Genomic DNA, 57,671 nt, shown 5'->3' with positions numbered 1-57,671 from the left:
GTCTTAGTGCGCGGCGCGCCGGGGAATCACTCGATCGGCCGATGAACAACGGGATTCCGGCACCCGTTCGAGCACTAAGTACTTTCGTATGTGATCCAGCTCCTATGACCGGCGTCACAGGCTTTTCCGGGGCCGTTCGTGTTTCGGCGCCGGGATTACGCGGGATGGCCGAAAAGGGCGGGAGAAGCCGGATCGGGACCACGGCGGCATTCACCGAGGATTCCCAGGGACGGAAGTCCCGTGCCGCGCCGGGACGAAAAGCCCGGAAAAGCCCGGGACTTCGGTCCCGGCGCACGACCGGGCGTGCGGGCGCCTACCGCACCCAGACCGTGATGGTCGAGCCGCGCGGCGCGGCCTCGCCGTGCACCGACTGGTTGAAGACCGTCCCGGTGAAGAAGAGCTGGTTCACGTTCACCCGGAACCCGGCGTCCTCCAGCGTGTCGCGCGCCTCGCCGACCTCCATGCCGCGCACGTCGGGCACGTCCACCATCTCCGGGCCCTTGGACAGCACCAGCGTCACGGTGTCGCCCTCCGCCGCCTCGTCGTCGCCGGGCGGGGACTGGCCCGCCACGTCGCCCGCGTCCTCGTCCGACCAGGTGGCGTCCGGGTCGACGTCCACGTCGAAGCCCGCCTCGGCCAGCGTCTCGCGCGCCTCGTCCTCCGGCATCCCGATGACCCGGGGAACGGTGACGGCGCGCCCGCGGCTGACCACCAGGTCCACGGGTGAGTCGGGGCGGCGCTCCCGGCCCTCGACCGGGTCGGTGCCGAGCACGGCGTCCCGCTCGACGTCGTCGGAGAACTCCCGCCGCACCTCGCCCACCGTCAGCCCCGCCTCGCCGAGCTGACGCCGCGCGTCGTCCAGCGGGACGCCGCGCAGGTCCGGCACGACCGCGACCTCGGGCCCCTGCGAGACGGTGACATGCACGGTGCTGTTGCGGCGGACGCGCTCGCCCCGTTCCGGATCGGTGGAGATGACATGGCCCTCCTCCACCGTCTCGGAGAAGCCGCGCTCCAGATCGACCCGCAGCCCCGCGTCCTCCAGCGTCGCCACGGCCTCCGCCTGCGCCACCCCGTAGACCCCCGGAGTCCGCAGGAACTGGCCCGAGTTGACGTACCACACGCCCGTGCCGAGCAGCACGAGCAGGACCGCCGCGACGATCACCGACACACGGCCGCGCCGCGACAGCCGGCGCCACGGGCCGCCGGGCGGCGGCGGGTCGAACAGCTCGGTGCGGTCCGTCCCGTCCCCGCCGCCCGCCCCGGCCGGGCGCGGCACGATCCGGGTGCTGTCCTCGGGGCCCGCCGCCGCGCCGTCCGGCTCCGGCTCGCGGTGCCCCGGCGGGACGGCGTCCAACTGCTCGTCGGACAGCGCCGCGCGCGCCATCCGCACCAGGACCAGCAGCGCTGCCGCGTCCGCCGGGCGTGCCAGCGGGTCGCGCGCGGCGGCCGTGGCGACCAGCCCGTCGAGACCCTCGGCCAGCCCGGGGACCCGCTCGGACGGCGGGGGCACGTCCTCGTGCACGTGGGCGTACAGCACGCGGGCGGGGGAGTCGCCGGTGTGGGGCTTCGCGCCGGTCAGCGCCTCGTACAGCAGGACGCCGCACGCGTACACGTCGGTCCGCGCGGTCACCGCGCCGCCCTCGATCTGCTCGGGCGCCAGGTAGGACGCCGTGCCGAGCAGCCCCTCCGTGGTGGCGGACGTCTGCGCGTCCACGCCCCTGACCAGCCCGAAGTCCGCCACCTTGACGCGGCCGTCGTCGCCGATCAGCACGTTCTCCGGCTTCATGTCCCGGTGGACGAGGCCCGCGACGTGCGCGGCGGCGAGCCCGGCGAGCATCGGCTCGACGATGTCGAGCGCCGCGCGGGGCTGGAGCGCGCCGTGCCCGCGCAGGACGTCCCGCAGCGTGCACCCGGCGACGTACTCCATGGCCAGGAAGACGTACGCGCCGTCCGTGCCCTGGTCCAGGACGCCGACGACATTGGGGTGGTCGAGCCGCGCGACCGCCTTGGCCTCGCGGATGAACCGCTCGACGAACGCGGCGTCGGCCGCGAGGGACGGATGCATCACCTTCAGCGCGAGGACGCGGTCGAGCCGGGTGTCGAACCCCCGGTAGACCGTGGCCATGCCACCCGCCGCGATCCGCTCGTCCACCCGGTAGCGGGCGTCGAGGAGCTGTCCGATCAGCGGGTCGTGAAGTGTGGTGTCCACGACGCCCCAGTCTACGAGCCGCCCGAACGGCCCCCGCCCGCCGCCGCGAACGCGGGGCCGTACCGGAACGGAACGGTGACGAACCGAGCGGCCGTCACTCCCCGAGGGTCAGCCCCAGCGCCGCGCGCGCGTCCCACTCCTCACCGATGCCGATCCGGTCGTACGCCGCCGCCACCGCCGCCTCGAACGCCTCCTGGCCGTCCGCCGCCGCCGCGTCGTCCCAGGCGGACGCCCCGGCCTCCCGCGCCGCGACCAGCGCCTCGACGGCGGGCGCCGCCGGAGCCGACCAGCCGTACGCGGCGAGCGCCGCGCCGTCCGCCTCCACCGCCTCGGCCATCTCCCGCGCCCACGCGCGCTGGACGGACAGGCCGTCCCCGGGGACCGGCTGGTCCCAGATCTCCGCCTCCAGCGGGCCGGTCGCGTCCAGATAGGCCAGCTGTTCGGCGTCGAAGTCCGCGCGGTCGCCCCGCAGCGGGGCGGTCAGCAGCTCACCGGTGCCGAGCTCCAGGGTGCACAGCACGTCCTGCCGCCCGCCGGACGTGACCCGGTCCGTGTAGAAGAACAGGGCGGCGTCGAGCGGCACTTCCCAGAAGTCCACGACGTAGGGGCCGACCAGCGGCAGGCACGCGCCGGCCGTCTCGGTGTCGCTCCGCCCGCCGTCCGCCGCCACCGTGACCGTGCCGACGACCTCGGCCATGTGCGGGACGTCGCAGGCGCGGCGGGTCACCTCCAGGTCGACGTCGCCGGTCTCCCCGGCGGGCAGCGACGCGTCGAAGCAGTCACCCGCGACCAGGTCGTCGAGCAGCACCGTCTCGCCCGTGCCGCGCGCCGTCACCTCGTCGCGCGAGGGCCGGTCGAACGCCTCCGCCGGTATCACCACCGCGAGCACGGCGATCAGCGCGCCGGTCACGGCGATCGCCGCGACCGCCCGCCCCCGCCCGGTCCTGTCGCCCCGCTCGCCCCTGACCAGCGCCAGGACGCCGAGCACCAGGCCGAGCGGGAACGCCGGCAGGCTCAGGCAGAGGGCGATCAGCCCCAGGTCCGCGTTCCGCCGCACCGGCGGCCGCCATCCGTACGCGGCGGGAGGTGCGGCCGGGAAGTAAGGGGAAGGGGTGACGGCGCCGGGGACGCCGGTGACCGGCGGCGCGGGTCTGTCGGGGTCGGACGGCGGAGGCGGAGCAGTGGACATACGGGTCCCCCCGGGGAGCGATGCGCGGTGCACCCGGCACCTCACTCTCGGCCAGGTGCACCGGATCGTATAGCTAGGAGATGAACGCCGGACGCTCGGGATCGAGCGCGGCCATCCCGTCCACCGGCGAGGAGGCGTACGCGAAGTGCCGCCGGGGGATACGGCCCGCCAGCCGGGCCAGCCTGCCCGCCTCCACCGCGTGCCGCATCGCCCGCGCCATCGCCACCGGGCGCTGCGCCCGGGTGACCGCCGACGCGAGCATCACGCCCGCGCAGCCCAGTTCCATGGCGAGGGCCGCGTCGGACGCCGTGCCCGCGCCCGCGTCGAGGATCACCGGGACGCGGGCGCGCTCCGTGATCAGCGCGAAGTTGTGCGGGTTGCGGATGCCGAGCCCCGAGCCGATGGGGGAGCCGAGCGGCATGACGGCCGCGCAGCCGATCTCCTCCAGCTGACGGGCGACGACCGGGTCGTCGTTCGTGTAGGGCAGGACGGTGAAGCCGTCGTCCACCAGGGTCTCGGCGGCCTCCAGGGTCGCCACCGGGTCGGGCAGCAGCGTCCGTTCGTCCGCGATGACCTCCAGCTTCACCAGGCCGGTCCCCAGCGCCTCGCGCGCCAGCCGCGCCGTCAGCACGGCCTCGCCCGCCGTGAAGCAGCCGGCCGTGTTCGGCAGCGGCGGGATGCCGAGGTCGCGCAGCACGGAGAGGACCGAGCCGCGCGTGCCCGGGTCGAGGCGGCGCATCGCGACGGTCGTCAGCCCCGTGCCCGAGGCGGCGAGCGCGTCGCGCAGGACGGCGAGGCTCGGCGCGCCGCCCGTGCCCATGATCAGCCGGGACTCCAGCCGCAGCGGGCCGAGGACCAGCGGCTCGTCCGGTGTCGCGCCGGGTGTGGTGTCCGGGGTGGGGTCGGACATGCGGTCAGCCTCCCTGTACGGCGGTCAGTACCTCGATCCGGTCGCCGTCCGCCAGGGCCGTGACCGGCCACCGGCCGCGCGGGACCACGGCCTCGTTGACGGCGGCGGCGATGCCGGACGGCGCGCGGCTCAGCTCACCGACGACGGCGGCGAGCGTCGTGCCGGGGGCGTACGCGCGTGCCTCCCCGTTCACCCACAGCGTGATGCCGCCGGTGGCCTCGCGGCCGGTCATACGGGTACCTCCCGGTGGTCGTGGTCGAAGCGGCGCGCGCCGAACGGGCGGGCTTCGGCGGGCAGTTCGCCGGTGGTGAGCGCTTCGGCGAGGGCGTCGCCCGTGACCGGCGCGAGCAGCACGCCGTTGCGGCCGTGGCCGGTCGCCAGGTGCAGTCCCGGCAGCGCGGTCGGGCCGAGGAGCGGGGCGTTGTCGGGGCTCACGGGCCGCAGCCCGGCGCGGGCCTCGGCCAGCGGCAGCTCGGTCAGTCCCGGCAGCAGCTCGTGCGCGTCGCGCAGCAGCCCGTAGACCCCGCCCGCCGTCACCTCCGTGTCCATGCCGCGCTCCTCGACCGTCGCGCCGAGCACCAGCTCGCCGCTGCGGCGCGGCACCAGGTACACCTGCTCGCCGCGCACGACCGCGCGGACCGTCCGCGACAGGAACGGCTGCCGCGTGTCCGGCATGCGCAGCCGCAGGACCTGCCCCTTCACCGGCCGTACCGGCACCGCCACCCCGGGCGGCAGCCCCGCCAGGTCGCCGCTGCGGCAGCCGCCCGCGAGGACCGTCCGCTCCGCCGCGAGCCGCGTGCCGTCGGCCAGGACGACGCCGGTCGCGCGGTCGCCCGCGAGGGTGAGCCGGGCGGCGTCCGAGCGGTGCAGCGCCACCCCGGCCCGTTCGCACGCCGTCAGCAGCGCCGCCACGAGCAGGCGCGGATCGGCCTGGTGGTCCCCGTCCACGCGCACCCCGCCGCGTACGCCGGGCGCGAGCATCGGTTCGAGGCGGCGGCACTCGCGGCCCGTCAGCCACTGCGTGTCCAGGCCGCAGCGCTCCTGGAGGAGCCGCAGCTCCCGCAACTGGGCGCGGTCGTCGGCGTCGAGCGCCACCTGGAGCGTGCCGCGGGCGCGGTGGCCGACGTCCGCGCCCGCCGCGTCCGCCAGTTCGGCGGCGAAGGCGGGCCAGCGGGCGGCCGAGGCGAGGTTGAGGTCGAGCAGCGCCTCCTCGCCGTGGTGCAGCTCGGTGACGGCCGCGAGCATCCCGGCCGCGACCAGCGCCGCGCCGCCGCCCGGCCGCGCGTCCGCGACGGCGGTCCGCAGCCCGCGCCCCGCCGCCCGCCAGGCCGTCACCAGTCCGATGACGCCGCCGCCGACGACCACGGCGTCGTACGCGCCGGCCGCCGTGCGTGCGCGCGTGTCCACGCGACTCCTCCCTTCGCCGGAATGACCCGGATCAGGTTCGTACGGTCGGAGGCCGCCCGCCTCCCTCTCAGCCCGGTGCGCCGGACTCCCGTGGGTGTTTACGCTCGCCCGCCAGCGTAGTACGCCGGGGCCGCGCGCGGTGGGCGGGGGACGGGCGGCGGGGCGGTCCCGGCGGCGTCCCGGCCCCATGTCCGGGAAATGACAGGCGAGTTCCGGGAATGTGCGGGACTCCTTGACGCTCTCTTGGGGCGCTCTTAGTGTCCGGCCTCAGAGAGCGCTCTCTGACGGCCGCGCGCCCAGCGCGGAAGTCACCCCCCACTCGTAAGGAGAGCCCGTGAACCTGACCCAAGTCCGGCGCCCGCCATGGCAGGCGCTCCTGGCCGTCCTGGCCGTGGCGGCCGTGGTCGCCTCGCAGCTGTTCACCGGATCGACGGGCCGCGCGGCCCAGAACGAGCAGTCGCAGGCGGCCGTCGGACCGAACGTCGTCCGCGTCGCCGAGTTCGTGGCCGAGTGCGAGTTCAGCCACCGGCGCCCCGACGACCCGATCATCTTCCCCGGCCTGCCGGGCGCGTCCCACTCGCACAGCTTCTTCGGGAGCACCGTGACGGACGCGTACACGAACCTGAGCGACCTGCTGGCCTCGGACAGCACCTGTGACCCGGCGATCGACCTGTCCTCCTACTGGGTGCCGACGCTGTTCGTGAACGACCAGCCGGTGGAGCCGCAGAGCGCGACGTTCTACTACCTCGGCGAGGGCGTCAACGACCAGACGATCGCCAACACCCAGGCGCTGCCGCAGGGCCTGAAGATCGTGGCGGGCAACGCCATGGCCACCAGCCCCGAGGGCACCATCGCGCGCTGGTCGTGTCTGCACGCGGGGCACGTCAACCCGTCCCAGAACTTCGTCAACTGCCCCGCCGGCACGGCGCTTGAGTCGTACCTCGACTTCCCGCAGTGCTGGAACGGCCGTGACCTGGACTCCCCCGACCACAAGAGCCACATGGCCTACCCCGTGGGCGGCACCTGCCCCTCCACGCACCCGGTGGCCGTGCCCAAGCTCCGTCAGGTACTGCGCTACCCCGTGAACGGTGACCCCTCCAACTTCCGCCTCGCATCAGGACCCGGATACACGATGCACGGAGACTTCTTCAACGCCTGGCCGACCGCCGAGATGGAACGGCGCGTGCGCGACTGCATCCGCCCGATCATCAAGTGCGGCCCGAACGGCTCTCCGTCCTGACCCGTCCGACCTGACCGTCCGACCACCGGAACCGGAGGCACCCCATGACGACCGCCGCCACAGCCCGTGTCCTGGCCGGCACCCTGCTGGCCGCCGTGCTCCTCGCGGGCTGCGGCGGCGGTTCGGACGGGGGTGACGGCGCCCCGGCGGCGGAGCCCGCCACCGCCCCGCCCGCCCCCGCGTCGCCCGGCGCGACCGTGGCCGACGAGGACCGCGTCCTCAACTTCACGGACCTGGCCTGGGTCCAGCTGATGATCCCGCTGACCGACCAGGTGCGCCCGGTGCTCGACCTGGTGACGGAACGCGCCGCCGACCCGGCGTTCGGCGAGTTCGCGGCCGGGCTCGCCGCGGCGGGCGAGGAGGACCTCGCCACGCTGCACGGGCTCCTCGAAGCGGACGGCGTGCCGTACACGAACCCGCACGCCGGGCACAACATGCCGGGCATGGTGACCGAGGACGAACTCGCCGCCCTTGAGGCGACGGACGGCGAGGAGTTCGAAGCGCAGGCCCGCGCGCTCGTCAGGGAGTTCCTCGAACACACCGTCACCGTCGCGGACGGTGAGCAGGACGCCGGGGAGGCGCCCGAGGCCGTCGCGCTCGCCGCCGACCTCGACGCGTCCGCCACCGCGCTCCTCGACGAACTGACCGCGCTCGGCGGCTGACCGGACCCCACCACCCCCACCACCCCACCCCCCCTCAGGCCTGTCCGCCGGCGGCCCCTCGTCGTGGCCGCCCGAACCCCACCACCCCCACCACCCCCACATCCCCCACGGGAAAGGAACAGCACCACCATGCACCTCATCCCCCCACGCACCGGACGGCGCCGAGGCCGCGTCACCGGAGCGCTGACCGCCGCCTTCGCGTCGGTCGTGAGCCTCGTCGCCCTGGCGGGCCCCTCCTCGGCGGCCGCCGACGAGGTCCTGCTGTCGTACAACAAGCCCGCCCAGGCCTCCTCGTCGCAGCACGACGGGAGCTGCTGGGAGTGCACCCCGGCGCGCGCGTTCGACTTCGACCCCGCCAGCCGCTGGGCCACTGACGCCGAGACCGGCTGGGTCGATCCCGGCTGGATCTCCGTGGACCTCGGCGCCACCGCCGACATCAGCCGCGTCGTCCTCCAGTGGGACCCCGCGTACGCCCGCTCGTACCAGATCCAGGTGTCCGACGACAACGCCACCTGGACGACGATCCACGAGACGGCGAACGGCACCGGCTTCAAGGAGGACATCGCCGTCAGCGGCACCGGGCGCTACGTCCGGATGTACGGCACGCAGCGCTCCGGCCCGTACGGCTACTCCCTCTGGGAGTTCCAGGTGTACGGCACCGGCGGCGCGCCCGAGGCACCCCCGGTCCCGCCGGACCCGGCCGACCCGCCCACCCTGGTGTGGAGCGACGAGTTCGAGGGCGCGGCCGGGAGCATCCCCGACCAGACCAAGTGGAGCGCCGACCCCGGCAACGGGCGCAACAACGAGCTCCAGATCTACACGGACAACCGCAACACGCTCCTGGACGGCAACGGCAACCTCGTCATCGAGTCGCGCCGCGAGGAGACCCCCGGCTCGTCCTGCCCCGCCGACCCGCTGAGCGGCAGCACCACCTGCCAGTACACGTCGGGCCGCATCAACACCTACAGCAAGTTCGACTTCACCTACGGCCGGGTCGAGGCCCGCATCCAGACCGCCACCACGCGCGGCATGTGGCCCGCGTTCTGGATGCTCGGCTCGGACTTCTACGACGAGGGCCGTCCGTGGCCGTACACCGGTGAGATCGACATCATGGAGCACATAGGCTCCGAGCCCAACACCGTCCACTCCACCCTGCACGCCCCGGCGTACAACGGCGGGAACGGCTACGGCTCGTCGTACGAACTGCCCACGCCCGCGGGCGCCGGCTTCCACGTCTACGCCGTGGAGTGGGACAGCCAGGGCATGGTCTTCACGGTGGACGACCAGGTGATCCACACCGTGGACCGCGAGGAGCTGGAGACGACGGTCGGGCCCTGGGTCTTCGACCACGACTTCTTCATCATCCTGAACACGGCCGTCGGCGGCGACTGGCCGGGACCGCCGGACGGTTCGACCGTCTTCCCGCAGCGCATGCTGGTGGACTACGTCCGCGTGTACCAGTGACCCATCCCGCCCCCGTCCCGCCCGGCTCCCCCCGGGCGGGACGGGGGCGGTGCCGTGCGGTGCCGTGCGGCGTCAGGCGCTGCCGCGCACCACCAGGGCGGGGCGGAACAGGACGGAGGACGAGGGCCGCTCCGGCGCCGCGCCGTCACCCCCGTCGGCCCCGTCGCCGTCGTCCGTGCTTCCCCCCGCGATCTGCCGCAGCAGCAGCCGCGCCATCTCGGCGGCCATCTCCTCCACGGGCTGCCGCACCGTCGTCAGCGGCGGGTCGGACGCCAGCGCCGAACTGCTGTCGTCGAAGCCGACCACCGCGACATCCTCCGGCACCCGCTTCCCCAGCCGGTGCAGCATCGTCACCGCGCCCAGCGCCATCAGGTCGGACGCGACGAACACCCCGTCGAGGTCCGGCCGCCGCGCCAGCAGCGCCCGTATCCCGTCACCGCCGCTCGCCTGCGTGAAGTCCCCTTCGGCGACGGCCACCTCACGCAGCCCCCGTTCCTCAAGGGCTCCGCGGAAGCCCGCCAGCCGTTCCTGCGCCACCGGCATGTCCTGCGGCCCGGCGATCGTCCCCAGCCGCCGCCTGCCGATCGACGTCAGGTGGTCCGCCGCGAGCCGCGCCCCCGCCACCTGGTCGGAGTCCACGTACGTCAGCGACGCCGTGGCCGCCGCCTGCGGGCGCCCCGCCAGCACGGCGGGCAGCGTCGTCCCCGCGAGCAGGCCCGGCAGCGGATCGGCCGCGTGCGACGAGATCAGCACCACGCCGTCCACGTGCCCCTGCTGGAGGTAGCCGAGCAGCTGCGCGCGGGACGCCTCGTCGTCCGCCAGCATCAGCACCACCTGCACGCCGCGCGGGCGCAGCACGTCGAGCAGCCCGCCCGCCACCCGGCCGAAGTACGGGTCGGTGAAGATGCGCCCGATGAACGGGCCTGTGATGTCGCGCTGTTCCTGCTCGGAGACGACGAGCGCCACCGAGTCCGTGCGCCGCGTCACCAGCGAACGGGCCGCGCGGTTGGGCACGTAGCGCGTCTGCGTGATGGCCTCCTCGACCAGCTTGCGCAGCCGGGGATCGACGGTCGCCTCGCCGTTGATCACGCGCGAGACGGTCGCCCGGGACACCCCCGCGGCGCGCGCCACGTGTTCCAGCGTCACGGGTCGGGGCTGCGAGCGGTGGTCCGTCGTCACACCGCCCTTTATACCCTCGTCGTTGTGACGCCGGGCGGCGCCCTCGTAGGGTGGAGCACGTGACGAAGCGCAGCGCCGTGATCGCCGGCGCCGGACTGGCCGGGGTGCAGACCGCCGTCGAACTGCGCGGACAGGGCTGGGACGGCGCCGTCACCCTCGTCGGCGCCGAGCCCCACGCGCCCTACGACCGCCCGCCGCTGTCCAAGGCCGTGCTGCTCGGCACCGCCGACGGCGCGCCCCTCGACGTGGACCTCGCCGCGCTCGGCGTCGACGTCCGCCTCGGCCGCACCGCCACCGCGCTGCGCCCGGACGACCGCGTGCTCGACACCGACGCGGGACCGCTGGAGTACGACGAACTGGTCATCGCCACCGGCGCCGACGCCGTCACCCTGCCCGGCACCACCGGCGTCCCCGGCGTGCACGTCCTGCGCACCCTGGACGACGCCCGCGCCCTGCGGCCCGTCCTGGAGGCCGGGGGCAGCGTCGTCGCGGTCGGCGCGGGCTGGATCGGCGCCGAGGCCGCCACCGCCGCCGCCAGGGCGGGCAGCCCCGTCACCGTCGTCGAGGCCGCGCCGCACGTCCTGGCCGGGGCGCTGCCGCCCGAGGTCACCGCGCCGATGCGTGCCTGGTACGAGGAGGCGGGCGTCACGCTCCGCACCGGCGCGCCCGTGACCGGCGTGCGCGGCGGCGAGGTCGAGCTGGCGGACGGCACGGTCCTCGGCGCCGACGCCGTCCTCGTCGGCGTCGGCTCGCGGCCCGCCACCGGCTGGCTGCGCGGCTCCGGCGTCCCGCTCGCCGCCGACGGCTCGGTCGCCGCCGACGCCGCCCTGCGCGCCGGGGTCCCCGGCGTCCACGCGGTCGGCGACTGCGCGTCCTTCCCGTCCGCGCGCTACGGGCGGCGGCTGCTGGTCCACCACTGGGACAACGCGCTGAACGGTGCCCGCACCGCCGCCGCCGACATCCTCGGCCTGCCGGACGCCGTCCACGACCCGGTGCCGTACTTCTGGTCCGAGCAGTTCGACCGCTACGTGCAGTACGCCGGACGGCACGACCCCGCCGACACCCTCGTCCGGCGCGGCGACCCGGCGGCGGGCGACCGCGCCTGGTCCGTCCTGTGGCTGCGCGCGGACGGCACGCCCACCGCCGTCCTGGCCGTCGACAGGCCCCGGGACCTGGCCCAGGGCCGCCGCCTGATCGCCCGCGGCACGCGCCTCGACCCGCTGCGCGCCGCCGATCCGGGGCTCGCGCTGAACAAGGCCACCGCGGACTGACGCCCCCGCCGGACACCCGTCCTTCCCCCGGGGGGAGGGCTCCCCGCTGACGACTGTCGGCGGGAGATGGCACGCTGGGGGGCGTGACCGAGATTGATGCGAAGACCGACGCTCTCGTCCCCGCCTGGCTCACCCTGCCCGACATCGCCGAACAGCTCGGCGTCGAGGTGACCCGTGTGCGCCAGCTGGTCAAGGAAGGCCAGCTGATCGCCGTGCGCAGGGGCGAGAACCGTGTCCTCCAGGTACCCGCCGACTTCATCGACGGCGACAAGATCGCGAAGGGGCTGGCCGGAACGCTCACCCTGCTCCGTGACGACGGCTTCACGGACGAGGAGATGCTGGAGTGGCTGTTCACGCCCGACGACACCCTGCCCGGGACCCCCGCGCAGGCGCTGCGCGAGAATCGCGGGACGGAGGTGAAGCGCCGGGCCCAGGCGCTCGCCGTGTGACCCGCCCGTAGAACCCGTCCACCGGTGGGGCGGCCCGCGCCCCGCGGCCCGCCCCACCGGCAGCCCGTACCACTGAAGGAAAGCCTCCCGCATGCTCGCCGACGCCCGGCTCTACCTGTGCACCGACGCCAGAAAGCGGCAGGGCGACCTGCCGGAGTTCCTCGACGCCGTCCTGGGCGGCGGCGTGGACATCGTGCAGCTGCGGGACAAGGGCATGGAGGCCGCCGAGGAGCTGGAGCACCTGGCGGTGTTCGCCGACGCGTGCCGCCGCCACGGGAAGCTCCTCGCCGTCAACGACCGGGCCGACGTCGCGCACGCCGCGGGCTCCGACGTGCTCCACCTCGGCCAGGGCGACCTGCCGGTCCCGGCCGCCCGCGCCCTCCTCGGCGACCGGGTGCTGATAGGCCGCTCCACCCACACCCCCGAGCAGGTGGACGCCGCACTGGCCGCCCCCGGCACCGACTACTTCTGCACGGGCCCCTGCTGGCCGACACCCACCAAGCCGGGCCGCCCGGCCGCCGGGCTGTCCCTCGTCCGCCACGCGGCGGCGCGGCGGCCCGCCCTGCCCTGGTTCGCCATCGGCGGCATCGGCGCGGACAACCTCGACGAGGTCCTGGACGCGGGGGCGCGCCGGGTCGTCGTCGTCCGGGCCCTCACCGAGGCGGAGGACCCCGGGGCCGCCGCCGCCGGACTGGCCGCGCGGCTGCGCGAACACCCGCTGTGACGCGTACCGCGCCGCCCCACGCCGGCTCCTCCAGGCCGCTGTCCGGTCGGCGGACAGCGGCGGACGCGGCGGCGCGGTGATCGGTAGCCTGGCCGATATGGCCCTTGGTATGCCCAGCAGGTCGCTGGACCGCGCCCGGACCGTGCGCGACCTGATCGCCGCGGGGACGCGCTCGTACTCGTTCGAGTTCACCCCGCCCCGCACGGAGCAGGGCGAGCGGACGCTGTGGAACGCCATCCGCCGTGTCGAGGCGGTCGCGCCGACGTTCGTCTCCGTGACCTACGGCGCGGGCGGCTCGTCCCGCGAGCGCACGGTCCGCGCCACCGAGCGCATCGCCACCGAGACCACCCTGACGCCCGTCGCCCACCTCACCGCCGTGAACCACTCCGTCGGCGAGCTGCGCAACATCGTCGGCCAGTACGCCGCCGGCGGCATCCGCAACATGCTCGCGCTGCGCGGCGACCCGCCCGGCGACCCGATGGGGGAGTGGACGCAGCACCCCGAGGGCGTCCGGTACGCGGCGGAACTCGTCCGCCTCATCAAGGAGTCGGGCGACTTCTGCGTGGGCGTCGCCGCCTTCCCCGAGATGCACCCGAGGTCCACCGACTGGGACACCGACGTCCGGCACTTCGTCGACAAGTGCCGCGCGGGCGCCGACTTCGCGCTCACCCAGATGTTCTTCTACCCCGAGGACTACCTGCGGCTGCGCGACCGGGTGGCCGCCGCCGGCTGCGAGACACCGATCATCCCCGAGATCATGCCGATCGCCAACGTGCGGCAGATCGAGCGGTTCAAGCAGCTCAGCAACGCCACGTTCCCCCCTGAGTTGGAAAGACGCATCCTCGCCGTCAAAGACGATCCGTTGGCTGTACGCTCGGTCGGGATCGATTTCGCCACGGAGTTGTGCGCGCGGCTGATGGACGAGGACATCCCCGGACTGCACTTCGTCACGCTCAACACGACGCTCCACTCCACGGCGACGCTGGACGTCTACAAGAACCTCGGGCTGCACCGGCGGACCTGAGGCCCTGCTGAGAAGGGGCGTACATGGCCTGGGCGGTCCTCTACATCGCGTTCGGAGTGGTGGCGCTCTGGCTGCTCGGCGAGGTCCTCCTCCAGTACAAGGCGCGGCTGCGGTGGCGGCTGCTGGCGTTCTGCGGCTTCCTGCTCGTCGTCATCGGCGTGGTGATCCCGTCGGTCCCGGTCATCGCCCTGGGCACCGTCGCGTTCGCGTCGGGGCAGACGTTCGTCACCCTGTCCTTCCGGCGCGGCTTCTCCACCGGCTGGGCCCTCGGCGGCAAGCCGGGCACCAGCAGGCGGCGCCGCGCCGTGCAGCCCATGGCGCCGGCGCCCGACGGGGAGGCGGGTGACGGCGGCGACGACGCCATGACGCCCCCCGCCCGGCCGGACGACACCCCGGTGGACGGCGTGCCACGGGCGCACGACGGCGCCCCGGACGCCCCCGGCGGCCAGGCCGGCCAGGACACGCACGACGGCTACGACGCCTACGACGGCCTCGACAGCACCCAGGTGCACGCCCGCGTCCCCTCCGGCGACGACGAGCACGCGCACGCCGCCCCGGGCGAGGAGATATACGCCGCCACCGCCGACACGCCGTACGGCGACCCCTACCTCGGCGGCTACGCCCCCGAGCCCGCCGCCTACGGCGAGGCCCCCAGCACGGTCTACGCCGTCCACGACACCGGCGAGAACTACGCCGCCTACCAGGACCCGTACCTCGACGCCACGAGCGGCTACCAGCAGGGCGGCCAGCCCTGGACCGGCGGCTACCCGGGCCACGGCCACGGCGACGGCGGCGGCCCCTCGTCGGGGCAGTGGCCCGCCGCCGGGCAGTACTACCAGGAGACGCCGCCCGGCGGGGTGTGGGTCCCGCAGCAGCGCGACACCGCCCAGGGGCAGGACGCCGGGTACGGCTACCCGCCCGCGCAGCAGGACGGCTACCCGTCCGGCGACCCGTACGACCCCTCCGGGCAGGCCTACTACCCGTCCTACCCGGAGTACTCCGAGTACTCCGAGTACTCGGACAACGACCAGCAGCGCTACTGACCGCGGGTCCGGCGGCTCACGTCGAGCCGTGCCACTCCGGGCCCTCCACGATCAGCCCCGCCGCCATCGCCCCCGACATCCCCGCGTGCGCCAGCCCGCCGCCCGGATGGGCGAGCCCGCCGACCCGGTACGCGCCGGGCAGCCGCCCGGTGTTCGGCGCGGCGAGGAAGGCACCGTCCGCGCCCGCGAGCGCCGGTCCCGGGACGAGTCCGCCGGGCACCCCCGTGTCCCGCTCGACGTCCGCCGGGGTGTGCGCGTGCCGCCACAGCAGCCGCGCGCGCAGCCCGAGCCCGGCGGCGTCGGCGGCGGTGAGCAGCCGTTCGGCGAACGCGTCGGCCACCCCCGGCGCGGTCCAGTCCGCCCGCCCCGGGCCCGTGCCCTGCGGCGGGGCGGGCGCGGAGAGCGTCACGGCCTCGTGCGCGCCGTCCGGGCGCGACGCGGGATCGTCCGGCCGCAGGACGCGCACGGTGGGGCCGGCGGGCCCGCCGGGCGCGGGGTGCAGCAGCGTGCGGTGCGGCGCGTCGGCGGGGCGCGCGCCGCGCAGCGCGAGGAACAGCGTGAAGCGGCCGGTCCCCTCCCGCGGCACGCCCCCGAGTCCCGGCGCGCCCCACACCACCGCGTCCGCCGCCACGACGCCGCCGTCGGCCAGTTCCACGCCGCCCGCGCGCCCGTCGCGCGCCAGCACCCGCGCCGCGCCCGTACCGAAGCGGAACTCCACCCGCCGCTCCGCGCAACGCTCCCGCACCGCGTCCGCCAGCGCCCGCATCCCGCCCGCCGGGTACCAGAGGCCGAACGTCTGCTCCAGATAGGCCAGTACGGCCGCGCTCGCGGGCACGCGCGCCGGGTCGCACCCGTACTCCCGCACCGTGCCCGTCAGCATGGCGGCGAGCCGTGGGTCGCGCAGCCCGTCGTCCGCGAGGGCGGCCAGCGTCGGCGGGGTCCTGCGGCGCAGCAGGCCGCGCGGCCGCGCGGGGAACGGGTCCTGGCCGAGCACCGCCGTCGGCTCACCGGCGAGCAGCGGCTCCTCCACCAGCGGGCGGCGCGTCGTCTCCCACGTGCTCCTCGCGCGGCCGAGCAGGTCGGCCCAGCGCTCGCCCGCCCCGGCGCCCAGCGCGTCGTCCAGCGCCTGCACGGCGCCGCCGCGCGCCGCCGGGACCCGTACGGCCGTGCCGTCCGCGAAGCGGTGCTCGGCCAGCGGGTCGATCCGCGCGAGACCGACGCACTCGGCGAGTTCGCGCCGTCCCGTCTTCACGAACAGGTCCCGCCACACGGCGGGCAGGTGCAGCAGCCCCGGGCCCGTGTCGAACGCGAAACCGTCGCGTTCCCACCGCCCCACCGCGCCGCCGTGCGTCCCGCTCCGCTCCACCACCGTCACCCGGTGGCCCGCGACGGCCAGCCTGGCGGCGGCGGCCATGGCGCCCATACCGGCGCCGACCACCACGATCCGTGCCATGGCCAGGACATTACCGGTCGCCCGCCCGACTCTTGATCCGGCCCGGCGGGGGGAAGGAACCGGGGGGCGGCGCGGGGACGGAGAAGGACGCGTCCGCAAAGCCGTGCGGCACGGACGGGGGAGCGACGGGGGACGGACGAGGGAGGCCGTGGGCCGTACCGCCGACACGGGGCGGCGGTACGGCCCACGGCACGCGCCGGGGCGCGGCTCCTCAGCCGGCCGCGGTGAGCCGGCCGCGCAGCGGCGCCGCCAGCGCCTCGTGCACCTCGTCCAGCGAACGCCCCGGGTGGAACGTCCGCCAGTCCAGGCCGCCCGTCACCACCAGCCCCACCAGCGACCCGGCCGTCAGCTCCACGTCCAGCGACTCCCGCAGCTCACCCGCCTTCACGCCCTCCTGGAGCACGTCGGCCACCACGCCGAGCACCTCGCGCCTGGCCTCCACGAGCGTCGGGTACCACGGTCTGCCGGTCCGCCACAGCTCGGCGACGAGGAGCCGCGTGAAGTCCGTGCGGCCCGCGATCGAGACGAGACCGGCGCGCGCCATGGCGGCCAGCGCGTCCATCGCGCCGCCGCCGCACGACCGCGCGGCGTCCGCCGCCTCGCGCAGCGCCGCGGTGAGCGGGCCCGTGCCGTTGCGCAGCAGCTGCTCGAACAGCTCGGTCTTCCCGGCGAAGTTGTAGTAGACGGTCCCCTTCGCGACCCCGGCCCGCTCGGCGATCTGCTCCACCGTCGTGGACGCGAAGCCCTGCTCGGCGATCAGCGCGACCGCCGCGTCGTAGAGCCGCTGCCGTGTGGCACCGCGTCGGTTGCTGGTGCGTGTCATGGCCCGATTCTCCACCTCAGCGCACCCCCGTTTGCACCTGCTCAGAGGCTTCTCCGGACGGATTGTCAGACCCATACGTCACCATGTCGGCAGATGGACCGTTGAGTGACGACTGACTGGAGGCTCGTCATGACCGGACTCCCGATCGACGTGCACGCCGTACCGCGGAAGGCACCCGTGCCGGCCGCGGCGCATGACCTGCTCGCCCAGGCCGAGCGCCGTCTCGACGAGGCGTCCGTCCTGACCGACCCGGGGGAGGCGTACGTCGCCGCCCATCTCGCCGCGCTGCGGGCCGCCGCGGCCCTCGTCGCCGTCCGGGGCCGCCCGGGGAGCACGGAGCGCGCCCGCCGCCGCATCCGCAGCGTGTGGGAGGTGCTTCCGGAGATAGCGCCCGAGCTGGCGGAGTGGAGCGTCCTGTTCGCGGCGAGCGCGGACCGGCGGGCCAGGATCGACGCCGGCATCAAGGACGTGGCCGGCCGGCAGGACGCGGACGACCTGCGCCGCGCGGCGGGCTTCTTCGTCCGGCTCGTGGACGAGGCGCTGTTCCCCGGCGCGCGGGCCCGCACCGTGCGGCTCCCGCTCGCCAGGGACGCCGCGGAGGGCGGCCGGGCCGGCGGCGCGGACGGCCCGGCGGGTCCTGCCGCCCAGTAGGGTGGTGCAGCCCCCGCACGACGCGGCCGGAGAACAGGTGCCGCACCGCAGCAAGGAGCCGTCCGCAATGCCGCCAGAGCCGAGTGTCCGTGACACGCAGGGACCGGTGGCACCGGGCCCGCACACCGCGCTGCGCACCGGCGTCGTCTGGGAGGCACTGCGCCAGGCACTCGCCGACCTGGCGGCCCGCACCGGCCGCGAGACGCTCGACGTGCTCGACACCGGGGGCGGCAGCGGCAGCTTCGCCGTGCCGGTGGCCGGTCTCGGGCACCGCGTCACCGTCGTGGACCCCAGCCCCGACGCGCTGTTCGCGCTGGAGCGGCGTGCCGCCGAGAAGGGCGTCGCCGAGCGCGTGCGCGGCGTCCAGGGCGACACCCAGGACCTCCACGAGGTCGTGGGCCATGTGACGTTCGACATGGTCCTGTGCCACGGCGTGCTGGAGTACCTCGACGATCCGGCCGCCGGGCTGCGCGCCGTGGCGCGCGCCCTCCGCCCCGGGGACGGCGTGCTCAGCCTGCTCGTGGCCGGTGTGGGCGGCGCCGTGCTGTCCCGGGCGCTGGCCGGGCGGTTCACCGAGGCCCGCCGCGCCCTGGGCGACCCGGCGGGCCGCTGGGGCGACGCCGACCCCGTGCCGCACCGCTTCACCGTGCCCCAACTCGCCGCGCTGGCCGACGAGGCGGGCCTCGCCGTCCAGGCCACCCAGGGGGTCCGGGTGTTCGCCGACCTCGTGCCGGGCGCCCTGGTGGACACCGAGCCGGACGCGCTCCAGCAGCTCGCGCGGCTGGAGGCGGAGGCGGCGGCCCTCCCCGCCTTCCAGGCCATCGCGGGCCAGCTCCACCTGCTCGCCGCCACCGGCGGCTCCGCACTACGGGGAGAACTCTAGGCCGCACTCCTCGTATCATCGGGAAGAGCCACCCGGCATGACCCGGCGGCGGCAGGGGAATGAGATGTCCACCGCCCCGCAGGGTCCGGGAGGCAAGCTGTTGTGGGCGAAACTGGCGTACAGGGGTGGGTTTCACAGGGAGACATCTCTGCCTATCCTTGAAGGGTCGGATCGGGTCGCCACCGCGACCGACGAGTAGGAGGACTCCGTGCCGCTCTCGGACCACGAGCAGCGCATGCTCGAACAAATGGAGCGAGCGCTGTACGCCGAAGATCCCAAATTCGCGACAACGCTTGAGGGTAACGAGCTGCGCACGTTCACCCGCCGACGGGTCTACCAGGCGATCGCCGGATTCGTCGTGGGCATCGGCCTGCTCATGGGAGGCATGGTCGCGCAGCAGGTGTGGCTCAGCGTGGTCGGTTTCCTGATCATGCTCGGCTGTGCCGTCGTCGCCGTCACCGGGTGGCGCAGGACACCGCAGACATCCGCCGCCACCCCGCAGGGCGGCGGCGCGGGTGGCCGACAGGCGGGCCGGCAGAAGCAGCGCCGGACCATGATGAACCGGATCGAGGACCGCTGGCAGCGCCGCCGCGACGAGCGCGAGAGCTGACAGCGGCAGCCGGTCTCCACGGCTTGTCCGACCGCAGGGCCGCCCCCGCCCAGGGGCGGCCCTGCGGCATGCCCGGGACCTTCCCGGGACTCCGGTGCCTGGGGGAACGGTCCGGCTGCCCGCGCGCGGCCTGGCGGGTCTCCGTGCGTGACCGAGCAGTGGCGACCACCGGCCGTCAGCAAGCCGTGACCGGCATGACCGCCCACTCCTGGCCCGGCGGGTCTCTGCCCGTGGCCGAGCGGGCCCGGGGCGCCGGCCGTCAGTGAGCGTCGACCGCCGGGGCCGCCCGCCCCGCGGCGTTCCCGGCCGGTACCGGAGCCTTCCTGCCCGGCACGGCTGCCCACGCGTGGCCCGGCGGGTCCCGGCCCGTGGCGGAACGGCTCGCGTTCCCGCCCGTCAGCTTCTTGCGGGGCTCCTGCCGGGTGAGGCTGTCCACGCGTGGCCTGGCGCGTCTCCGCCTGTGGCCGAGCGGGCCCGGGGCGCCGGCCGTCAGTGAGCGTCGACCGCCGGGGCCGCCCGCCCCGCGGCGTTCCCGGCGCCGGTTCGGCGGGGGAGCGGCAGCGGCGGACCGGCCGGACCTGCCGCCGGGGCGCCCCCGGCCGGGACCGGGGGAGTGGCCTGGTGACCACAGGCCGTCAGCGTGGGTTGACCGGGGTCGCCCTTCCGGGGGGTGGGCGCCCGCCGCGCCCCCCAGGAGAGAAACGGCGGGCTGCCCCCTGGGGCGCGTCTTCCAGGTCTTCCCTGGCACGCGCTGCCGACGTGGGGGCACCTCCCACGTTCCCTTGGGCCTGGGGGGAGCCTCGCTGCGTTGTCGCATCGCGAGGCGAGGCACCGCGTCCGACAACGCGGCCTGACCCGACAAGATCCAAAGGACACGCCCTGAGCGGCGCCTCAAAGCCTCCCGCACTCGGGGCCGCTCCCCCTGTCGGCCGGCCCGGCCGGCCGGGTTCCACGGGGCGAGGGGCCGGCCGCGGCACCCTGCGTCCCACGGGCCGTTGTCCGCCCGGCAGCCGGTACGAAGCCCCGGGGCCGGGCGCGCGTGCGGACTGTCATCGGTCTCGTCCGCCATGGCCGGGCCGAGGGCCCTGACGTGGGCGGGTGGTGCTGGTGCCGTGCGGGGACCGGTTCCGGGTGTCCGTGGCGGGAGTGCGCGCCCGCCCGTCACCCGGGGCGTGCGGTGGGCGCCACCGTCCTCAGGCGCCGTGCCGCCCCAGGCGGGGTACGAGCCGCCGCAGCGCCGACCGCAGACGGTGAGCGAACGCCGCCCGCCGTGCGGACCACCGGTGGATCACCCGAATGGCGGAACGCGGCAGAACCGCCGCCCGCAGCCGCTCCCACCGCCCGGCCGACGCCCGCAGCCCCCGCCGCGCCGTCCGCACGTCCTCCGCGAGCCGCCCGGCCCGCCCGCGGTCCGCCTCCGGCGCGTACAGCTCGCGCTCGACCGCGTCGGCCAGCCGGTGGACCGCCGCCGCGGGCTCCCCGCCGAGGGACGCGACGCGCACGATCCGCCCCGCCGCCGCGCGCGGCGTCTCCGAAGCGGCCGGGGTGATGCCGAAGTCCCAGGCACTGTCACCGAGTTCCTGCCACGCGCCCAGCGGCCCGCCCTCCGCGCCCAACCGCCGCCGCCGTGCCCGGCGCCGCCACAGCAGCGGACTCACCGCCACGGCCACCAGCACGACCCCCGCGCCGGTCCACAGCGCGGGCCAGGACGCGAACGCCGCCTCGTCCCGCGCACTCTCCGGCGTACTCGGCTGGTCCGTCCGGCAGGCGCCCAGCGACGAGCCGGGCGCGCAGTCCGCCGGGACGCTCGGCGAGGGCGACGGCACGGCCTCCGCCGTCTCCTCCCCGGCCGGCTCCCGCTCCTCGCGCTCCCCGGGGTCGGGCCGCTCGGACTCCGGCCGGGTGTACGCGGGGCTGCTGCCCTGGCCGGGCGTCGGCTCGAAGCGGACCCAGCCGACGCCCTCGAAATACAGCTCCGGCCAGGCGTGCGCGTTGTGGACACCCACCTCGTACACGTCGTCCGGCAGCCGGGTGCCCGGCGTGAAGCCCACCGCGACCTGCGCGGGGATGCCCAGCGTGCGCGCCATCGTCGCCATGGTGAAGGCGAAGTGCACGCAGAAGCCCTCCCGGTCGCGCAGGAACGTCAGGATCGAGTCGGAGCTGCTGCCCGAGGAGACGGACGTGTCGTACCGGAAACCGCCCGCCCGGGTGAACCAGTCCTGGAGGGCGACGGCGCGCGCCAGGTCGTCGCGCGCCCCCGCGGTCACTTCGGCGGCCATCGCGGCGACCTCCGGCGGCAGGCTGCGCGGGAGACGCGTGTAGTACTTGCGCAGTTCCTCGGGCGCGGCCGGGGCCGTGGACAGCTGCTCGGCGGTCGGCTCCACCAGCAGGTGGTCCACCGAGTACGCGAGCCCCCGCGTCGTCAACCGCCTGTCGTCCGACGTGAGGGTCTGCGAGCCCTTGTCGAAACTCCAGTCGCCCTGGGCCTCGACCGCCTGGGCCGGGTAGGGGACGGGCAGCGACGACTGGACGTACGTGTCGGTCGCCGTGATCTCCGTGGCCACCCGTGTCACCGCGACCTCGGGGCCGAGACCCGGCACGACCCACGGCGGGTCGGGCGGCGTCTCCTCGCGCCAGCCGGAGGACGTCCACTGCGTGCCGTCGAACTCGTCGAGCGCCGTCAGCCGCAGGTACATCCCGGACGGGTCGGGGCTCGTCGTCCGGTAGTACAGGACCGGGCTGTCCTGCGGCTGGTTGAGCTGGTCCTGGAGGGCCACCACCGGGTTGAGCGAGGTCGAGGCCGACCGCTCGCCCCCGCCGCCCCCGCCGCCCCCGCCGCGCGACGTGTCGAGCAGCCCGGTCCCGAGCGACGGCAGCAGCGCCGGCACCGCCACGGCCACCCCGAGCGTCAGCGCGCCGATGCGGCGGCCCGCGCGCACGCGGGGCGCCGCGCCGGGGCCGCGGTCGTACGGCGTCCCGGGGCGCGCGCCGCCCGGCGCGCCGAACACATGCCCCCACCGCGCCACGCGGTCCCTGCTCTCGGCCAGCAGCAGCACGAGGTAACCGGCCGCCGCGACAAGGAAGTACGGCCGGCCCGAGTCGTTCCCGCCGACCCCGGCCGCCACCGAGTAGAGCGCGAGCAGCGGCAGCCCGGCGGACGCGGCGCCGCGCACCGTCACCGCGAGCACGTCCACCATCAGCCCGATGAGCAGCACGCCGCCGAAGACCATCAGCCGGATGCCGTCCGTCTCCGGGGCGGGCGCGGTGTAGCGGCCGATGTCGTCCGCCCCGGCGGTCAGCAGCCTGCCCAGCTCGCCGAAGGCCGCGGGTCCCGGGAGGAGGCCGCCCAGGGCGTACGCGGACGCCGAGACCGCCGTCAGCGCCACCACCGAGACGGCCAGCTGCACGGCGACCGTGACCGGGGCGGGGGCGCGCACCTGGCGTGTGACGACCCCGAAGGCCGTCTGCCCCGCGAGGAGGATGGCGGCCTGGGCGTACCAGTCCGTGCCGTCGACCAGCGGCAGCAGCGCGGCGGCCGCCGCCATCGTCGCGAACCAGGAGGCGAACGCCATCCGCACCCTGTTGTCCATCAGCGGTCTCCCCCGGTCATCCGTGCCGTCTCCCCGCCTGCCCCGTCTGCCCCGTCTGCCCCGCCTGTTCGGCCGCCGCCTGCTGCCACACCTGCCCCAGCGGTACGCCCGGCGGGAGCAGCAGCGCCGTCCAGCCGGCCCCCCGCAGGGCCGCGACCTGCGCCGCCTCCGCCTCCGGAGCCCGCTGGCCGCCGATCACGAACACCACGGCCGTCCCCCGGCCGGGCCGCAGCCGTGCGAACGCGGCGCACTGCCCGTCGTCCAGCACACCGGTGAACGCGACCACGAGCCCGCCGCCCGCCGACCGCAGCACCGCCTCGACCGTCTCCGGCGGCCGTTCGTCCTCCGGCTCCGCCCCGGCGAGCACGTCCATCACCAGGCCGATCCGCTCCGCCGGTTCCCGCGCCTCGGTCGCCGGTCCCGGCACGAGCTGCCCCGCGCCGGTCAGCAGCCGCGTCTCGTACCCCTGGGCGGCCAGGTGCCGCACCACCGACGCCGCGCCCGACACGGCCCGTTCGAACGCGGTGTCGGGCCCGGCGCCCAGGTACGCGGTCCGCCGCGTGTCCAGCAGCACGGTGCACTGCGCGCGCCGCGGCTGCTCCTCGCGGCGCACCATCAGCGCGCCGTGGTGCGCCGTCGAGCGCCAGTGGACGCGCCGCAGGTCGTCGCCGTGCCGGTAGTCGCGCGGGATGACGTCGTCCTCGCCGACCGCCACGAGCCCGCGCCGCACCCCGTCGCCCGCGCCGTCCGCGTTCCCGCCGAGCCGGACGTACGGCAGCGGCTCGACGTGCGGCAGCACCGTCATCGTGTCCGACGCGCCGAACGAGCGGCTCAGCTCCGCCATCCCGAACGGGTCCGTGAGCCGCAGCTCCAGCGGCCCCAGCGGGTAGCGCCCGCGCAGCTCCGAGCGCACCCGGTACGTCACCTCGCGCCGCCCGCCCGGCTCGATCCGGTCCAGCACGAAGCGGGGCCGCGGCCCCAGCACGTACGGCACCCGGTCCTGGAGCAGCAGCAGGCCGCTGGGCAGCCGCCCCACGTTCTCGACACGCAGGTGCACCCGCGCCTCGCCGCCGGCGGCGACCCGGTCGGGCGTGAGCCGGCGCGCGGTCACGACGCGGCTGCGCGTGCGGTGCAGCACCAGTACGCACAGCACCGGCAGTGCCGCCAGCAGGACGCCGACGCGCAGCAGGTCGGGCTGCCCCAGCGCGTAGGCGCACAGCGCGGCGGCCAGGCCCGCGGCGACGAACGACCGGCCGCGCGTCGTCAGCCCGCCGAACGCGGCGCGCAGCGTCCCCCGTTCGTCCACGCCCGCATCGGCTGCCACGGGCGCGGCCATCAGTAACCCCGAGCCTGCGGCTGCGCCGCGTAGGAGTCCGGCACGGGTGTGCGGCGCAGGATGTCGTAGACGATGTCCGCGGTGTTCTGCCGGTTCAGCTGCGCCTGCGCGGTGGGCAGCAGACGGTGCGCCAGGACGGGCACGGCGAGTTGCTGCACGTCGTCCGGCAGCACGAAGCCGCGCCCTGCGAGCGCCGCCGCCGCCTTCGCCGCCCGCAGCAGGTGCAGCGTCGCGCGCGGGGAGGCGCCGAGCCGCAGCTCGGGGTGCGCACGGGTGGCCGCGGCGAGGTCGACGGTGTAGCGCCGCACGGCGTCCGAGACGTGCACGCCGCGCACCACGTCGATCAGCCGTGTGACGTCCTGCGCGTGCGCGGCGGGCTTGAGCGCGTCGAGCGGCGACGCGCCGCCGTGCGAAGCCAGCATCCGCAGCTCGGCGTCCTGGGCCGGGTAGCCGACGGACACGCGCGCCATGAAGCGGTCCCGCTGCGCCTCGGGCAGCGGGTAGGTGCCCTCCATCTCCACCGGGTTCTGGGTGGCGATGACCATGAACGGCTCGGGCAGCTCGTATGTGCGCCCGTCGGCCGTGACCTGCCGTTCCTCCATGGCCTCAAGGAGGGCGGACTGCGTCTTGGGCGAGGCGCGGTTGATCTCGTCGCCGATGACGATCTGCGCGAAGACGGCGCCGGGCCTGAACTCGAACTCGCCGCGCGCCTGGTCGTAGATGCTGACGCCGGTGATGTCCGACGGCAGCAGGTCGGGCGTGAACTGGATGCGCTGCATCGAACAGTCGATCGACCGCGCGAGCGCCTTGGCGAGCATCGTCTTGCCGACGCCGGGCACGTCCTCCAGCAGGAGGTGCCCCCCCGCGAGCAGTACCGTCACCGACAGCCGTACGACGTCCGGCTTCCCCTCGATCACGCTCTCCACCGCGCGCCGCACCCGGTCCGCGGTGGCGCTCAGATCGCTGAGCCTGGTCTGCTCCTCATAGGTCGTCAAGCGGCCCTCCTCGGCCCATGAACCGTGCCCCGAGCCCGGCTCGGCGCATGCGTACGGGCCACCCCGGCCGCCCCGTGCCGCCTCGGCACCGGCCGGTCGCCGCCCCCTGCATTCTTCACACAACGGCGACGGACGTCACCGGGCGGCGTCCTCCGCGGGGACGATCTCGCGGAGCAGACCGGTCGTCACGTCGAACACGAAGCCGCGTACGTCATCAGTGTGGAGGAGGAAGGGGGAGGTGCGCACCCTGGCCAGCGACTGGCGGACGTCCTGGTCCAGATCGGTGAAGGAGTCCACCGGCCACGCCGGACGCTGCCCGACCTCCAGCTCCAGCTCCGACCTGAACTCCTCCGTCAGGTCGAGCAGACCGCACTGCGTGTGGTGGATGAGCACGACCGAACGGGTGCCGAGCCGCCGCTGGCTGATCGTCAGCGACCTGATGACGTCGTCCGTGATGACACCGCCCGCGTTGCGGATCGTGTGGCAGTCGCCCAGTTCGAGGCCGAGGGCGGCGTGCAGGTCGAGCCGGGCGTCCATGCACGCCACGATCGCCGTGCGGCGCACGGGCCGCGGGCTGGGCAGGGGAGCGGTGAAGCCGCCGGCGTACGTGCGGTTGGCTTCGACCAGCTCGTCTGTGACCGTATGAGACATATCTGTGAAGGTAGTACGCGAGTCCCCACCTCGTCCCCTCCGGAGAGGTGATGAGGGTCACAGGCCCGTTCCGAAACGCGGCACACGATCAACCTCAGTGATTGACCGCGGAAACAGGTGGGCTAGTGTGACGCGCACCGGGAGGCGTGCGCCCGTCACCAGTCCCATCCTTCCCGACGGTGGCCCGCGGAGCCCGCCGCAGCACGACCGAGGACTCCCGCCAGGCCCGGGGCGCCCCCGCCGTCACCTGTCTCTCCTCCCCGTTCGGAAGGCGCATGACGACCAGCAACGACCGGCCGCCGGAAGCCCGGCACCGCCCCGTCATGCTCCAGCGGTGCCTGGACCTGCTGGCCCCCGCGCTGCGCCGCCCGGACGCGGTCGCCGTCGACTGCACCCTCGGGCTCGGCGGCCACAGCGCCGCCCTCCTCGACGCCTTCCCCGACGTCCGGCTCATCGCCCTGGACCGCGACCCGGAGGCCCTGCGCCTCGCCGGGCAGCGCCTCGCCCCGTACGGCGAACGGGCGACGCTGGTGCACGCCGTGTACGACCAGCTCCCCTCCGCTCTCGCCCGGTCGGGCGTCACCCGGGTGGCGGGTGTCCTCTTCGACCTCGGCGTCTCCTCCATGCAGCTCGACGAGGCGGACCGCGGTTTCGCGTACGCGCAGGACGCGCCGCTGGACATGCGCATGGACCAGACGACGGGCCCGAGCGCCGCCGATGTCCTCAACACCTACCCGCCAGGCGAACTGGTCCGCGTCCTGCGCGCCTACGGCGAGGAGAAGTTCGCCCGCAAGATCGTCGAGGCGATCGTCAGGGAACGGGCGCGCGAGCCGATCACCGGCAGCGCCCGGCTCGTCACCCTCATCCGCGACGCCCTGCCGCAGGCCGCCAAGCGCACCGGCGGCAACCCCGCCAAGCGCACGTTCCAGGCCCTGCGCATCGAGGTCAACGGCGAGCTGTCCGTGCTCGAACGTGCGCTGCCCGCCGCCGTCGGCGCCCTCGCCGTCGGCGGCCGGATCGCCGTCCTGTCCTATCACTCCCTGGAGGACCGGCTCGTGAAACGGACGCTGAGCGAGGGCGCCGCCTCCACCGCGCCCGCTGGACTGCCCGTCGTCCCCGAGCAGTACCAGCCCCGGCTGCGGCTCCTCACGCGCGGCGCGGAACTGCCGTCCGCCGAGGAGCTGGCCGGCAACAGCCGCGCCGCCCCGGCCCGCCTGCGGGCGGCCGAACGGGTCAGGGAGGCGGTCTGACATGGCGCGCCAGCGCCCGGGGGGCCCGGGACAGACCCGGCTGCTGCGGCTCGCCGGGATGGTGCCGCGCGGCTCGTCCTCGGCGGCCCGTACCCCGTTCGTCCTGCTCATCGTGCTGCTCCTCGGCGCGGGCATGCTCGGCCTGCTGCTGCTCAACGCGTCGCTGAACGAGGGCTCGTTCGAGCTGAGCGAGCTGCGCAGGGAGACCAAGGAGCTGACGGACGAGCAGCAGGAGCTACAGGCCGAGGTGGACGGCTATGCGGCGCCCGACGCCCTCGCCGAGCGCGCCCGTGAGATGGGCATGGTGCCCGGCGGGCCGCCCGCCTTCCTGACCGGGGGCGGCGACCTGCTCGGCGAGACCGACCCCACGCCCGCGCCGAGCCCCACCCCGACCGCCACGCCCACGGACGACGCGGCCGCGCCGGACGAGCGGGACGTGCCGCCCGCGGACGCCGGGGCGGGCACGCCGACCGGCGACCCGGCGGCTTCGCCGCCCCCGCCGGGCGAGGACACCGTGACGAACCAGGCCGCGCCCGGCGGCACGGCACCGTCCGCCGACGCGTCCGCCGCGGCCCCCGACAGCCCCGACGCCCCAGCCACCGCCGACCCGACTCCCGACGCACCGACTGCCGCCGACCCGACTGCCGCCGACCCGACTCCCGCCGACGGAGGGCCGACCCCATGACCGCCCCCCGCCCCCCGCGCCCCCGCGGCCCCCGGCGGCCCGACAGCGGCCTGCGCCTGGGCAACCCGAGGCCGCGCCTGCGCCTCGTCGGCCTCGGCCTGACCCTGATCATGGTCGCCTTCTCGGTCCGCCTCTTCCAGGTGCAGGCGGTCGGCGCCTCCTCCTACGCGGGACAGGCCGCCGTCAACCGCTACGTCGAGGAGACCCTGACCGCACGGCGCGGCGACATCACCGACCGGAACGGCACCGCGCTCGCCACCACCGTCGACGCCTACGACATCACCGCCGATCCGCTGCTCTTCTCCGAGGAGGCGACCGGCGTCCCCGACGCGCCCGAGCAGGCCGCCGCGCTCCTCGCTCCCGTCCTCGACCGCGACCAGGGCGAACTGACCGATCTGCTGAGCCAGGACGACACCCGCTACGCCCTGCTCGCCCGCCAGCGGACCCCGCAGGTCTGGAACCAGATCAAGGACCTGCGCGCCAACCTCGCCGAGCAGCAGGACAAGGGCACGGGCACGCAGGTGCTCTCCGGGATCTTCGCGGTCGAGCACGCCAAGCGCGTCTACCCGAACGACCTGCTCGCCGCGCCCGTCCTCGGCTTCGTCAACAGCGAGGGCGTCGGCAGCGGCGGCCTGGAGGCCCAGCTCGACGACGCACTCGCGGGCGAGGACGGCAGCCTCTTCTACGCACGCTCCGGCGGCCGCCGTGTCCCCACCGCCGGGGAGCGCGAGGAGCCGGCCGTCCCCGGCACCGACGTCGAACTGACCATCGACCGCGACATCCAGTGGGCCGCCCAGCAGGCCATCAGCGAGCAGGTCGAGGCCAGCCAGGCGGACGGCGGCTACGTCGTCGTCCAGGACACCGCCACCGGCGAACTCCTCGCCCTGGCCAGCGCCCCCGGCTTCGACCCCAACGACATCGCCGCCGCCGACCCGGCCAACCTCGGCAACGCCGCGCTGGAGGACGCCTTCGAACTCGGCTCCACCAGCAAGGTCATCACCATGGCCGCCGTCCTGGAGGAGCAGGCGGCCACCCCTGACACGCACGTCACGGTCCCCAACCGGCTGCCGCGCGCCGACCGCCAGTTCGGCGACCACGTGGAGCACGAGACCCTGTACCTCACCCTCGCCGGGGTCCTCGCCCACTCCAGCAACATCGGCACCATCCTCGCCGCCGAACAGCTGGGCGACACCCAGCCGGAGGCCAACCGGGTGCTCCACGACTACCTGACCGCGTTCGGCTTCGGCCGCCCCACCGGGCTCGGCTTCCCGGGCGAGACCGCGGGCATCCTCGCCCCGCCCGAGGACTGGAACGCGTCCCAGCAGTACACGATCCCGTTCGGCCAGGGCCTGTCCGTGAACGCCGTCCAGGCCGCCTCGGTGTACTCCACGGTCGCCAACGGCGGCGAACGCGTCGCACCCACCCTCGTCCGCGCCACGACCGACGCCGACGGCCGCCGCGAGCCCGTCCCCTCACCCGAACGGACCCGCGTCGTCAGCGAAGATACGGCGCACCAGCTCACCGAGATGCTGGAGACCGTCGTGGCCAGCCCGGACGGCACCGGACACGCCGCCCAGATCCCCGGCTACCGCGTCGCGGGCAAGACCGGCACGGCCAACCGCGTGGACCCGGAAACAGGCGTCTACCGGGGCTACACGGCGTCCTTCGCCGGGTTCGCCCCCGCCGACGATCCGCGTGTCACCGTCTACTGCGTCGTCCAGAATCCGACTGAGGGCGCCTACACGGGCAGCGAGGTCTGCGGACCGATCTTCAACGAGGTCATGCGCTTCTCGCTGGCCGCGCTCCGGGTGCCCCCGACCGGCGAGACCTTCCCCGGCCTGCCCACCACCTTCGACCCGGACGAATGACCGAGCGGACCACCCGGCGGACACCCGCGCGGAAGCGACCCGACGCAGCGACAGACGAGCGGAGCGACAGGCACGTGAGAACCATCACCGACGGGTCCACCCCCGTCAGCTCGTTTGGCTCCACGCACGCCGCGGCGGGTACGCTCACCGCCGTGCCCCACGCTGATCCACATCCGCCGGCGCTCCGCCCGCGGCACGTGCGGCCCGTGCCCCTCGCGGAGCTGGCCGCTCTCCTGGGCACGGACGCCCCGCAGACCCCGCAGGACGGCCCCCGGGACGGGACGCCCGGCCACGCGGTCACCGGCATCACCCACGACTCGCGCGCCATCCTCCCCGGCGACCTGTACGCCGCGCTGCCCGGCGCCCGCTTCCACGGCGCCGACTTCGCGCACCAGGCCGCCGGCCTCGGCGCCACGGCGATCCTCGCCGACCCGAGCGGTGCCGAACGGGCCGCCGCCACCGGCCTGCCCGTCCTGGTCGTCGCCGAGCCCCGCGCCCACCTCGGCGCGCTCGCCGCCGAGATCTACGGCCACCCCGGGCGCGGCCTCCTCCAGATCGGCGTCACGGGCACCTCGGGCAAGACCACCACCAGCTACCTCGTCGAGGGCGCGCTCCAGCGCGCCGCCGCCGAGGCCGCCCGCGCCGACGGTACGCCCGCCCCCGCCCCCACCGGCCTCATCGGCACCGTCGAGACCCGCATCGGCGACGAGCGCGTCAAGTCCACCCGCACCACCCCGGAGGCGACCGACCTCCAGGCGCTCTTCGCCGTCATGCGCGAACGGGGCGCCCGCGCCGTCGCCATGGAGGTCTCCAGCCACGCGCTGGTCATGGGCCGGGTGGACGGCTGCGTCTTCGACGTCGGGGTCTTCCTCAACCTCTCGCCGGAACACCTGGACTACCACCGGGACATGGAGGACTACTTCCAGGCGAAGGCCCAGCTGTTCACCCGCGCGCGCTCCCGCCGCGGCGTGGTCAACCTCGACGACGCGTACGGCCGCCGCCTCGCCGCCGAGGCCGAGGTGCCCGTCACGACCTTCTCCGCCGAGGGCCACCCCGACGCGGACTGGCGCGCCGAGGACACCGCCGTCGGCCCGCTCGGCTCCACCTTCACCGCCGTCGCCCCCGACGGCACCCGCATCGAGGCCGCCGCCCCGCTGCCCGGCGCGTTCAACGTCGCCAACAGCCTGGCCGCCATCGCCGCCTGCGCCGCCGCCGGGATCGACCCCGCGCTCGCCGCCGAGGGCATCGCCGCCGTCCCCGGCGTCCCCGGCCGCCTCGAACGCGTGGACGCCGGCCAGCCGTACCTCGCCGTGGTGGACTACGCGCACAAGACCGACGCCGTCGAGTCCGTCCTCCACGCCCTGCGCAAGGTCACGGAGGGCGGCATCCACGCCGTCCTCGGCTGCGGCGGCGACCGCGACCGCGGCAAACGCCCCGGCATGGGCGCGGCACTCGCCCGCCTCGCCGACACCGCTGTGCTGACCTCGGACAACCCCCGCTCCGAGGACCCCCTCGCGATCCTGGCCGCCATGCTGGCCGGCGCCGCCGAGGTCCCCGCCCACGAACGGGGCACCGTCCTCGTCGAGGAGGACCGCGCCGCCGCCATCGCCGCCGCCGTCGCCCGCGCGCGACCCGGCGACACGGTCCTGATCGCCGGCAAGGGACACGAGAGCGGTCAGGACATCGCCGGAGTCATCCGGCCCTTCGACGACAGAGTGGAGCTGCGCGCCGCCATCGAACGCGCCAGCTCGCATGCACCCCAGGAACCCGACGCCAGGCGAGGCCCGCTGAAGTGATCCCCCTTCCCGTAGCTGAGCTCATCAACGTCGTGCGGGGAGAGCCGCACGACATACCGGAGCCGCCACCCCGCATCACCGGGCCCGTGGTCATCGACTCCCGGCTCGTCGAGCCAGGGTCCCTCTTCGTCGCCCTCCCGGGCGAACGCGTGGACGGCCACGACTTCGCCGAGCGGGCCGTCGCCGCGGGCGCGGCCGTCGTCCTGGCCGCGCGCCCGGTCGGCGTCCCCGCGGTCGTCGTGGACGACGTCGTCGGCGCGCTCAGCGCGCTGGCGCGGCACGTCGTCGCGAAGCTCGCGCCCACCGTCGTCGCCCTCACCGGCTCCGCGGGCAAGACGAGCACCAAGGACCTGATCGCCCAGCTGCTGCGCACCTCGGGCCCCACGGTCTGGACGCCCGGCTCCTTCAACAACGAGATCGGCATGCCCCTCACCGCCCTGAGCACCGAGGAGTCCACCCGCTATCTCGTCCTGGAGATGGGCGCGCGCGGCATCGGCCACATCCGCGACCTCACGCGGCTCACCCCGCCGCGTATCGGCGCGGTGCTCAACGTCGGGTCCGCGCACATCGGCGAGTTCGGCGACAAGGAGACCATCGCGCGCGCCAAGGGCGAGCTGGTCGAGGCGCTGCCCCCGGCCGCCGAGGGCGGCGTCGCCGTGCTCAACGCGGACGACCCGCTCGTCCGCGCCATGGCGGACCGCACGCGGGCGCGCGTCGTCCTGTTCGGCGAGTCGGCGGACGCGGCGGTCCGCGCCGAGGACACGCGGCTGACCCCCGCGGGCACCCCGGCGTTCCGCCTGCGGACCCCCACCGGGTACGCCGACGTGACGATGCGGCTGTACGGTGAGCACCACGTGTCGAACGCGCTTGCCGCTGCGGCTGTTGCGCATGAGGTAGGCATGTCCGCGGAGGCGATCGCCGAAACACTGTCCGCCGCAAGCCCGCTGTCCCGGTGGCGCATGGAGGTCACCGAGCGGGCGGACGGCGTGACGGTCGTCAACGACGCCTACAACGCCAACCCCGAGTCGATGCGGGCCGCGCTGCGCACGCTCGCCGCGATGGGCGGGGCCGTGAAGGACAGGGGGGGCCGGACCTGGGCGGTGCTCGGCCCGATGGCCGAGCTGGGCGACGACGCGTTCGCCGAGCACGACGCGGTCGGGCGGCTCGCCGTCCGGCTCAACGTCAGCAAGCTCGTGTCCGTGGGCGGCCGTGAGGCCGCCTGGCTGGACATGGGCGCCAAGAACGAGGGTTCGTGGGGTGAGGAGTCGGTGCACGTGTCCGACGCTCGGGCAGCGGTCGAGCTGCTGCGCGCTGAGCTGAGGCCGGGGGACGTCGTCCTGGTGAAGGCGTCGCGGTCCGCGGCGCTGGAACAGGTGGCGCTCGGACTGCTGGACGACACCGGGACGACCGATGGCGAGGTCGCCGCCCGATGAGGCAGATCCTCTTCTCCGGTGCCATCGGACTCTTCCTGACCCTGGTCGGCACCCCGCTCCTGATCAAGCTGCTCGCCCGCAAGGGGTACGGCCAGTACATCCGCGACGACGGCCCGCGCGACCACCACAGCAAGCGCGGTACCCCGACGATGGGCGGCATCGCCTTCATCCTCGCCACGCTCATCGCGTACGCCGTCACCAAGGTCGCCACCGGCGAACCGCCGTCGATCTCCGGCCTGCTCGTCCTCTTCCTGATGGCGGGCATGGGCCTCGTCGGCTTCCTCGACGACTACATCAAGATCGTCCGCCGCCGCAGCCTCGGCCTGCGGGCCGGGGCGAAGATGCTGGGCCAGTTCACCGTCGGCGTCGCCTTCGCGATCCTCTCGCTGAACTTCGCGGACTCCCGCGGCCTCACCCCCGCCTCGACCCACCTGTCGTTCACCCAGGACTTCTCCTGGTCGATCGGCCCGGTGCTGTTCGTCGTCTGGGCGCTGTTCATGATCCTGGCGATGTCGAACGGCGTGAACCTGACGGACGGTCTGGACGGCCTCGCCACCGGCGCGTCCGTCATGGTCTTCGGCGCCTACGTCTTCATCGGCGTCTGGCAGTACGGCCAGACCTGCTCCGAGTTCCTCACCGCGGGCGCGGCCTGCTACGAGGTACGGGACCCGCTCGACGCGGCCGTCGTCGCCGCCGCGCTGATGGGTGCGCTCTTCGGCTTCCTGTGGTGGAACACCTCACCGGCCAAGATCTTCATGGGCGACACCGGCTCCCTGGCCCTCGGCGGCGCGATCGCGGGCCTCGCCATCGTCTCCCGCACGCAGCTGCTGATGGCCGTCCTCGGCGGCCTGTTCGTCCTCATCACGATGTCGGTGGTCATCCAGGTCGGCTCCTTCCGCATGACCCGCCGCCGCGTCTTCAAGATGGCGCCGCTCCAGCACCACTTCGAGCTGAAGGGCTGGAGCGAGGTCCTGGTCGTGGTCCGCTTCTGGATCATCCAGGGCATGTGCGTCATCGTCGGTATCGGCATCTTCTACGGCACCTGGGTGGCGGACTGGTGAGCGAGTTCTCCGGACAGCGGATCACCGTGGCCGGCCTCGGCGTGAGCGGCGTGAGCGCCGCCCGCGCCCTGGCCGGGCTCGGCGCCCTCGTCACCGTCGTGGACGGCGGCGACGGGCCGCGGCAGCGCGCCCGCGCGGCCGAACTCGCCGCCGAGGGCATCGAGACGCGGCCCGGGGACGGCGACACCCTGCCCAAGGCGACCGACCTGGTGGTCACCTCGCCCGGCTGGCGGCCGGACAGCCCGCTGTTCGCCGCCGCCGCGGCGGCGGGTGTGGAGGTCGTCGGCGACGTGGAGATCGCCTGGCGGCTGCGCGGCCCCGGCGCCGCGCCCTGGCTGGCCGTCACCGGCACCAACGGCAAGACCACCACCGTGCGCATGCTCGCCGCCATCCTCGGCGCGGCGGGCCTGCGCACGGCCGCCGTCGGCAACATCGGCACGCCCATCGTGGACGTCGTGCGCGCCGACCCGCCGTACGACGTGCTGGCCGTCGAGCTGTCCAGCTACCAGCTGCACTGGGCGCCCTCCGTCCGCGCCCACTCGGCCGCGGTCCTCAACCTGGCGCCCGACCACATCGACTGGCACGGTTCCATGGCGGCGTACGCGGCCGACAAGGGCAGGATCTACGAGGGCAACGCCGTCGCCTGCGTCTACAACGCCGCCGACCCCGCCACCGAGGCCCTGGTCCGCGCCGCCGACGTCACCGAGGGCTGCCGCGCCGTCGGCTTCACGCCCGGCACGCCGGACATCTCCCAACTGGGCGTCGTGGACGGCATCCTGGTGGACCGCGCGTTCCTCGACGACCGCCGCGAGCGCGCGCAGGAACTGGCGACCACCGACGACATCGACGCCGCCTCCTCCCAGCCGGCCGCGCCCCACAACATCGCCAACGCCCTGGCCGCCGCCGCCCTGGCGCGCGCCTACGGCGTCCCGCCCCGGGCCGTACGCGACGGCCTGCGCGCCTTCCGCCCCGACCCGCACCGCATCGAACACGTCGCGGACATCGACGGCGTGGCCTGGGTGGACGACTCCAAGGCCACCAACACCCACGCCGCCGAGGCGTCCCTCGCGGCCTACCCCTCGGTCGTGTGGATCGCGGGCGGCCTCGCCAAGGGCGCCGCCTTCGACGACCTGGCCGCGGGCGCCGCGGGGCGCCTGCGCGGCGTCGTCCTGATCGGCGCCGACCGGCGCCTCATCGGGGACGCGCTCGCGCGACACGCCCCGGATGTGCCGGTCGTGGACCTCGACCGGACCGACACTGGGGCGATGGCGGCGGCGGTCCACGAGGCGGCACGGCTCGCCCGGCCGGGGGACACCGTCCTGATGGCCCCGGCCTGTGCCTCGATGGACATGTTCGCCCACTACAACGAGCGCGGCGACGCCTTCGCCGCGGCCGTCAGAACCCTGGCCGCCGGCCGGGGCGGGCACGAGGAGTAGCCCCCGGTGGCCGCGGACCGCCGGGGACGGGGCCGAGGAGGGGTCGAGATGACGCGAGCGCCACGACCGGCGGCGACCGATCCGGTACGGCGCGGACGCGCCGCCACACGCCCCCTCCCGCCCCCGCGCCCCGCGGCGCGCGCCTTCAGGCGCCCGGGGCCGCCCCGCAGCCCCAAGGCCCTCGACCGGCTGCGCCGCGCCTGGGACCGCCCCCTCACCGCGTACTACGTGGTGCTGGGCACGGGCCTGCTCATCACGTTCCTCGGCCTCGTGATGGTCTTCTCCGCCTCACAGATCCAGGCGCTGCGCTACGACCTGCCCGCCACCCACTACTTCCGCAAGCAACTGCTCGCCGCCGTGCTCGGCACGGTCCTGCTGCTCGTCGCCTCCCGCGTCCCCGTCCGCCTGCTGCGCGCCCTCACCTACCCCTTCCTCGCCTGCACGGTCGTGCTGCTGGTGCTCGTCCAGGTGCCGGGCATCGGCGTGCGGATCAACGGCAGCACCAACTGGATCGCCATCGGCGGCTCGTTCCAGATCCAGCCCAGTGAATTCGCCAAGCTGGCCCTGCTGCTGTGGGGCGGCGACCTGCTCGCCAGGAAGGGCGACAAGAACCTCCTCACGCAGTGGCGGCACCTGCTGGTCCCGCTCATTCCGGGCGCGCTGCTGGTCTGCGGCCTGGTGATGATCGGCGGCGACATGGGCACGGTGATGATCATCGTCGCCGTCGTCTTCGCCCTGCTGTGGCTCGCGGGCGCGCCCACCCGCCTGTTCGTCGGCGTCATCGGCACGGTCGCCGTCCTCGGCGCCCTCTTCATCGTCACGAGCGCGCACCGCATGGAACGGCTCGCCTGCCTCGGCGCCACCGATCCGGGGCCGGACGACAACTGCTGGCAGGCCGTGCACGGCATCTACGCGCTGGCGTCCGGCGGCTGGTTCGGCTCGGGCCTCGGCGCGAGTGTGGAGAAATGGGGTGAACTGCCCGAGCCGCACACCGACTTCATCTTCGCCATCACCGGCGAGGAACTGGGCCTGATGGGGACGCTGTCGGTGCTCGGCCTCTTCGCGGCTCTAGGCTATGCGGGTATCCGCGTGGCAGGGCGCACGGACGACCCGTTCGTCAGGTATGCCGCGGGAGGGGTCACGGCGTGGCTCATGACCCAGACCGTGATCAACATCGGCGCGGTGCTGGGCCTGCTGCCCATCGCCGGTGTGCCGCTCCCGCTGTTCTCCTACGGCGGCTCGGCCCTGCTGCCCACCATGTTCGCCATCGGACTGCTGATCGCCTTCGCGCGCAGCGATCCGGCGGCCAGGGCGGCGATGGCCGCGCGGGGACCCCGGCTCAGAAGGAAGACGATGGGACGGCTCCGCAAGCGGGCGCCGTCCGGAGAGCGGTGAAATACCGGTGCATGTTGTTCTCGCCGGCGGGGGGACCGCCGGCCACATCGAGCCAGCGCTCGCCCTCGCGGACGCCCTGCGCAGGTACGACCCGACCGTGGGCATCACCGCCCTCGGCACGGAGCGCGGCCTGGAGACCCGGCTGGTGCCGGAGCGCGGCTACGAGCTCGGCCTCATCCCGGCGGTCCCGCTGCCCCGCAAGCCGACGCCGGAGCTGTTCACCGTGCCCGGCAGGCTGCGCGGCACGGTGAAGGCGGCCGAGGAGATCCTCGAACGCACCAAGGCCGACTGCGTGATCGGCTTCGGCGGATACGTCGCCCTGCCCGGCTACTTCGCCGCGCGCCGCCAGCGCGTCCCGATCGTGGTGCACGAGGCGAACGCCCGCCCCGGGCTCGCCAACAAGATCGGCGCCCGCTACACCCGTTTCGTCGCGGTCTCGACGCCGGACAGCAAGCTGCGGAACGCCCGTTACATCGGCATCCCGCTGCGCCGTTCCATCGCGACCCTCGACCGCGCCGCGATGCGCGACCAGGCGCGCGCCTACTTCGGCCTCGACCACAACCTGCCGACGCTGCTGGTCTCCGGCGGCTCCCAGGGCGCGCGGCGGCTGAACGAGGTGATCGCGAGCGCCGTCCCCGTCCTCCAGCGCTCCGGCGTGCAGGTCCTCCACGCGGTCGGCCCGAAGAACGAACTGCCGCAGGTGGACACGATGCCCGGGATGCCCCCTTACATCCCGCTATCTTATGTGGACCGCATGGACCTCGCGTACGCGGCGGCCGACATGATGCTCTGCCGCGCGGGCGCGATGACCGTCGCCGAACTGTCCGCCGTCGGGCTGCCGGCCGCCTATGTCCCGCTGCCGATCGGCAACGGCGAGCAGCGGCTCAACGCGCAGCCGGTCGTCCGGGCGGGCGGCGGCGTCCTCGTGGACGACGCGGAGCTGACGCCGGAGTGGGTGCGGGGCAACGTGCTCCCCGTCCTCACCGACCCGGCCAGACTGCACGCGATGTCCAGGGCCGCCACGGAGTTCGGCCGCCGGGACGCCGACGACCTGCTCGTCGGGATGGTCCACGAGGCGATCGCCGCGCGCCGGGCCTGACCCCCGGCACACGGCACCCCACGGCACGGCACCGCACGACACGACACGACACCGCACGGCACGGGCAGCAGGGCACAGGGCACAGCGCGCGAACGGGAGCTGAGGGAGCGTGGCCGGAACGACAACCGCCCAGCGGGGCGGGCAGAGCCGCACCGGCCCGCCCCCGGCCCCCGGCCGTCTGGCGCGCCTCCTGCGCCCCCGGGGCCGCCGCCTCCTCGTCCTGGTCCTCGTCCTCACCGCCGCGCTCGGCGGCTTCAGCACCTGGGCGCTGTACGGCTCCGGCTGGCTGCGCGTCGAGGATGTCGCCGTCGAGCGGGACGGGGGGCCCCGCGAGCTGACGGAGGCCCAGCTCCTCGAAGCCGCCGCCGTCCCGGTCGGCTCCCCGCTGGCCTCGCTCGACACCGGCGCGGTCCGCGACCGGCTGCTCGCCGCGCTGCCCCGCCTGAAGTCGGCCGACGTCGAACGCTCCTGGCCGCACGGCGTCGCGCTGCGCGTCACCGAGCGCGAGGCGGCGCTCCTCCAGGCCACCGGCGACGGCTTCAGCGAGGTGGACGAGGACGGCGTCGCGTTCGCCGAGGTCCCGGAGGCGCTCCCCGGCGTGCCGGTGCTCGAACTCGACCTGTCCGACAGCCCGTCGGCCCGCCGCTTCGGCGAGGAGCGGGTGCGCGGCGCGGCCGTCTCGGTCGTCCGCGCCCTGCCGGACGCGGTGCGCGGCGAGCTGCGCCGGGTCCGCGCGACGTCGTACGACGCCATCACCCTCGAACTGTCCGGCGACCGGACCGTGCGGTGGGGCAGTGCCGAGCGGGCGGGCGAGAAGGCGGACGCCCTGACGGCGGTGCTGGAAGCGGCGCCCGGCGCGGCCCACTTCGACGTGAGCGCCCCCAGCGTGCCCGCGGTGTCAGGGCCTTGACCGGCTCGACCGGGTTGACGCCCCGTCACGTCGCCGCAGGTCGGGCCCCTGGTTGGTGCGCCCGCGCGTGATCACATAGGGTGAAAAGAAAAGCAGGAGGTCCGGCGTGTTCGTTGAACGCCCACCAGTTATCGACTTAGTGTCCGTTCCGAGGAATACAAGGAACGACAAGCACAGGTAACCCTAAACTGAAGCGTTAGGGTTCGGGGTGGCCCTTCCTCCGCCCCATCGGCATCCGTCGGCGCACTGCGGCTCACGCGGGCGGCGACACGTAACTCGAGGCGAGAGGCCTTCGACGTGGCAGCACCGCAGAACTACCTCGCAGTCATCAAGGTCGTCGGTATCGGCGGCGGTGGTGTCAACGCCATCAACCGGATGATCGAGGTCGGTCTCAAGGGCGTCGAGTTCATCGCGATCAACACCGATGCGCAGGCGCTGCTGATGAGCGACGCCGACGTCAAGCTCGATGTCGGGCGCGAACTCACCCGGGGACTCGGCGCGGGTGCCAACCCGGACGTCGGCCGCAAGGCCGCCGAGGACCACCGCGAGGAGATCGAGGAGGTCCTCAAGGGGGCCGACATGGTCTTCGTCACCGCGGGCGAGGGTGGCGGCACCGGCACCGGCGGCGCCCCCGTCGTGGCCAACATCGCCCGCTCCCTCGGGGCCCTCACCATCGGCGTGGTCACCCGCCCGTTCACCTTCGAGGGCCGCCGCCGCGCGAACCAGGCCGAGGACGGCATCGCCAGCCTGCGCGACGAGGTCGACACCCTCATCGTGATCCCGAACGACCGGCTGCTGTCGATCTCCGACCGTCAGGTGAGCGTGCTCGACGCGTTCAAGTCCGCGGACCAGGTGCTGCTCTCCGGTGTCCAGGGCATCACCGATCTGATCACCACACCGGGCCTGATCAACCTCGACTTCGCCGACGTCAAGTCCGTCATGTCCGAGGCCGGTTCCGCCCTGATGGGCATCGGCTCCGCCCGGGGCGACGACCGCGCGGTCGCCGCCGCCGAGATGGCGATCTCCTCGCCGCTGCTCGAAGCCTCCATCGACGGTGCCAGGGGGGTCCTGCTGTCCATCTCGGGCGGCTCCGACCTCGGCCTCTTCGAGATCAACGAGGCGGCCCAGCTCGTCAGCGAGGCCGCGCACCCCGAGGCGAACATCATCTTCGGCGCCGTCATCGACGACGCGCTCGGCGACGAGGTCAGGGTGACCGTGATCGCCGCCGGGTTCGACGGCGGACAGCCCCCGTCCCGCAGCCGCGAGAAGACGCTCGGCGGCTACGGCGGCGGCAAGGACGACGCCCACACCTCCCTCGCCCAGGAGCGGCCCGCGCCCGAGCCCGAGCCGGAACGCCCCGCGTTCGGCGGCCTCGGCTCGCTGCCCGGCCGCTCGGCGGGACCGCTCGGCGACCGCGACGGCGTGTCCGACGCCCCCGAGCCGGTGCGCGACCCGATGAGCCCGCAGGTCCCGCCGGCCCGGCCGTACGACGGCCAGGTCGAGGAGCTGGACGTACCCGACTTCCTGAAGTGACCCGTCCGGCGGACCCGTCCGCCGGACGCGCACCCGCCGCACACCGAACAGCTGTACCGAGAGACGTTCTGGGTTGACGTACTGACGTGATAGGGAACCGCGAGTCGTCCGGCGGCGCCCACTTCGCCTTCACCGACAGGTGGGGCGGGGTGAGCGCCGCTCCGTACGCCATGCTCAATCTCGGCGGCGCCGTGGGGGACGAGCCCGCCGCCGTCCATGCCAACCGGCGCCTCGCCGCCGGGGCACTGGGGCTCGACCCCGCCGCCGTCCGCTGGATGCACCAGGTCCACGGGAACGACGTCGCCCTCGCCGACGACCTGTCACCCGGTGGTGAACCGCCGCCCGCCGACGCGATGGTCACCGCCCGGGGTGGAACCGCCCTCGCCGTGCTGACGGCGGACTGCACCCCCGTCCTGCTGGCCGACCCCGTCTCCGGGGTGGCCGCCGCGGCGCACGCCGGGCGCCCGGGACTGCTCGCCGGAGTGGTGCCCGCCGCCGTCGCGGCGATGCGCGCGCTCGGCGCGGACCCCGGCCGGATCGTCGCCAGGACCGGCCCGACCGTCTGCGGGCGGTGCTACGAGGTGCCCGCCGCCATGCGCGACGAGGCCGAGCGGACCGTCCCCGGCTGCGGCGCCGTCAGCGCGACCGGCACACCCGCCATCGACATCCCCGCCGGAGTGCGCGCCCAGCTCGCGGCGAGCGGCGTCCGCGACATCGCGCTCTCCCCGGTCTGCACCCGCGAGTCGGCCGACCACTTCTCCTACCGCCGCGACCGGACCACCGGCCGGCAGGCCGGGTACGTCTGGCTGGACGCCGCGTGACCGGCCCTCAGCGGCCCCCGGGCGCCGCGTCCGGCGAGGCCAGGCGGATCGAACTGACGACCGGTCTCGCCCGGGTCGAGGAGCGCATCGACCGGGCATGCGCCGCCGCCGGCCGCGCCCGGGACGAGGTGACCCTCGTCGTCGTGAGCAAGACGTACCCTGCCGAGGACGTGCGCATCCTCGCGGAACTGGGCGTACGTCAGTTCGCCGAGAACCGCGACCAGGAGGCGGCGCCGAAGGCGGAGGCGTGCGCCGATCTGCCGCTGACCTGGCACTTCGTGGGGCAGTTGCAGACGAACAAGGTGCGCTCCGTCCTCGGCTACGCCGACTACGTGCACTCGGTGGACCGGGTCCGCCTCGTGTCCGCGCTGTCCGCCGAGGCCGTCCGGCGGGAGCGTGCGCCGCTGGAGTGCCTGATCCAGGTCGCCCTGGAGAAGGAGTCAGGACTCGGCGGCGGCCGGGGCGGCGTCGCGCCGGACGGCGTGGGCGAGTTGGCGGAGGCGCTGCTCGCCGCTCCCGGGGTGCGCCCGGCCGGGGTGATGACGGTCGCGCCGCTCGAAGGGGCGTACGCCGGTTCGCCGGGGGCCGCGTTCGAACGACTGGCGGAAATCTCAAGGGACCTGCGCACGCTCGATCCTGCTGCCACCATGGTTTCCGCGGGCATGAGCGCGGATGTCGAGGAGGCGATCGCCGCCGGAGCGACACACGTGCGTGTAGGAAGCGCGGTACTCGGTGTCCGCCCCGCCCTCGGGTAACGTCGCCAGGCGAGGGGCCAGAGCCGAAAATATGGTCATTCCCGGAGAATTCGGGCAAGTTACGTGGATCTCCCTGGCCCCGGCGGACGGAGCCGATCCACCACAGAGCGGAGGACGCAGTCGATGGCTGGCGCGATGCGCAAGATGGCGGTCTACCTCGGCCTCGTGGAGGACGACGGCTACGACCGCCCGGGGTACGGCCCCGACGACGATTTCGAACCCGAGCCGGAACCCGACCGGGGACAGCGCCGCCAGACGCTCGAACCCCCGCCCAGGGAACGGCCGGAGGAGCCGGTGCGGGTCGTCCACCCCCCGGCTCAGCGGGAGACGGAGCCCACGCCCGCTCCGGTCCTGGCGGAAAGCAGGCGGCCCGGGAGGATCGCTCCCGTGTCTTCCATCACATCAGAACGGCACAACGTGGAGAAGAACGCGCCGGTGATCATGCCCAAGGTCGTATCCGAGCGGGAGCCCTACCGCATCACGACGCTCCACCCCAGGACCTACAACGAGGCCCGTACCATCGGGGAACACTTCCGTGAGGGCACTCCGGTGATCATGAACCTCACGGAGATGGACGACACGGACGCGAAGCGACTTGTCGACTTTGCCGCTGGTCTGGTCTTCGGTCTGCATGGGAGCATCGAGCGAGTGACACAGAAGGTGTTCCTGCTGTCGCCTGCTAACGTCGATGTAACGGCGGAGGACAAAGCCCGGATCGCCGAGGGTGGGTTCTTCAACCAGAGCTGAGGGAAGACAGCGGACCGAAGGGAGTCCCGGCCGGTCGGCCGGGGCGGGAACAGGGGAGAGGGACAAGCGGGATGGGGATCGTTCAGCAGGTGATCCTGATTGTCTTGTACTGCCTGCTCGGACTGCTGCTGTTCCGGCTGGTGATGGACTACGTCTTCATGTTCGCGCGGTCCTGGAGTCCCGGCAAGGCGATGGTCGTGGTGCTTGAGGCCACCTACACTGTCACCGATCCGCCGCTGAAGACCCTGCGGAGGATCATCCCTCCCCTACGGTTCGGGGGTGTGGCGCTTGATCTGTCCTTCTTCGTACTGATGATCATCGTCTACATCCTGATCAACGTCGTGGCCGGGCTGTGAACGAGTGCGGCCTTGCCTATATCCGACGAAACACGCTGAGGTGAAGAGATGCCGTTGACCCCCGAGGACGTTCGGAACAAGCAGTTCACGACCGTCCGTCTGCGAGAAGGCTATGACGAGGACGAGGTCGATGCCTTCCTCGACGAGGTCGAGGCGGAGCTGACCCGGCTGCTCAGGGAGAACGAGGATCTGCGCGCCAAGCTGGCCGCCGCCACGCGTGCCGCCGCGCAGAACCAGCAGAACATGCGCAAGCCCGAACCGCAGGACCGGCAGGGGGGCCCGCCGGCCATATCGGGACCGCAGGGGATGCAGCAGCAACAGCAGCAGCAGATGGGCGGCCCGCCCCAACTGCCCGCCGGTCCCGGCGGTCCCCAAGGGCATCCGGGCGGCCCCGGTCCGATGGGACAGGGCGGCCCGATGGGTCAGGGCGGTCCCATGGGCCAGCCCGGCCAGATGGGTCAGGGCGGTCCGATGGGCCAGGGCGGTCCCGGTGGTCCCGGTGGTCCCGGTGGTCCCGGCCAGATGGGACAGGGCGGTCCGATGGGGCCCGGCGGTCCCGGCCAGATGGGACAGGGCGGTCCCATGGGCCCCGGCGGCCCGCAGGGGCACCCCGGTGCTCCGGTCCCGATGAACCAGGGCATGGCCCAGCACGGCGGCCCCGGCATGGGCATGGGCGGCCACGGCGGTCCCGGCATGGGACAGCACGGCGGCCCCATGGGCGGTCCCGGCCCGATGCAGCAGCAGGGCGGCAACGAGAGCGCGGCCCGCGTGCTGTCGCTCGCGCAGCAGACCGCGGACCAGGCGATCGCCGAGGCCCGTTCCGAGGCCAACAAGATCGTCGGCGAGGCCCGCAGCCGTGCCGAGGGCCTGGAGCGTGACGCGCGCGCCAAGGCCGACGCGCTGGAGCGGGACGCGCAGGAGAAGCACCGTGTCGCGATGGGCTCCCTGGAGTCCGCCCGCGCCACGCTGGAGCGCAAGGTCGAGGACCTGCGCGGCTTCGAGCGGGAGTACCGCACGCGCCTGAAGTCGTACCTGGAGAGCCAGCTCCGCCAGCTGGAGAGCCAGTCGGACGACTCGCTGGCGCCGCCGCGCACCCCCTCGTCCGCGCCGTCGCTGCCCCCGTCGCCGCCGTCCCTCGCGTCGGCCGGCGCCCCGAACGGCTCGTCCCTCGGGCACCAGACGATGGGCGGCAACCAGACGATGGGCGGCGGACACGGCCCGCACGGCGGGCACGCGCCCGCCCAGGGACCGTCGTACGGCGGCGGGCAGCAGCAGATGTCGCCCGCCATGACACAGCCGATGGCCCCGGTGCGCCCGCAGGGTCCGCAGCCGGTGCAGCAGGCGCCGTCGCCGATGCGCGGCTTCCTGATCGACGAGGACGACAACTGACGGCCCGACGCACGAGGCCTGACGGACAGAACAAACAGAACAAAGGGGTGGGCCCCCGGACCGACGAGGTCCGGGGGCCCACCCCTTTCTGCACAGGGTCAGTTCTTGCGCAGGCGGAACGTGATGCCGAGCGCGCTGTCGCCGAACTCCTCGCCGAGACCGTCACGTTCGGCGGCGGCGGTCTCCTCGGCGAAGTCCGTGGCCAGCACCTCGGAGCAGAGCAGCGCCTGGTGGTCGGCCAGGGCCCGGCGGACCTCCTGGTCGTCCGACGCCCAGCGCACCGTGATGCGGTCCGCGACGTCCAGGCCGCTGGTCTTGCGCGCCTCCTGGATCAGCCGGATGACATCGCGCGCGAGGCCCGCGCGGCGCAGTCCGGGCGTGATCTCCAGGTCGAGCGCCACGGTGGCGCCCGGGTCGGAGGCCACCGACCAGCCCTCGCGCGGCGTCTCGGTGATGATGACCTCCTCGGGGCTCAGCATCACCTCCTCGCCGTCCACGACGACCGAGGCCGTCCCGGCGCGCAGCGCCGCCGACAGCTCCGCCGCGTCGGCCGCCGCGATGGCCTGGGCGACCGGCTGGGTGCCCTTGCCGAACCGGCGGCCGAGCGCGCGGAAGTTGGCCTTCGCCGAGGTGTCCACCAGCGAGCCGCCGATCTCGGAGAGCGCGGCGAGCTCCGACACGTTCAGCTCCTCGGCGATCTGCTCGCGCAGGTCGTCGCCGAGCAGTTCGAAGCCCTGCGCCGCGACCAGCGCGCGGGACAGCGGCTGGCGGGTCTTCACACCGGACTCCGCGCGGGTGGCGCGGCCCAGTTCGACCAGGCGCCGCACCAGCAGCATGTCCTGGGACAGGTCGGCGTCGATCAGCGTCAGGTCCGCCTCTGGCCAGCTCGCGAGATGCACGGAGTCGGGCGCGCCCGGAGTCACCGGCACGACCAGGTCCTGCCAGACCCGCTCGGTGATGAACGGGACCAGCGGCGCCATCAGCCGCGTCACGGTCTCCAGCACGTCGTGCAGCGTGCGCAGCGCCGCGCGGTCGCCCTGCCAGAAGCGGCGGCGCGAGCGGCGGACGTACCAGTTGGACAGGTCGTCGACGAAGGTGGAGATCAGCTTGCCCGTGCGCTGGGTGTCGAAGTTCTCCATGGCCGTGGTGACGGCGGCGGTCAGCGCGTTCAGCTCGCTCAGCAGCCAGCGGTCGAGCAGCGGCCGGTCGGCGGGCGCCGGATCCTCCGCGCCGGGGGCCCACTCGGCGGTCCGCGCGTACAGGGCCTGGAAGGCGACGGTGTTCCAGTACGTGAGCAGCGTCTTGCGGACGACCTCCTGGATCGTGCCGTGCCCGACCCGGCGGGCCGCCCAGGGGGAGCCGCCGGCCGCCATGAACCAGCGGACGGCGTCGGCGCCGTGCTGCTCCATCAGCGGGATGGGCTCCAGGATGTTGCCCAGGTGCTTGGACATCTTGCGGCCGTCCTCGGCGAGGATGTGGCCGAGGCAGACGACGTTCTCGTAGCTGGAGCGGTCGAAGACCAGGGTGCCGACCGCCATCAGCGTGTAGAACCAGCCGCGCGTCTGGTCGATGGCCTCGGCGATGTACTGCGCCGGATACCGCTTCTCGAAGACCTCGCGGTTGCGGTGCGGGTAGCCCCACTGCGCGAACGGCATGGCACCCGAGTCGTACCAGCCGTCGATGACCTCCTCGACGCGCGTCGCGGTCAGCGCGCAGCCCTCGGCGGGGCAGGTGAACACCACCTCGTCGATGAACGGGCGGTGCGGGTCCAGGCGTGACTGGTCGGTGCCGGACAGCTCGCCCAGCTCGGCCAGCGAGCCGACGCAGGTGAGGTGGTCCTCGGGGCAGCGCCAGATCGGCAGTGGGGTGCCCCAGTAGCGCTTGCGCGAGAGGGCCCAGTCCACGTTGTTGGTGAGCCAGTCGCCGTAGCGGCCGTGCTTGACGGACTCGGGATACCAGGTGGTCTTCTCGTTCTCCCTGACCAGGGCGTCCTTGATGCGGGTGGTGCGGATGTACCAGGACGGCTGTGCGTAGTAGAGCAGCGGGTTGTGGCAGCGCCAGCAGTGCGGGTAGCTGTGCTCGTAGGGCAGGTGGCGGAAGAGGAGGCCGCGGCCGGCCAGGTCGGCGACGAGCGCCTCGTCCGCCTTCTTGAAGAACTGCCCGCCGACCAGCGGGAGGCCCTCCTCGAACGTGCCGTCGGAGCGCACCGGGTTGACGACCGGCAGGCCGTAGCGGCGGCAGGTCAGCAGGTCGTCCTCGCCGAAGGCGGGGGACTGGTGGACGAGGCCGGTGCCGTCCTCGGTGGTGACGTAGTCGGCGGTCACGACGTAGTGCGCGTCGGCGCCGCCGAAGTCGACCAGCTCGAACGGGCGGCGGTAGCGCCAGCGTTCCATCTCGGCGCCGGTGAACGTCTCGCCGGTGGCGGTCCACTCCTCGCCCAGGGCCTTGCCCAGCAGCGGCTCGGCGACGACGAGGCGCTCGTCGCCCCGGGCGGCGACCGCGTACGTCACCTCCGGGTGCACGGCGACGGCGGTGTTGGACACGAGGGTCCAGGGCGTCGTCGTCCAGATCAGCAGCTCGGCGCGGTCGGCCAGCGGCCCGGACAGCAGCGGCAGCCGCACGTAGACGGACGGGTCGACCACCGTCTCGTAGCCCTGCGCCAGCTCGTGGTCGGACAGGCCGGTCTCGCAGCGCGGGCACCAGGGCGCGACGCGGTGGTCCTGGCCGAGGAGGCCCTTGGCGAAGATCTCCTTCAGCGACCACCACACCGACTCGATGTACTGCGGGTCCATGGTGCGGTAGGCGTCGTCGAGGTCGACCCAGTAGCCCATGCGCGTCGTCAGCTCGGCGAACGCGTCGGTGTGGCGCGTCACGGAGGCGCGGCAGCGCGCGTTGAACTCGGCGATCCCGTACCGCTCGATGTCCTGCTTGCCGCTGAAGCCCAGCTCCTTCTCGACGGCCAGCTCGACGGGCAGGCCGTGGCAGTCCCAGCCGGCCTTGCGCGTCACGTGGTAGCCCCGCATCGTGCGGAAGCGCGGGAACACGTCCTTGAAGACGCGGGCCTCGATGTGGTGGGCGCCCGGCATGCCGTTGGCGGTGGGCGGGCCCTCGTAGAACACCCACTCGGGCCGTCCCTCGGACGCCTCCAGGGTGCGGGCGAAGGTCTTGTCCCGCTGCCACAGGTCGAGCACGCCGTGCTCCAGCTCTGGCAGGTCGACCTGGGCGGGTACGGGTCGGTACAGCGACATCGGATCGTCCTCCGGCGGACACACAGTGCGTTCTCCGACGGAGGGACGAGAGCGCTGGGCTCCCGCGGTACCACCCTCCTTGGCCCCCGGTGGTCACCGGCGGCCCCCTCATTGGGCCGCGACGCCGGTTCTACTCGCGCCGCCGTTCCGTGCGGGCACGGATCGGCGGGCTTTCCTCCGGCGGCTCCGGGGTGATCTTCGCGTCGCGCACGCCCCCGGGCTCGCACCGTCCCCGGGTCGCTCCTGGCTGCCGGACGACGCTACTCGTCCCCATCCACGCCTTTCGCTGCCCACAGTGTACGGGCCGCCGCCGCGGGACGACGACCGGTTGGGCGGGGGCCGGGTGGGGCACAACGCAGGCAGACCGGCGCGCCCTCGTTGCCGCGCATCCGCGGGCCGATTTATCGTTCCGGTCACGATGCGCGAGCACGATCACACCATGTGACCGGCCGCTGTCCCCCGTGGCCGCCGAACAGCCGGAAAGACAGGAGCCGTAAGTGGCAGCGAAGAAGACCACGGCCGACGAGTCGGCCACCGCGGTGTCCACGGCCCGTGCCGGTGACCTGGCGGTCAGGACGGGCGAGGACCCGTGGACCGAGGAAGAGGTCGCCGCGGCCCGCGCCGCGCTGACCGCCGAGGCCGACCGGCTCGGCGCCGAGATCGCCGCGTCCGAGGCGGCGCTCACCGGCCTGATGCGCGACTCCGGCGACGGCGCGGGCGACGACCAGGCCGACACCGGGTCCAAGAACGTCACGCGCGAGCACGAGATGGCGCTCGCCTCCAACGCCCGCGAGATGCTGTACCAGACGGAGCGCGCGCTGCGGCGCCTGGAGGCCGGGACGTACGGCCTGTGCGAGAACTGCGGCAACGCCATCGGCAAGGCGCGCATGCAGGCGTTCCCCCGCGCCACGCTGTGCGTGGACTGCAAGCAGAAACAGGAACGGCGTCCCTGACGGCCCTCCGCTGATCGCACAGGAGTGTCGTACCCTCATCCCGTGAGCGAAGCGGAGCGGACCATCGAGACCCCCGACGATCCCCCGCCGGCGGAGGGACCGGACGGAACGGACGCCGCCGGTGAGCCCGGCGGGTCCGGTGGGACCGCCGGCGCGGAGGCCACCGCGGCCGGTGCGACCCCGGTCCGCGGCCCGCGCCGGGTGGTCGTCGTCGCCTGTGTCGCCGTCTTCGCCTACGCGCTCGACCTCGCCGCGAAGATCTGGGTGGTCACCAGCCTGGAGAACGAGCGCAGCATCGATGTCATCGGCGAGTGGATGCGCTTCCGCGCGGTGCGCAACGCCGGTGCCGCCTTCGGCCTCGGCTCCGCGTTCACCGTCGTCTTCACCTGCATCGCGGCGGCGGTGATCGTCGTCATCTTCCGGCTCGCGCGCCGCCTCTACAGCCTGCCGTGGGCCATCGCGCTCGGCCTGCTGCTCGGCGGCGCGCTCGGCAACCTGACCGACCGCCTGTTCCGGTCGCCGGGCGTCTTCGAAGGGCATGTGGTCGACTTCATCGCGGTCCAGCACTTCGCCGTGTTCAACCTGGCCGACTCCGCGATCGTCTGCGGCGGCATCCTGATCGTCCTGCTGTCCTTCCGCGGCATGGACCCGGACGGCACCGTGCACCGCGACTGACGGGACGTCCGGCATACTCGGACAGGTGAGCACGCTTCCGGAGACGCCCGAGACCCGCACGCTGCCCGTACCGGAGGGACTGGAGGGGGAACGCGTCGACGCCGCGCTCTCCCGCATGCTGGGCTTCTCCCGCACCAAGGCCGCCGAACTCGCCGCCGCGGGGAAGGTCAGGCTCGACGGCGCCGAGGTGGGCAAGTCCGAACGCGTCACCGGCGGTGCCTGGATCGAGGTCGAGATGCCCCCGCCGGCCGTGCCCGTCCGGGTGGTGGCCGAGCCGGTCGAGGGCCTGGACATCGTCCACGACGACGACGACCTCGTCGTGGTGGACAAGCCGGTCGGCGTCGCCGCCCACCCCAGCCCCGGCTGGACCGGCCCGACCGTCATCGGCGGGCTCGCGGCGGCCGGTTACCGCGTCGCCACCTCGGGCGCGGCCGAGCGGCAGGGGATCGTGCACCGGCTCGACGTCGGCACGTCGGGGCTGATGGTCGTCGCGAAGTCGGAGCGCGCGTACGCGCGGCTCAAGCAGCAGTTCCGCGACCGGACCGTGGACAAGCGCTACCACGCCCTCGTCCAGGGCCACCCCGACCCGCTCAGCGGCACCATCGACGCCCCCGTGGGCCGTCACCCCCAGCACGACTACAAGTGGGCGGTCACCGCCGAGGGCAAGCCGGCCGTCACGCACTACGACCTCATCGAGGCGCTGCGCTCCGCCAGCCTCCTCGCCATCAAGCTGGAGACCGGCCGCACGCACCAGATCCGCGTGCACATGTCCGCGCACCGGCACCCGTGCGTCGGCGACCTCACCTACGGCGCCGACCCCACGCTCGCCAAGCGCCTGCGGCTGACCCGCCAGTGGCTGCACGCCAAGGAACTGGGCTTCGCCCACCCGGCGGACGGCCGCTGGGCCGCCTTCTCCAGCGACTATCCGGGGGACCTGCGGTCCGCGCTCGACGTGCTGCGCGCCGAGAGCGCGTAGGCACGTGGACCAGCTCTCCCTGCTCTTCGCCCTGCTCCTCGGGTCGCTGCTGACCGTGCCGCTCGGCGAGCGCCTCGCCCTGCCGTCGCCGGTGCTGATGACGCTCTTCGGCGGGCTGGTGGCGTTCGTGCCCCCCGTCCCGCAGGTGGACATCGATCCGGACCTGATCCTTCCGCTGGTGCTGCCGCCCCTGCTGTACGCGGCGGTGCGCCGCACGTCCTGGCGGCAGTTCACGGCGAACCTGCGGCCGATCCTGCTGCTGGCGGTGGCGCTCGTCTTCGTGACGACGGCCGCGGTCGCCGCCGTCGCCGACGCCGTGCTGCCGGGCCTGCCGCTGGCCGCCGCCGTGGCGCTCGGCGCGCTCGTCGCGCCGCCCGACCCCATCGCCGCCACGGCCGTGGCCGGGCAGCTCGGGCTGCCGCGCCGGATGGTGTCGATCCTGGAGGGCGAGGGGCTGTTCAACGACGTCACGGCGATCACGCTGTACCACGTCGCGATCGGGGCGGTCGTCGCCGGTTCGTACTCCTTCCCCGCCGCGGGCACCGACCTCGTGCTCTCCGCGGTCGTCGCGATCGCCGTGGGCCTCGTCCTCGGCTGGCTGATCTCCCGGCTGCGGCCCGTGCTCGCCGACGTGACGCTGCGGGTCGGCTTCACCCTGCTGCTGCCGTTCGCCGCCTACGTGCTGGCCGAGGAGCTGCACGGCTCGGGCGTGCTCGCCGTGCTGGTGATGGGGCTCTTCCTCAGCGAGCAGGCGGACCCTGACGACGTCGCGGGCCGGCTGACCGGCGGCAGCTTCTGGGCCGTCGTGGACACCATGGTGACGGGCGTCGCCTTCGGGCTCGTCGGGCTCGAACTGCACCGCGTCCTGGACACCACCCTGAGCCGCTGGGACGACCTGCTGCCCGCCGCGCTCGCCGTGCTCGGCGCGGTGATGGGCGTCCGGCTGCTGTGGCTGCTGCCCGCCGCGTGGATCACCCGCCGCCTGCACAAGGACGCCGACTCCGACGAGGACGTGCCGCTCAGCTGGCAGGAGACGGTGGTGATGTGGTGGTCCGGGATGCGCGGGGTGGCCACGGTCGCGCTGGCACTCGCCGTGCCGCTCGGCCTGGACGACGGGGGCGGCTTCCCGCAGCGCGACGCCATCATCTTCATCGCCTTCGTCGTCGTGCTGGTCACGCTCGTGCTCCAGGGCCTGACGCTGCCCTGGCTCGTCGGGCTGCTCGGCGTGCAGGCGGACGCCGACCTCGCCGACCGGCAGGAGCACGAGCTGGCCGTCCGCGCCGCCAAGGCCGCCAAGCGGCGGCTGCGGGAGCTGGGCGAGAACGAGGACCTGGACGAGGACGTCTCGGAGGCACTGCTGCGGCGCGCGTACGACATCGGCGTGCGGATCTCCCCGGCGCTCGCCGAACGCGACCTGCGCGAGCAGGCCGCCGAACGGGCCAGGCACATCCGCGAGATCGACGAGATGTACGCCGAACTCCTCGCCGCAGCCCGGCGCGAGGTCCTCGACGCGCGCAGCGAGCCGGGCGCGGACCCCGGTGTCGTGGACCGCGCGCTGCGGGCGCTCGACCGGACGAGCCTGCCGCACGGGGAGTAGGGCACGCCGGCAGGGCGGGGGATCGGCCCAGGGCGCGGTGCGCGGGCCGGCGACGCTGCGGCGTTCCCGCACGGCGGGCGGCCCCGGTCGCCCGGTCCGGCCGCCGGGAAGCCTCAGGGCGGGAGTTGCCCGCGGAGGGGCCCGGCGGGCCGCCTCCAGGAGCAGGTGGAGATCGTCGTCGGTGACGGCGGCCGAGGGCGTGAACGCGCGGGGCTGAACCGGCCTGCCGGCCAGAGGGTGGAGCCAGGCGGCCGGGGCGGGGCCGGGGGACACACCCTGCCGCAACCCCCGCCGCGCCGCCGCGTTCCCGGGGCGGCGGTTTCAGTGCACGCGGCCGTTGTCCAGGTTGTGCGCGCGGTGGCCGTCGCCGTCGTGGTGCCGGGTGTGCTGGTGCGGCAGGCGGTGGTCCGGCGCGACGGCGGCGGGTGACGTCGCGACCCGGGGGAGCGCGTACGGGTGGTGGTCGCGCAGCCAGGCGATCAGTTCCTCGCGGACGGCGCAGCGCAGGTTCCAGGCGTCGTCGGAGTTCTTGGTGGACATGGCCGCGCGCAGCTGGATGGCGGACGGCGTGGTGTCCGTGACGACCAGGCCCCAGTGGCGGCCGTCCCACTCCCTGCGGCCGAGAAGGAACTCCTGGAGATGCTTGCGCAGCTCGGGCACGGGCGTCGCGTGGTCCACGTAGAGGAAGACCGTGCCGGTCAGCTCGTTGCCGCCGCGCGACCAGTTCTCGTACGGCTTGCTGTTGAAGTACGAGACCGGCATCGTCAGCCGGCGGTCGTCCCAGATGCGGATGGTCAGGAAGGCGAGGGAGATCTCCTCCACCACGCCCCACTCGCCGTCCACGACGACCGAGTCGCCGATCTTCACCGAGTCGCCGAACGCGACCTGGAGGCCGGAGAAGAGGTTGCCCAGCATCGACTGGGCGGCCACACCGGCGATGATGCCGATCACACCGGCCGAGGCCAGCATCGAGGCGCCGAGGGCCCGCAGGCTCGGGAAGAGGAGCAGTATCGTCACGGCCGCCGCGACGACGGCGAGGACCGTGGTCACCACGCGGCGCAGCATCTGGAGCTGGGTGCGGAACTGCCGGACGCGGGCCTGGTCCTGCGTGCGCGTCTCGTAGCGGGCGAGCGAGTTCTCCGCGACGGCGCCCGCCATCCTTATGGTCAGCCAGGCGGCGGAGGCGATCGCGACCGTGGCCAGCAGGCTGTCCAGCATGTCGCCGCGGCGCACGTGCAGGTCGAACGCCTCGTAGGCGATGCTCACCGAGGACGACGCCAGCAGGATCTGGAGCGGCACCCGGCAGCGGCGCATCAGTCCCCACAGCCGTGTGTCCGGGTGGCGGGAGTCGGCCGCGCGCAGCGCGCGGTCGATGCCCCAGCCGACCACCAGGGTGAGTGCTAGGGTGCCGCCGATCACAAGAAGTGACCGCAACACATCGTCCATGGGGGTCCTCCAGCCTCCTACGCGCACAAGTCCTTCCGCCAGGCTAACGGGGTCGTACGCCGCGGCGGAGAGTCCGTACCGACGCGTACCACCCGAAGGGCGTTTTCAGACCGTGACCGAAATCATCCTCTTCCCTTCCGCCTACGGGCTGCGGCCGGCCGTCGGGGAGGCCGCCGGGCGGCTGCGCGCCGCCGGGCACCGGGTGCACGTGCCCGACCTGTACGACGGGCGGACGGCCGGGACGCCGGCGGAGGAGCTGGAGATCCGGGAGGAGATCGGGCGCGACGAGCTGCTGCGCCGGGCCGTCGCCGCCGCGGCGCCGCACTCGGACGCCGGACTGGTGTACATGGGCTTCTCGATGGGGGGCTCGCTGGCGCAGACCGTGGCGCTCGGGGACGAGCGGGCGCGGGGGCTCGTGCTGCTGCACGGGACGGCGGACATCGCCGAGGACGCGTCGGTGGACGACCTGCCGGTGCAGCTGCACGTCGCGGACCCCGACCCGTTCGAGACGCACGACTGGCTGACGGCCTGGTACCTGCGGATGCGGCGGGCGGGGGCGGACGTGGAGGTCTTCCGCTACCCGGGCGCGGGCCACCTGTACACCGACCCCGGGCTGCCGGACTGGGACGCCGGGGCGGCGGAGGAGACGTGGCGGCTGGTGGAGGCGTTCCTCAGCCTGGAGGAGTGAGGGGGCGGGCGGCGTTCAGCGCTTGGGGGTGACGAGCCCGGCGTCGTAGGCGGTGATCACCAGCTGGACCCGGTCGCGGGCGTCCAGTTTGGAGAGCAGCCGCGCCACGTGGGCCTTCGCCGTGGCGGCGCTGATGTGCAGCCGCGCGGCGATCTCCGCGTTGGACAGGCCGTGGGCCACCAGGGTCAGCACCTCGTGTTCCCGGCCGGTCACCCCCGGCAGGGCGCGGGGCGGCGCGGGCGGGCGGGGGCGTGCCGCGAACTCCTCGATCAGCATGCGCGTGACGCCGGGCGCGAGCAGGCCGTCCCCGGCGGCGACGACGCGGACGGCGTCGAGGATGTCGTCCAGCGCCATGTCCTTCACGGCGAAGCCGCTCGCCCCGGCGCGCAGGGCGCCCAGCACGTTGTGGTCGTCGTCGAAGGTCGTGAGGACGAGGACGCGCGCGGTGCCGTCCGCGGTGATCCGGCGGGTGGCCTCGATGCCGTCCACGCCGGGCATGCGGATGTCCATCAGCACCACGTCGGGCCGGTGCGCGGCGGCCAGGGCGACCGCCCCCGCGCCGTCCCCGGCCTCGGCCACCACGTCGAAGCCGGGCGTCTCGGACATCAGGACGCGCAGGCCCGTGCGGATGAGCGGCTGGTCGTCGGCCAGCACGACGCGGATGGGCCCGGCGGTCACGCGACGGCCGCCGGTACGGGCAGCCGGGCCGTCACCCGGAAGCCGCCGCCGGGGCGTGGCGCGGCGGCGAAGTCGCCCCCGAGGAGGGTGACGCGTTCGCGCATCCCGGTGATGCCGTAGCCGGGCGCGGCGGAGGCGGCGGGAGTGGCCGGGCCGTCGTTCTCGACCAGCAGGGACAGGGCGGGGTCGCCGGGGGCGCCGTGGTCGAGGACGACGCGGCAGGAGGAACCGGGCGCGTGCCGCGTCACGTTGGTCAGCGCCTCCTGCACGATGCGGTACGCGGCCAGGTCGACGTCGTGGGGCAGCGGGCGGGGCGTGCCGCGTTCGGTGATCTCCACGCGGATGCCCGCGCCGCCGGTGGCGGCGACGAGGCGCGGGAGCGTGGCGAGGCCGGGGGCCGGGCCGTCGCCGTCGGGGCCGCCGTCGCGCCGCAGGGCGCCGAGGGTGCGGCGCAGTTCGGCGAGGGTCTGCCTGCCGGTGTCCTCGATGCCGGCGAGCGCGTCGCGCGCCGCGTCAGGGCGGCTGCCGATGACCCGCCGGCCCACGCCCGCCTGGATCGCCATGACGCCGACGCTGTGGGCGATCATGTCGTGCACCTCACGGGCGATGCGCAGCCGTTCCGCCGTGACGGCGTCGGACGCCGTGCGGGCGCGGAGTGCCTCGGCGTGCGCGCGGCGCTCGGCGAGGGCGCGGCCGGCGACCAGCGCCGTGACGTGGAGGAGCAGGAGCAGCAGGGCCGTACCGGGCAGCGGTCCCTGCGCGAGCGGACCGGTGACGGGCTCCGCGGCGTCGGGTGGGAGGCGGGACGGCGGGAACGGGTCCGGCGGGAAGCGGTCCGGAGTGACGGGCTGCCCCGGGCGCAGCAGCCAGGCGGTGGCCAGGTGCGCGGCGAGTGCCGTGGACGCGGCGGTGAGGGCCGCGCGGCGGGTGCGCGTTGCCGCGACGACGGCGACGGCCGCGGCGGACGCGACGACGGGTATGCAGGCCAGGGTCCAGGAGGGCACCAGCGGAGCGGTGCAGAGCGTACCGGTCAGCAGGGCGTACAGCGCGGGCAGCGGATGGCGGCCCAGCAGCGGGACCACCAGCAGCGTGACGCAGCCGGTGAGGAGCAGGCGCAGGAGTGTGGAGTTGTCCGGGCCCGCGTTCATCGCGAGGAACAGCGCGACGGGGTACGCGACCGCGCCGCACCAGGGCAGCGCCGCCTGTACACGGGACGTCGGCGGGGCCGACGGGTCGGGGGTGCGCATGGGGGCGATCGTAATGACCGGGTGGCGTCCGCACATTGGCCCGCGGGCGTACGCCCCTGGGCCACGCGGCCTCGGGACGGTGTGGCCCGTGGCCCGATGCGGGAGCGGGGCCTGGCCCGGAAGTCTGGTCGGCATGATCGAAGTCGAGGGGCTCACCAAGCGGTTCGGTGGGCGGACGGTGGTGGACGGGCTGACCTTCGCGGTGCGGCCCGGACGGGTGACGGGCTTTCTCGGCCCGAACGGCGCGGGGAAGAGCACGACGCTGCGGATGGTGGTGGGGCTGTGCGCGCCGTCGTCCGGCGCCGCGCGGGTCGGGGGCGTGCCGTTCCGGGACCGCGCCAGGGGCCTGCGGAGCGTCGGCGCGCTGCTGGACGCGGGGGACGTGCACGGCGGGCGGCCGGGCCGCGCGCACCTGTGGGCGCTGGCGCGGGCGAACGGGCTGCCGCGCGGGCGGGTGGACGAGGTGCTGGCCGAGGTCGGGCTGACGGACGCGGCCGGGCGCCGGGTCGGCGGCTGGTCGCTCGGCATGCGGCAGCGGCTCGGGATCGCGGGCGCGCTGCTCGGCGATCCGCCCGTGCTGCTCTTCGACGAGCCGCTCAACGGGCTCGACCCGGAGGGCGTGCGGTGGGTGCGCGGGCTGTTCCGGCGGCTGGCGGACGAGGGGCGCACGGTGTTCGTGTCGAGCCACCTGATGAGCGAGATGGAACACACGGCGGACGACCTGGTGGTCGTCGGGCGTGGCCGGCTGATCGCGGCCGAGAGCCTCGCGGCGTTCTCCGCGCGTGCCGGTGGCGGCGGCGTACGGGTGCGGGCGGACGACCAGGAGAACCTCGCACGGCTGCTGACGGCCGAGGGGGCGGCGGTGACCCGGCGGGACGGCGGGCTGCTGGTGACGGGCGTCGACGCACGGCGGGTGGGCGAGCTGGCGGCGCAGCGGCGTGTGGTGCTGACCGAACTGACGGCGCGCGCGTCGTCGTTGGAGGACGCGTTCATGGAACTGACGGCTGACAGCGTCGAGTACGGGGCGGGGGAGAAGCGATGACGGCCCCCACCCGGTCCGCCGGTCCCGCGCTCGCTCCCGACACCGCCGGTGAGCCCCGGGCGGCGTTCACGGATCTCGTCGCCGCCGAGTGGATCAGGTTCCGCTCCCTGCGCTCCACGTGGTGGGTGCTCGGCGTCTGCGGGGCGCTCGTGGTCACCATCGCGGTCAGCGCCGCGTGGAACGACCAGTCGAACTGGCACAACTACCCGCCGGGCGTCCAGCGGATCTTCGTCCCCGTGTGGGCGATCCGGGACGCGTACAACGACAGCGCGGCGATGATCACGATGCTGATGACCGGCCCGCTGGGGGCCACCGCGATCGCGGCCGAGCACGCCACCGGGCTCGCGCGGACGACGTTCACCGCCGTACCGGCGCGCCGCCAGGTGCTGACGGCCCGCGTGCTGGTGGTGACGGCGGTCACCGGCCTGTTCGGCGTCCTCGTCGCCGGGGTGAGCTTCTGGGGCAGCCAGGCGATCCTGGCCCGGCAGGACATCGGCATGGGGATCGGCGACGACGGGGCGCTGCGCGCCGTGGCCGCGTCCGCGCTGCTGGCGCCGGTCTCCGCGCTGACGGGGATGGCCCTCGGCGCGCTGCTGCGGCACACGGCGGGCGCGGTCGCCGGGACGGCGGCGCTGCTGCTCCTGGCGCCCTCGCTCGTCAACGAGAGGTACGTGTGGACGGCGGCGGTCGACCACGCGCTGCCGCTCAGCTCATGGGAGTTCCTGACGGGCCTGGGACCGGTGATGTCCCCACCGGAGCACGGGGCCACGGCCGGCGGGTCCTGGACGGTGTACGCGCTGTGGCCGCTCGCGGCCGTGGCGGTC

At 74.4% G+C, this 57,671-nt stretch carries 50 protein-coding genes and 1 riboswitch; of the genes, 34 read left to right on the top strand and 16 right to left on the bottom strand.

Going from position 1 to position 57,671, the window contains the following annotated elements; all coding sequences use genetic code 11:
* Positions 1-313: 313 nt before the first annotated feature.
* From pknB to thiO, 5 genes are all read right to left on the bottom strand, one after another.
* A complete protein-coding gene (pknB, locus tag ACL02R_RS02795; protein ID WP_412795214.1) occupies positions 314-2,209 on the bottom strand; it encodes a Stk1 family PASTA domain-containing Ser/Thr kinase in 1,896 nt (631 codons plus the stop codon).
* Positions 2,210-2,303: 94 nt separating this feature from the next.
* Positions 2,304-3,398 carry a hypothetical protein gene (locus ACL02R_RS02790; protein WP_412795213.1) on the bottom strand — a complete coding sequence of 365 codons (1,095 nt, stop codon included), beginning with the start codon at positions 3,396-3,398 and terminating at the stop codon, positions 2,304-2,306.
* Between the two features lie 73 nt (positions 3,399-3,471).
* The gene (locus tag ACL02R_RS02785; protein ID WP_412795212.1) at positions 3,472-4,308 is read right to left on the bottom strand and encodes a thiazole synthase; all 837 of its coding nucleotides are present in this window, start codon (positions 4,306-4,308) and stop codon (positions 3,472-3,474) included.
* Positions 4,309-4,312: 4 nt separating this feature from the next.
* Positions 4,313-4,540 (bottom strand): sulfur carrier protein ThiS, encoded by a 228-nt coding sequence (gene thiS / locus ACL02R_RS02780; RefSeq protein ID WP_362963307.1) that lies wholly within the window; start codon positions 4,538-4,540, stop codon positions 4,313-4,315.
* Positions 4,537-5,715: a glycine oxidase ThiO gene (thiO, locus tag ACL02R_RS02775; RefSeq protein ID WP_412795211.1), complete on the bottom strand. Its 1,179-nt coding sequence runs from the start codon at positions 5,713-5,715 to the stop codon at positions 4,537-4,539. The genes thiS and thiO overlap by 4 nt, the downstream gene beginning before the upstream one ends.
* A riboswitch (TPP riboswitch) is annotated at positions 5,706-5,817 on the bottom strand. It overlaps the preceding gene by 10 nt.
* 232 nt (positions 5,818-6,049) lie before the next feature.
* Here thiO and ACL02R_RS02770 point away from each other — a divergent pair.
* The 3 genes from ACL02R_RS02770 (at position 6,050) to ACL02R_RS02760 (ending at position 9,081) form a co-directional block, all read left to right on the top strand.
* Positions 6,050-6,955 carry a DUF1996 domain-containing protein gene (locus ACL02R_RS02770; protein WP_412795210.1) on the top strand — a complete coding sequence of 302 codons (906 nt, stop codon included), beginning with the start codon at positions 6,050-6,052 and terminating at the stop codon, positions 6,953-6,955.
* A gap of 44 nt (positions 6,956-6,999) precedes the next feature.
* Entirely contained in the window at positions 7,000-7,617 is a 618-nt protein-coding gene (locus ACL02R_RS02765) for a DUF305 domain-containing protein (RefSeq protein ID WP_412795209.1), read from the top strand.
* Positions 7,618-7,746: 129 nt separating this feature from the next.
* Positions 7,747-9,081 (top strand): family 16 glycosylhydrolase, encoded by a 1,335-nt coding sequence (locus ACL02R_RS02760; RefSeq protein ID WP_412795208.1) that lies wholly within the window; start codon positions 7,747-7,749, stop codon positions 9,079-9,081.
* A gap of 72 nt (positions 9,082-9,153) precedes the next feature.
* On the opposite strand, the gene ACL02R_RS02755 is transcribed toward ACL02R_RS02760, so the two are convergent.
* Positions 9,154-10,260 (bottom strand): LacI family DNA-binding transcriptional regulator, encoded by a 1,107-nt coding sequence (locus ACL02R_RS02755; protein ID WP_412795207.1) that lies wholly within the window; start codon positions 10,258-10,260, stop codon positions 9,154-9,156.
* A gap of 59 nt (positions 10,261-10,319) precedes the next feature.
* Here ACL02R_RS02755 and ACL02R_RS02750 point away from each other — a divergent pair, with 59 nt between their 5' ends.
* From ACL02R_RS02750 to ACL02R_RS02730, 5 genes are all read left to right on the top strand, one after another.
* Complete coding sequence (locus ACL02R_RS02750; protein WP_412795206.1) at positions 10,320-11,531, top strand: NAD(P)/FAD-dependent oxidoreductase; 1,212 nt, start codon at positions 10,320-10,322, stop codon at positions 11,529-11,531.
* Positions 11,532-11,614: 83 nt separating this feature from the next.
* The gene (locus ACL02R_RS02745; protein ID WP_412795205.1) at positions 11,615-11,980 is read left to right on the top strand and encodes an Rv2175c family DNA-binding protein; all 366 of its coding nucleotides are present in this window, start codon (positions 11,615-11,617) and stop codon (positions 11,978-11,980) included.
* A gap of 91 nt (positions 11,981-12,071) precedes the next feature.
* Positions 12,072-12,704, top strand: a complete 633-nt coding sequence (thiE, locus tag ACL02R_RS02740) for a thiamine phosphate synthase (RefSeq protein WP_412795204.1) — start codon at positions 12,072-12,074, stop codon at positions 12,702-12,704.
* A 97-nt stretch (positions 12,705-12,801) separates the two neighbouring features.
* Positions 12,802-13,728, top strand: a complete 927-nt coding sequence (gene metF, locus ACL02R_RS02735) for a methylenetetrahydrofolate reductase [NAD(P)H] (RefSeq protein ID WP_412795203.1) — start codon at positions 12,802-12,804, stop codon at positions 13,726-13,728.
* Between the two features lie 23 nt (positions 13,729-13,751).
* Positions 13,752-14,771: a hypothetical protein gene (locus tag ACL02R_RS02730; protein WP_412795202.1), complete on the top strand. Its 1,020-nt coding sequence runs from the start codon at positions 13,752-13,754 to the stop codon at positions 14,769-14,771.
* A 16-nt stretch (positions 14,772-14,787) separates the two neighbouring features.
* Here ACL02R_RS02730 and ACL02R_RS02725 read toward each other — a convergent pair whose 3' ends face one another.
* Both ACL02R_RS02725 and ACL02R_RS02720 read right to left on the bottom strand, forming a co-directional pair.
* Complete coding sequence (locus ACL02R_RS02725; RefSeq protein WP_412795201.1) at positions 14,788-16,224, bottom strand: phytoene desaturase family protein; 1,437 nt, start codon at positions 16,222-16,224, stop codon at positions 14,788-14,790.
* 211 nt (positions 16,225-16,435) lie between these two features.
* A complete protein-coding gene (locus ACL02R_RS02720; RefSeq protein ID WP_412795200.1) occupies positions 16,436-17,047 on the bottom strand; it encodes a TetR/AcrR family transcriptional regulator in 612 nt (203 codons plus the stop codon).
* A 129-nt stretch (positions 17,048-17,176) separates the two neighbouring features.
* Here ACL02R_RS02720 and ACL02R_RS02715 point away from each other — a divergent pair, with 129 nt between their 5' ends.
* The 3 genes from ACL02R_RS02715 (at position 17,177) to ACL02R_RS02705 (ending at position 19,191) form a co-directional block, all read left to right on the top strand.
* Positions 17,177-17,698: an SAV_6107 family HEPN domain-containing protein gene (locus ACL02R_RS02715; RefSeq protein ID WP_412795199.1), complete on the top strand. Its 522-nt coding sequence runs from the start codon at positions 17,177-17,179 to the stop codon at positions 17,696-17,698.
* A gap of 67 nt (positions 17,699-17,765) precedes the next feature.
* Positions 17,766-18,581, top strand: a complete 816-nt coding sequence (locus ACL02R_RS02710; protein ID WP_412795198.1) for a methyltransferase — start codon at positions 17,766-17,768, stop codon at positions 18,579-18,581.
* Between the two features lie 208 nt (positions 18,582-18,789).
* On the top strand, positions 18,790-19,191 hold the full coding sequence (locus ACL02R_RS02705) for a DUF3040 domain-containing protein (protein WP_412795197.1): 402 nt from the start codon (positions 18,790-18,792) through the stop codon (positions 19,189-19,191).
* A 1,193-nt stretch (positions 19,192-20,384) separates the two neighbouring features.
* On the opposite strand, the gene ACL02R_RS02700 is transcribed toward ACL02R_RS02705, so the two are convergent.
* The 4 genes from ACL02R_RS02700 to ACL02R_RS02685 form a co-directional block, all read right to left on the bottom strand.
* Positions 20,385-22,781: a DUF3488 and DUF4129 domain-containing transglutaminase family protein gene (locus ACL02R_RS02700; RefSeq protein WP_412795196.1), complete on the bottom strand. Its 2,397-nt coding sequence runs from the start codon at positions 22,779-22,781 to the stop codon at positions 20,385-20,387.
* A 16-nt stretch (positions 22,782-22,797) separates the two neighbouring features.
* A complete protein-coding gene (locus ACL02R_RS02695) occupies positions 22,798-24,117 on the bottom strand; it encodes a DUF58 domain-containing protein (RefSeq protein ID WP_412795195.1) in 1,320 nt (439 codons plus the stop codon).
* Positions 24,117-25,112 carry an AAA family ATPase gene (locus ACL02R_RS02690; RefSeq protein ID WP_412795194.1) on the bottom strand — a complete coding sequence of 332 codons (996 nt, stop codon included), beginning with the start codon at positions 25,110-25,112 and terminating at the stop codon, positions 24,117-24,119. The genes ACL02R_RS02695 and ACL02R_RS02690 overlap by 1 nt, the downstream gene beginning before the upstream one ends.
* 135 nt (positions 25,113-25,247) lie before the next feature.
* On the bottom strand, positions 25,248-25,763 hold the full coding sequence (locus ACL02R_RS02685) for a beta-class carbonic anhydrase (protein ID WP_412795193.1): 516 nt from the start codon (positions 25,761-25,763) through the stop codon (positions 25,248-25,250).
* 275 nt (positions 25,764-26,038) lie between these two features.
* Between ACL02R_RS02685 and rsmH the strand changes: the two genes are divergently transcribed.
* The 16 genes from rsmH to ACL02R_RS02605 all read left to right on the top strand — a co-directional run bounded on the left by rsmH (position 26,039) and on the right by ACL02R_RS02605 (position 44,297).
* A complete protein-coding gene (gene rsmH, locus ACL02R_RS02680; RefSeq protein WP_412795192.1) occupies positions 26,039-27,013 on the top strand; it encodes a 16S rRNA (cytosine(1402)-N(4))-methyltransferase RsmH in 975 nt (324 codons plus the stop codon).
* 1 nt (position 27,014) lies between these two features.
* Positions 27,015-27,698 (top strand): FtsB family cell division protein, encoded by a 684-nt coding sequence (locus ACL02R_RS02675; RefSeq protein ID WP_412795191.1) that lies wholly within the window; start codon positions 27,015-27,017, stop codon positions 27,696-27,698.
* On the top strand, positions 27,695-29,566 hold the full coding sequence (locus tag ACL02R_RS02670; RefSeq protein WP_412795190.1) for a peptidoglycan D,D-transpeptidase FtsI family protein: 1,872 nt from the start codon (positions 27,695-27,697) through the stop codon (positions 29,564-29,566). The genes ACL02R_RS02675 and ACL02R_RS02670 overlap by 4 nt, the downstream gene beginning before the upstream one ends.
* Before the next feature lie 74 nt (positions 29,567-29,640).
* Positions 29,641-31,362: a UDP-N-acetylmuramoyl-L-alanyl-D-glutamate--2,6-diaminopimelate ligase gene (locus tag ACL02R_RS02665; protein ID WP_412795189.1), complete on the top strand. Its 1,722-nt coding sequence runs from the start codon at positions 29,641-29,643 to the stop codon at positions 31,360-31,362.
* Entirely contained in the window at positions 31,359-32,795 is a 1,437-nt protein-coding gene (locus tag ACL02R_RS02660; protein WP_412795188.1) for a UDP-N-acetylmuramoyl-tripeptide--D-alanyl-D-alanine ligase, read from the top strand. The genes ACL02R_RS02665 and ACL02R_RS02660 overlap by 4 nt, the downstream gene beginning before the upstream one ends.
* On the top strand, positions 32,792-33,856 hold the full coding sequence (gene mraY / locus ACL02R_RS02655) for a phospho-N-acetylmuramoyl-pentapeptide-transferase (protein WP_362963253.1): 1,065 nt from the start codon (positions 32,792-32,794) through the stop codon (positions 33,854-33,856). The genes ACL02R_RS02660 and mraY overlap by 4 nt, the downstream gene beginning before the upstream one ends.
* Positions 33,853-35,292 carry a UDP-N-acetylmuramoyl-L-alanine--D-glutamate ligase gene (gene murD, locus ACL02R_RS02650; RefSeq protein WP_412795187.1) on the top strand — a complete coding sequence of 480 codons (1,440 nt, stop codon included), beginning with the start codon at positions 33,853-33,855 and terminating at the stop codon, positions 35,290-35,292. The genes mraY and murD overlap by 4 nt, the downstream gene beginning before the upstream one ends.
* A gap of 48 nt (positions 35,293-35,340) precedes the next feature.
* A complete protein-coding gene (ftsW, locus tag ACL02R_RS02645) occupies positions 35,341-36,687 on the top strand; it encodes a putative lipid II flippase FtsW (RefSeq protein WP_412795186.1) in 1,347 nt (448 codons plus the stop codon).
* A gap of 7 nt (positions 36,688-36,694) precedes the next feature.
* A complete protein-coding gene (gene murG, locus ACL02R_RS02640) occupies positions 36,695-37,786 on the top strand; it encodes an undecaprenyldiphospho-muramoylpentapeptide beta-N-acetylglucosaminyltransferase (RefSeq protein ID WP_412795185.1) in 1,092 nt (363 codons plus the stop codon).
* Between the two features lie 109 nt (positions 37,787-37,895).
* Positions 37,896-38,696 (top strand): cell division protein FtsQ/DivIB, encoded by an 801-nt coding sequence (locus ACL02R_RS02635; RefSeq protein ID WP_412795184.1) that lies wholly within the window; start codon positions 37,896-37,898, stop codon positions 38,694-38,696.
* Between the two features lie 297 nt (positions 38,697-38,993).
* Positions 38,994-40,229, top strand: coding sequence for a cell division protein FtsZ (gene ftsZ, locus ACL02R_RS02630; protein ID WP_412795183.1), 1,236 nt, complete (start codon positions 38,994-38,996; stop codon positions 40,227-40,229).
* A gap of 86 nt (positions 40,230-40,315) precedes the next feature.
* On the top strand, positions 40,316-41,050 hold the full coding sequence (pgeF, locus tag ACL02R_RS02625; protein ID WP_412795182.1) for a peptidoglycan editing factor PgeF: 735 nt from the start codon (positions 40,316-40,318) through the stop codon (positions 41,048-41,050).
* Between the two features lie 47 nt (positions 41,051-41,097).
* A complete protein-coding gene (locus ACL02R_RS02620) occupies positions 41,098-41,805 on the top strand; it encodes a YggS family pyridoxal phosphate-dependent enzyme (RefSeq protein ID WP_412795425.1) in 708 nt (235 codons plus the stop codon).
* Positions 41,806-41,928: 123 nt separating this feature from the next.
* Entirely contained in the window at positions 41,929-42,552 is a 624-nt protein-coding gene (locus tag ACL02R_RS02615) for a cell division protein SepF (protein ID WP_362963239.1), read from the top strand.
* A 71-nt stretch (positions 42,553-42,623) separates the two neighbouring features.
* Positions 42,624-42,908 carry a YggT family protein gene (locus tag ACL02R_RS02610; RefSeq protein WP_362963237.1) on the top strand — a complete coding sequence of 95 codons (285 nt, stop codon included), beginning with the start codon at positions 42,624-42,626 and terminating at the stop codon, positions 42,906-42,908.
* Between the two features lie 48 nt (positions 42,909-42,956).
* Positions 42,957-44,297, top strand: a complete 1,341-nt coding sequence (locus ACL02R_RS02605) for a DivIVA domain-containing protein (RefSeq protein ID WP_412795181.1) — start codon at positions 42,957-42,959, stop codon at positions 44,295-44,297.
* Between the two features lie 98 nt (positions 44,298-44,395).
* On the opposite strand, the gene ileS is transcribed toward ACL02R_RS02605, so the two are convergent.
* Entirely contained in the window at positions 44,396-47,545 is a 3,150-nt protein-coding gene (ileS, locus tag ACL02R_RS02600; RefSeq protein WP_412795180.1) for an isoleucine--tRNA ligase, read from the bottom strand.
* A gap of 497 nt (positions 47,546-48,042) precedes the next feature.
* Between ileS and ACL02R_RS02595 the strand changes: the two genes are divergently transcribed.
* Genes ACL02R_RS02595 through ACL02R_RS02580 form a run of 4 tightly spaced genes read left to right on the top strand, consistent with a single transcriptional unit; the run spans position 48,043 to position 51,746 of the window.
* Complete coding sequence (locus ACL02R_RS02595; protein WP_412795179.1) at positions 48,043-48,498, top strand: TraR/DksA family transcriptional regulator; 456 nt, start codon at positions 48,043-48,045, stop codon at positions 48,496-48,498.
* Positions 48,499-48,540: 42 nt separating this feature from the next.
* Positions 48,541-49,173, top strand: a complete 633-nt coding sequence (gene lspA / locus ACL02R_RS02590; protein ID WP_412795178.1) for a signal peptidase II — start codon at positions 48,541-48,543, stop codon at positions 49,171-49,173.
* Between the two features lie 25 nt (positions 49,174-49,198).
* Positions 49,199-50,149 (top strand): RluA family pseudouridine synthase, encoded by a 951-nt coding sequence (locus ACL02R_RS02585; RefSeq protein ID WP_412795177.1) that lies wholly within the window; start codon positions 49,199-49,201, stop codon positions 50,147-50,149.
* Positions 50,150-50,153: 4 nt separating this feature from the next.
* The gene (locus ACL02R_RS02580) at positions 50,154-51,746 is read left to right on the top strand and encodes a Na+/H+ antiporter (protein WP_412795176.1); all 1,593 of its coding nucleotides are present in this window, start codon (positions 50,154-50,156) and stop codon (positions 51,744-51,746) included.
* A 321-nt stretch (positions 51,747-52,067) separates the two neighbouring features.
* Here ACL02R_RS02580 and ACL02R_RS02575 read toward each other — a convergent pair whose 3' ends face one another.
* Positions 52,068-53,192, bottom strand: coding sequence for a mechanosensitive ion channel family protein (locus ACL02R_RS02575; protein WP_412795175.1), 1,125 nt, complete (start codon positions 53,190-53,192; stop codon positions 52,068-52,070).
* 112 nt (positions 53,193-53,304) lie between these two features.
* Between ACL02R_RS02575 and ACL02R_RS02570 the strand changes: the two genes are divergently transcribed.
* The gene (locus ACL02R_RS02570) at positions 53,305-53,880 is read left to right on the top strand and encodes a dienelactone hydrolase family protein (protein ID WP_412795174.1); all 576 of its coding nucleotides are present in this window, start codon (positions 53,305-53,307) and stop codon (positions 53,878-53,880) included.
* Between the two features lie 15 nt (positions 53,881-53,895).
* Here ACL02R_RS02570 and ACL02R_RS02565 read toward each other — a convergent pair whose 3' ends face one another.
* Positions 53,896-54,558 (bottom strand): response regulator, encoded by a 663-nt coding sequence (locus ACL02R_RS02565; RefSeq protein ID WP_412795173.1) that lies wholly within the window; start codon positions 54,556-54,558, stop codon positions 53,896-53,898.
* A complete protein-coding gene (locus ACL02R_RS02560) occupies positions 54,555-55,805 on the bottom strand; it encodes a sensor histidine kinase (RefSeq protein WP_412795172.1) in 1,251 nt (416 codons plus the stop codon). The genes ACL02R_RS02565 and ACL02R_RS02560 overlap by 4 nt, the downstream gene beginning before the upstream one ends.
* Positions 55,806-55,938: 133 nt before the next feature.
* On the opposite strand from ACL02R_RS02560, the gene ACL02R_RS02555 reads away from it, so the two are divergent.
* Together ACL02R_RS02555 and ACL02R_RS02550 are read left to right on the top strand one after the other, a co-directional pair.
* Positions 55,939-56,847, top strand: coding sequence for an ABC transporter ATP-binding protein (locus ACL02R_RS02555; RefSeq protein ID WP_412795171.1), 909 nt, complete (start codon positions 55,939-55,941; stop codon positions 56,845-56,847).
* Positions 56,844-57,671 (top strand): ABC transporter permease (locus ACL02R_RS02550; protein WP_412795170.1); only part of this gene is annotated, 828 nt, incomplete at its 3' end. The genes ACL02R_RS02555 and ACL02R_RS02550, both read left to right, overlap by 4 nt.

The organism is Streptomyces sp. MS19 (assembly GCF_047200595.1).
GTDB lineage: Bacteria > Actinomycetota > Actinomycetes > Streptomycetales > Streptomycetaceae > Streptomyces.
The sequence above is the reverse complement of the archived record's forward strand: the minus strand, read 5'-3'. Positions and strand labels throughout refer to the sequence as shown.

Bases quoted from the DNA above. Each gene is read 5' to 3' on its own strand.
- ACL02R_RS02790 (WP_412795213.1), bottom strand. From the start codon at position 3,398: ATGTCCACTGCTCCGCCTCCGCCGTCCGACCCCGACAGACCCGCGCCG.
- ACL02R_RS02785 (WP_412795212.1), bottom strand. From the start codon at position 4,308: ATGTCCGACCCCACCCCGGACACCACACCCGGCGCGACACCGGACGAG.
- thiS (WP_362963307.1), bottom strand. From the start codon at position 4,540: ATGACCGGCCGCGAGGCCACCGGCGGCATCACGCTGTGGGTGAACGGG.
- ACL02R_RS02765 (WP_412795209.1), top strand. From the start codon at position 7,000: ATGACGACCGCCGCCACAGCCCGTGTCCTGGCCGGCACCCTGCTGGCC.
- ACL02R_RS02760 (WP_412795208.1), top strand. From the start codon at position 7,747: ATGCACCTCATCCCCCCACGCACCGGACGGCGCCGAGGCCGCGTCACC.
- thiE (WP_412795204.1), top strand. From the start codon at position 12,072: ATGCTCGCCGACGCCCGGCTCTACCTGTGCACCGACGCCAGAAAGCGG.
- metF (WP_412795203.1), top strand. From the start codon at position 12,802: ATGGCCCTTGGTATGCCCAGCAGGTCGCTGGACCGCGCCCGGACCGTG.
- ACL02R_RS02730 (WP_412795202.1), top strand. From the start codon at position 13,752: ATGGCCTGGGCGGTCCTCTACATCGCGTTCGGAGTGGTGGCGCTCTGG.
- ACL02R_RS02725 (WP_412795201.1), bottom strand. From the start codon at position 16,224: ATGGCACGGATCGTGGTGGTCGGCGCCGGTATGGGCGCCATGGCCGCC.
- ACL02R_RS02720 (WP_412795200.1), bottom strand. From the start codon at position 17,047: ATGACACGCACCAGCAACCGACGCGGTGCCACACGGCAGCGGCTCTAC.
- ACL02R_RS02715 (WP_412795199.1), top strand. From the start codon at position 17,177: ATGACCGGACTCCCGATCGACGTGCACGCCGTACCGCGGAAGGCACCC.
- ACL02R_RS02710 (WP_412795198.1), top strand. From the start codon at position 17,766: ATGCCGCCAGAGCCGAGTGTCCGTGACACGCAGGGACCGGTGGCACCG.
- ACL02R_RS02700 (WP_412795196.1), bottom strand. From the start codon at position 22,781: ATGGACAACAGGGTGCGGATGGCGTTCGCCTCCTGGTTCGCGACGATG.
- ACL02R_RS02695 (WP_412795195.1), bottom strand. From the start codon at position 24,117: ATGGCCGCGCCCGTGGCAGCCGATGCGGGCGTGGACGAACGGGGGACG.
- ACL02R_RS02685 (WP_412795193.1), bottom strand. From the start codon at position 25,763: ATGTCTCATACGGTCACAGACGAGCTGGTCGAAGCCAACCGCACGTAC.
- rsmH (WP_412795192.1), top strand. From the start codon at position 26,039: ATGACGACCAGCAACGACCGGCCGCCGGAAGCCCGGCACCGCCCCGTC.
- ACL02R_RS02675 (WP_412795191.1), top strand. From the start codon at position 27,015: ATGGCGCGCCAGCGCCCGGGGGGCCCGGGACAGACCCGGCTGCTGCGG.
- ACL02R_RS02670 (WP_412795190.1), top strand. From the start codon at position 27,695: ATGACCGCCCCCCGCCCCCCGCGCCCCCGCGGCCCCCGGCGGCCCGAC.
- mraY (WP_362963253.1), top strand. From the start codon at position 32,792: ATGAGGCAGATCCTCTTCTCCGGTGCCATCGGACTCTTCCTGACCCTG.
- ftsW (WP_412795186.1), top strand. From the start codon at position 35,341: ATGACGCGAGCGCCACGACCGGCGGCGACCGATCCGGTACGGCGCGGA.
- ACL02R_RS02615 (WP_362963239.1), top strand. From the start codon at position 41,929: ATGGCTGGCGCGATGCGCAAGATGGCGGTCTACCTCGGCCTCGTGGAG.
- ACL02R_RS02610 (WP_362963237.1), top strand. From the start codon at position 42,624: ATGGGGATCGTTCAGCAGGTGATCCTGATTGTCTTGTACTGCCTGCTC.
- ACL02R_RS02605 (WP_412795181.1), top strand. From the start codon at position 42,957: ATGCCGTTGACCCCCGAGGACGTTCGGAACAAGCAGTTCACGACCGTC.
- ileS (WP_412795180.1), bottom strand. From the start codon at position 47,545: ATGTCGCTGTACCGACCCGTACCCGCCCAGGTCGACCTGCCAGAGCTG.
- ACL02R_RS02575 (WP_412795175.1), bottom strand. From the start codon at position 53,192: ATGGACGATGTGTTGCGGTCACTTCTTGTGATCGGCGGCACCCTAGCA.
- ACL02R_RS02560 (WP_412795172.1), bottom strand. From the start codon at position 55,805: ATGCGCACCCCCGACCCGTCGGCCCCGCCGACGTCCCGTGTACAGGCG.
- ACL02R_RS02555 (WP_412795171.1), top strand. From the start codon at position 55,939: ATGATCGAAGTCGAGGGGCTCACCAAGCGGTTCGGTGGGCGGACGGTG.